General features: G+C 63.9%; 60 protein-coding genes (2 of these 60 running past the window's edge). 36 read left to right on the top strand and 24 right to left on the bottom strand.

Going from position 1 to position 54,351, the window contains the following annotated elements; all coding sequences use genetic code 11:
• Together EN845_RS28155 and EN845_RS28150 are read right to left on the bottom strand one after the other, a co-directional pair.
• On the bottom strand, positions 1–372 hold the start of the coding sequence (locus EN845_RS28155) for an aminopeptidase (RefSeq protein WP_127873069.1). 894 nt of this gene lie to the left of the window's left edge; 372 of the gene's 1,266 nt are visible here — the first part of the coding sequence; the start codon lies at positions 370–372; the stop codon falls past the left edge of the window.
• A 23-nt stretch (positions 373–395) separates the two neighbouring features.
• Complete coding sequence (locus tag EN845_RS28150; RefSeq protein ID WP_127873070.1) at positions 396–1,361, bottom strand: LysR substrate-binding domain-containing protein; 966 nt, start codon at positions 1,359–1,361, stop codon at positions 396–398.
• Between the two features lie 94 nt (positions 1,362–1,455).
• Here EN845_RS28150 and EN845_RS28145 point away from each other — a divergent pair, with 94 nt between their 5' ends.
• The 3 genes from EN845_RS28145 to sbmA all read left to right on the top strand — a co-directional run bounded on the left by EN845_RS28145 (position 1,456) and on the right by sbmA (position 4,287).
• Positions 1,456–1,680 (top strand): hypothetical protein, encoded by a 225-nt coding sequence (locus EN845_RS28145; RefSeq protein WP_127873071.1) that lies wholly within the window; start codon positions 1,456–1,458, stop codon positions 1,678–1,680.
• Between the two features lie 71 nt (positions 1,681–1,751).
• The gene (locus tag EN845_RS28140) at positions 1,752–2,912 is read left to right on the top strand and encodes a YbfB/YjiJ family MFS transporter (protein ID WP_127873072.1); all 1,161 of its coding nucleotides are present in this window, start codon (positions 1,752–1,754) and stop codon (positions 2,910–2,912) included.
• A 115-nt stretch (positions 2,913–3,027) separates the two neighbouring features.
• Positions 3,028–4,287, top strand: a complete 1,260-nt coding sequence (gene sbmA, locus EN845_RS28135) for a peptide antibiotic transporter SbmA (RefSeq protein WP_127873073.1) — start codon at positions 3,028–3,030, stop codon at positions 4,285–4,287.
• A gap of 34 nt (positions 4,288–4,321) precedes the next feature.
• Here sbmA and EN845_RS28130 read toward each other — a convergent pair whose 3' ends face one another.
• Positions 4,322–5,326: a polysaccharide deacetylase gene (locus EN845_RS28130; RefSeq protein ID WP_127873154.1), complete on the bottom strand. Its 1,005-nt coding sequence runs from the start codon at positions 5,324–5,326 to the stop codon at positions 4,322–4,324.
• Between the two features lie 216 nt (positions 5,327–5,542).
• On the opposite strand from EN845_RS28130, the gene EN845_RS28125 reads away from it, so the two are divergent.
• Positions 5,543–6,208 carry a tetratricopeptide repeat protein gene (locus EN845_RS28125; protein WP_127281117.1) on the top strand — a complete coding sequence of 222 codons (666 nt, stop codon included), beginning with the start codon at positions 5,543–5,545 and terminating at the stop codon, positions 6,206–6,208.
• Positions 6,205–7,638, top strand: a complete 1,434-nt coding sequence (gene der / locus EN845_RS28120; RefSeq protein WP_127873074.1) for a ribosome biogenesis GTPase Der — start codon at positions 6,205–6,207, stop codon at positions 7,636–7,638. The genes EN845_RS28125 and der overlap by 4 nt, the downstream gene beginning before the upstream one ends.
• Positions 7,639–7,657: 19 nt before the next feature.
• Here der and EN845_RS28115 read toward each other — a convergent pair whose 3' ends face one another.
• Positions 7,658–8,575 carry a LysR substrate-binding domain-containing protein gene (locus EN845_RS28115; protein ID WP_127873155.1) on the bottom strand — a complete coding sequence of 306 codons (918 nt, stop codon included), beginning with the start codon at positions 8,573–8,575 and terminating at the stop codon, positions 7,658–7,660.
• Between the two features lie 119 nt (positions 8,576–8,694).
• Here EN845_RS28115 and EN845_RS28110 point away from each other — a divergent pair, with 119 nt between their 5' ends.
• The 7 genes from EN845_RS28110 (at position 8,695) to EN845_RS28080 (ending at position 14,288) form a co-directional block, all read left to right on the top strand.
• Entirely contained in the window at positions 8,695–9,984 is a 1,290-nt protein-coding gene (locus tag EN845_RS28110) for an MFS transporter (protein ID WP_127873075.1), read from the top strand.
• A 145-nt stretch (positions 9,985–10,129) separates the two neighbouring features.
• Entirely contained in the window at positions 10,130–11,314 is a 1,185-nt protein-coding gene (locus EN845_RS28105) for a cell wall hydrolase (RefSeq protein WP_127873076.1), read from the top strand.
• Between the two features lie 257 nt (positions 11,315–11,571).
• Positions 11,572–11,973, top strand: a complete 402-nt coding sequence (locus EN845_RS28100) for an AtpZ/AtpI family protein (protein WP_127281075.1) — start codon at positions 11,572–11,574, stop codon at positions 11,971–11,973.
• Positions 11,974–12,057: 84 nt separating this feature from the next.
• The gene (locus tag EN845_RS28095) at positions 12,058–12,816 is read left to right on the top strand and encodes a F0F1 ATP synthase subunit A (protein ID WP_027142301.1); all 759 of its coding nucleotides are present in this window, start codon (positions 12,058–12,060) and stop codon (positions 12,814–12,816) included.
• Positions 12,817–12,899: 83 nt separating this feature from the next.
• The gene (locus tag EN845_RS28090) at positions 12,900–13,124 is read left to right on the top strand and encodes a F0F1 ATP synthase subunit C (protein WP_013896722.1); all 225 of its coding nucleotides are present in this window, start codon (positions 12,900–12,902) and stop codon (positions 13,122–13,124) included.
• A 62-nt stretch (positions 13,125–13,186) separates the two neighbouring features.
• The gene (locus EN845_RS28085; protein WP_127873077.1) at positions 13,187–13,786 is read left to right on the top strand and encodes a F0F1 ATP synthase subunit B; all 600 of its coding nucleotides are present in this window, start codon (positions 13,187–13,189) and stop codon (positions 13,784–13,786) included.
• A 10-nt stretch (positions 13,787–13,796) separates the two neighbouring features.
• Positions 13,797–14,288 (top strand): F0F1 ATP synthase subunit B, encoded by a 492-nt coding sequence (locus EN845_RS28080; protein ID WP_127280808.1) that lies wholly within the window; start codon positions 13,797–13,799, stop codon positions 14,286–14,288.
• A 289-nt stretch (positions 14,289–14,577) separates the two neighbouring features.
• Here EN845_RS28080 and EN845_RS28075 read toward each other — a convergent pair whose 3' ends face one another.
• Entirely contained in the window at positions 14,578–15,273 is a 696-nt protein-coding gene (locus EN845_RS28075) for a ribonuclease HII (RefSeq protein ID WP_127280809.1), read from the bottom strand.
• Between the two features lie 154 nt (positions 15,274–15,427).
• Positions 15,428–16,582: a PA0069 family radical SAM protein gene (locus EN845_RS28070; protein ID WP_127873078.1), complete on the bottom strand. Its 1,155-nt coding sequence runs from the start codon at positions 16,580–16,582 to the stop codon at positions 15,428–15,430.
• Positions 16,583–16,733: 151 nt separating this feature from the next.
• Here EN845_RS28070 and EN845_RS28065 point away from each other — a divergent pair, with 151 nt between their 5' ends.
• Together EN845_RS28065 and EN845_RS28060 are read left to right on the top strand one after the other, a co-directional pair.
• On the top strand, positions 16,734–17,246 hold the full coding sequence (locus EN845_RS28065; protein WP_127873156.1) for a glycosyltransferase: 513 nt from the start codon (positions 16,734–16,736) through the stop codon (positions 17,244–17,246).
• A gap of 149 nt (positions 17,247–17,395) precedes the next feature.
• Positions 17,396–18,370, top strand: a complete 975-nt coding sequence (locus tag EN845_RS28060) for a hypothetical protein (RefSeq protein ID WP_127873079.1) — start codon at positions 17,396–17,398, stop codon at positions 18,368–18,370.
• Between the two features lie 7 nt (positions 18,371–18,377).
• Here EN845_RS28060 and EN845_RS28055 read toward each other — a convergent pair whose 3' ends face one another.
• From EN845_RS28055 to EN845_RS28025, 7 genes are all read right to left on the bottom strand, one after another.
• Positions 18,378–18,818 (bottom strand): hypothetical protein, encoded by a 441-nt coding sequence (locus tag EN845_RS28055; protein ID WP_127873080.1) that lies wholly within the window; start codon positions 18,816–18,818, stop codon positions 18,378–18,380.
• A 138-nt stretch (positions 18,819–18,956) separates the two neighbouring features.
• Positions 18,957–19,511: a molybdenum cofactor biosynthesis protein B gene (gene moaB, locus EN845_RS28050; RefSeq protein WP_127873081.1), complete on the bottom strand. Its 555-nt coding sequence runs from the start codon at positions 19,509–19,511 to the stop codon at positions 18,957–18,959.
• Position 19,512: 1 nt separating this feature from the next.
• Complete coding sequence (locus EN845_RS28045; RefSeq protein WP_127873082.1) at positions 19,513–20,400, bottom strand: 4-(cytidine 5'-diphospho)-2-C-methyl-D-erythritol kinase; 888 nt, start codon at positions 20,398–20,400, stop codon at positions 19,513–19,515.
• Between the two features lie 26 nt (positions 20,401–20,426).
• A complete protein-coding gene (locus EN845_RS28040) occupies positions 20,427–20,612 on the bottom strand; it encodes a hypothetical protein (protein WP_127277518.1) in 186 nt (61 codons plus the stop codon).
• A gap of 83 nt (positions 20,613–20,695) precedes the next feature.
• Entirely contained in the window at positions 20,696–21,559 is an 864-nt protein-coding gene (locus tag EN845_RS28035; protein ID WP_127873157.1) for a S49 family peptidase, read from the bottom strand.
• Positions 21,560–21,637: 78 nt separating this feature from the next.
• The gene (locus EN845_RS28030) at positions 21,638–22,438 is read right to left on the bottom strand and encodes a methyltransferase (RefSeq protein ID WP_127873083.1); all 801 of its coding nucleotides are present in this window, start codon (positions 22,436–22,438) and stop codon (positions 21,638–21,640) included.
• Entirely contained in the window at positions 22,438–22,662 is a 225-nt protein-coding gene (locus EN845_RS28025; RefSeq protein ID WP_015318845.1) for a DUF2007 domain-containing protein, read from the bottom strand. The genes EN845_RS28030 and EN845_RS28025 overlap by 1 nt, the downstream gene beginning before the upstream one ends.
• A gap of 189 nt (positions 22,663–22,851) precedes the next feature.
• On the opposite strand from EN845_RS28025, the gene EN845_RS28020 reads away from it, so the two are divergent.
• From EN845_RS28020 to EN845_RS28000, 5 genes are all read left to right on the top strand, one after another.
• On the top strand, positions 22,852–23,868 hold the full coding sequence (locus tag EN845_RS28020; RefSeq protein WP_127277514.1) for a polyprenyl synthetase family protein: 1,017 nt from the start codon (positions 22,852–22,854) through the stop codon (positions 23,866–23,868).
• Between the two features lie 108 nt (positions 23,869–23,976).
• The gene (locus EN845_RS28015; protein ID WP_127277512.1) at positions 23,977–24,645 is read left to right on the top strand and encodes a GntR family transcriptional regulator; all 669 of its coding nucleotides are present in this window, start codon (positions 23,977–23,979) and stop codon (positions 24,643–24,645) included.
• A gap of 106 nt (positions 24,646–24,751) precedes the next feature.
• A complete protein-coding gene (locus EN845_RS28010; protein WP_127277510.1) occupies positions 24,752–25,345 on the top strand; it encodes a biotin transporter BioY in 594 nt (197 codons plus the stop codon).
• Positions 25,342–25,791: a DUF1284 domain-containing protein gene (locus EN845_RS28005; protein ID WP_127873084.1), complete on the top strand. Its 450-nt coding sequence runs from the start codon at positions 25,342–25,344 to the stop codon at positions 25,789–25,791. The genes EN845_RS28010 and EN845_RS28005 overlap by 4 nt, the downstream gene beginning before the upstream one ends.
• Positions 25,792–25,934: 143 nt before the next feature.
• Positions 25,935–27,710: a tetratricopeptide repeat protein gene (locus tag EN845_RS28000; RefSeq protein WP_127873085.1), complete on the top strand. Its 1,776-nt coding sequence runs from the start codon at positions 25,935–25,937 to the stop codon at positions 27,708–27,710.
• A gap of 101 nt (positions 27,711–27,811) precedes the next feature.
• Here the strand turns inward: EN845_RS28000 and EN845_RS27995 are convergent, their stop codons facing one another.
• Positions 27,812–28,273 (bottom strand): GNAT family N-acetyltransferase, encoded by a 462-nt coding sequence (locus EN845_RS27995; RefSeq protein ID WP_127873086.1) that lies wholly within the window; start codon positions 28,271–28,273, stop codon positions 27,812–27,814.
• A gap of 203 nt (positions 28,274–28,476) precedes the next feature.
• Between EN845_RS27995 and EN845_RS27990 the strand changes: the two genes are divergently transcribed.
• The gene (locus EN845_RS27990; protein WP_127873087.1) at positions 28,477–29,424 is read left to right on the top strand and encodes a glycine--tRNA ligase subunit alpha; all 948 of its coding nucleotides are present in this window, start codon (positions 28,477–28,479) and stop codon (positions 29,422–29,424) included.
• 3 nt (positions 29,425–29,427) lie between these two features.
• Here the strand turns inward: EN845_RS27990 and EN845_RS35575 are convergent, their stop codons facing one another.
• The gene (locus EN845_RS35575) at positions 29,428–29,604 is read right to left on the bottom strand and encodes a hypothetical protein (RefSeq protein WP_168247829.1); all 177 of its coding nucleotides are present in this window, start codon (positions 29,602–29,604) and stop codon (positions 29,428–29,430) included.
• Between the two features lie 313 nt (positions 29,605–29,917).
• On the opposite strand from EN845_RS35575, the gene glyS reads away from it, so the two are divergent.
• Entirely contained in the window at positions 29,918–32,296 is a 2,379-nt protein-coding gene (gene glyS / locus EN845_RS27985) for a glycine--tRNA ligase subunit beta (protein WP_127873089.1), read from the top strand.
• Positions 32,297–32,406: 110 nt separating this feature from the next.
• Positions 32,407–32,703 carry an ATPase gene (locus EN845_RS27980; RefSeq protein ID WP_127873090.1) on the top strand — a complete coding sequence of 99 codons (297 nt, stop codon included), beginning with the start codon at positions 32,407–32,409 and terminating at the stop codon, positions 32,701–32,703.
• Between the two features lie 84 nt (positions 32,704–32,787).
• Here the strand turns inward: EN845_RS27980 and EN845_RS27975 are convergent, their stop codons facing one another.
• A complete protein-coding gene (locus EN845_RS27975; protein ID WP_127873091.1) occupies positions 32,788–33,174 on the bottom strand; it encodes a hypothetical protein in 387 nt (128 codons plus the stop codon).
• Between the two features lie 175 nt (positions 33,175–33,349).
• Positions 33,350–33,829, bottom strand: coding sequence for a hypothetical protein (locus EN845_RS35570; RefSeq protein WP_245511820.1), 480 nt, complete (start codon positions 33,827–33,829; stop codon positions 33,350–33,352).
• 154 nt (positions 33,830–33,983) lie between these two features.
• On the opposite strand from EN845_RS35570, the gene EN845_RS27965 reads away from it, so the two are divergent.
• The 3 genes from EN845_RS27965 (at position 33,984) to EN845_RS27955 (ending at position 37,155) form a co-directional block, all read left to right on the top strand.
• The gene (locus EN845_RS27965; protein WP_167531502.1) at positions 33,984–34,958 is read left to right on the top strand and encodes an L-threonylcarbamoyladenylate synthase; all 975 of its coding nucleotides are present in this window, start codon (positions 33,984–33,986) and stop codon (positions 34,956–34,958) included.
• Between the two features lie 9 nt (positions 34,959–34,967).
• Complete coding sequence (locus EN845_RS27960; RefSeq protein ID WP_127873094.1) at positions 34,968–36,398, top strand: FAD-binding oxidoreductase; 1,431 nt, start codon at positions 34,968–34,970, stop codon at positions 36,396–36,398.
• A gap of 190 nt (positions 36,399–36,588) precedes the next feature.
• Positions 36,589–37,155 carry a DUF6101 family protein gene (locus EN845_RS27955; RefSeq protein WP_127873158.1) on the top strand — a complete coding sequence of 189 codons (567 nt, stop codon included), beginning with the start codon at positions 36,589–36,591 and terminating at the stop codon, positions 37,153–37,155.
• Between the two features lie 213 nt (positions 37,156–37,368).
• Here EN845_RS27955 and ubiA read toward each other — a convergent pair whose 3' ends face one another.
• Together ubiA and EN845_RS27945 are read right to left on the bottom strand one after the other, a co-directional pair.
• Complete coding sequence (gene ubiA / locus EN845_RS27950; RefSeq protein ID WP_167531507.1) at positions 37,369–38,352, bottom strand: 4-hydroxybenzoate octaprenyltransferase; 984 nt, start codon at positions 38,350–38,352, stop codon at positions 37,369–37,371.
• A gap of 68 nt (positions 38,353–38,420) precedes the next feature.
• On the bottom strand, positions 38,421–39,332 hold the full coding sequence (locus tag EN845_RS27945; protein WP_127873096.1) for a LysR family transcriptional regulator: 912 nt from the start codon (positions 39,330–39,332) through the stop codon (positions 38,421–38,423).
• A gap of 90 nt (positions 39,333–39,422) precedes the next feature.
• On the opposite strand from EN845_RS27945, the gene EN845_RS27940 reads away from it, so the two are divergent.
• Together EN845_RS27940 and purD are read left to right on the top strand one after the other, a co-directional pair.
• Complete coding sequence (locus tag EN845_RS27940) at positions 39,423–40,244, top strand: phytanoyl-CoA dioxygenase family protein (RefSeq protein ID WP_127873097.1); 822 nt, start codon at positions 39,423–39,425, stop codon at positions 40,242–40,244.
• Between the two features lie 164 nt (positions 40,245–40,408).
• On the top strand, positions 40,409–41,686 hold the full coding sequence (gene purD / locus EN845_RS27935; RefSeq protein ID WP_127873098.1) for a phosphoribosylamine--glycine ligase: 1,278 nt from the start codon (positions 40,409–40,411) through the stop codon (positions 41,684–41,686).
• A gap of 22 nt (positions 41,687–41,708) precedes the next feature.
• On the opposite strand, the gene EN845_RS27930 is transcribed toward purD, so the two are convergent.
• Together EN845_RS27930 and EN845_RS27925 are read right to left on the bottom strand one after the other, a co-directional pair.
• On the bottom strand, positions 41,709–42,818 hold the full coding sequence (locus EN845_RS27930) for a glycoside hydrolase family 25 protein (RefSeq protein WP_127873159.1): 1,110 nt from the start codon (positions 42,816–42,818) through the stop codon (positions 41,709–41,711).
• A 175-nt stretch (positions 42,819–42,993) separates the two neighbouring features.
• Positions 42,994–43,230 carry a hypothetical protein gene (locus tag EN845_RS27925; RefSeq protein ID WP_127873099.1) on the bottom strand — a complete coding sequence of 79 codons (237 nt, stop codon included), beginning with the start codon at positions 43,228–43,230 and terminating at the stop codon, positions 42,994–42,996.
• 202 nt (positions 43,231–43,432) lie between these two features.
• Between EN845_RS27925 and EN845_RS27920 the strand changes: the two genes are divergently transcribed.
• Together EN845_RS27920 and EN845_RS27915 are read left to right on the top strand one after the other, a co-directional pair.
• Positions 43,433–45,202, top strand: a complete 1,770-nt coding sequence (locus EN845_RS27920) for an acyl-CoA dehydrogenase (protein WP_127873100.1) — start codon at positions 43,433–43,435, stop codon at positions 45,200–45,202.
• A gap of 19 nt (positions 45,203–45,221) precedes the next feature.
• Positions 45,222–45,974 carry a crotonase/enoyl-CoA hydratase family protein gene (locus EN845_RS27915; protein ID WP_127873101.1) on the top strand — a complete coding sequence of 251 codons (753 nt, stop codon included), beginning with the start codon at positions 45,222–45,224 and terminating at the stop codon, positions 45,972–45,974.
• Between the two features lie 11 nt (positions 45,975–45,985).
• Here the strand turns inward: EN845_RS27915 and pdxH are convergent, their stop codons facing one another.
• Entirely contained in the window at positions 45,986–46,603 is a 618-nt protein-coding gene (pdxH, locus tag EN845_RS27910) for a pyridoxamine 5'-phosphate oxidase (protein ID WP_127873102.1), read from the bottom strand.
• 40 nt (positions 46,604–46,643) lie between these two features.
• On the opposite strand from pdxH, the gene EN845_RS27905 reads away from it, so the two are divergent.
• The 4 genes from EN845_RS27905 to EN845_RS27890 all read left to right on the top strand — a co-directional run bounded on the left by EN845_RS27905 (position 46,644) and on the right by EN845_RS27890 (position 49,701).
• On the top strand, positions 46,644–47,105 hold the full coding sequence (locus tag EN845_RS27905) for an RT0821/Lpp0805 family surface protein (RefSeq protein ID WP_127873103.1): 462 nt from the start codon (positions 46,644–46,646) through the stop codon (positions 47,103–47,105).
• A 100-nt stretch (positions 47,106–47,205) separates the two neighbouring features.
• A complete protein-coding gene (locus EN845_RS27900; protein ID WP_127873104.1) occupies positions 47,206–48,138 on the top strand; it encodes a J domain-containing protein in 933 nt (310 codons plus the stop codon).
• Between the two features lie 104 nt (positions 48,139–48,242).
• A complete protein-coding gene (gene fabI, locus EN845_RS27895) occupies positions 48,243–49,061 on the top strand; it encodes an enoyl-ACP reductase FabI (protein ID WP_015318818.1) in 819 nt (272 codons plus the stop codon).
• Between the two features lie 52 nt (positions 49,062–49,113).
• Positions 49,114–49,701 carry a histidine phosphatase family protein gene (locus EN845_RS27890; RefSeq protein WP_127279984.1) on the top strand — a complete coding sequence of 196 codons (588 nt, stop codon included), beginning with the start codon at positions 49,114–49,116 and terminating at the stop codon, positions 49,699–49,701.
• Between the two features lie 108 nt (positions 49,702–49,809).
• On the opposite strand, the gene EN845_RS27885 is transcribed toward EN845_RS27890, so the two are convergent.
• Complete coding sequence (locus tag EN845_RS27885) at positions 49,810–50,073, bottom strand: DUF1344 domain-containing protein (RefSeq protein ID WP_127279983.1); 264 nt, start codon at positions 50,071–50,073, stop codon at positions 49,810–49,812.
• 185 nt (positions 50,074–50,258) lie between these two features.
• Between EN845_RS27885 and aroC the strand changes: the two genes are divergently transcribed.
• Positions 50,259–51,374 (top strand): chorismate synthase, encoded by a 1,116-nt coding sequence (gene aroC / locus EN845_RS27880; RefSeq protein WP_127873105.1) that lies wholly within the window; start codon positions 50,259–50,261, stop codon positions 51,372–51,374.
• A 90-nt stretch (positions 51,375–51,464) separates the two neighbouring features.
• On the top strand, positions 51,465–52,565 hold the full coding sequence (gene ribB / locus EN845_RS27875) for a 3,4-dihydroxy-2-butanone-4-phosphate synthase (protein ID WP_127873106.1): 1,101 nt from the start codon (positions 51,465–51,467) through the stop codon (positions 52,563–52,565).
• A gap of 19 nt (positions 52,566–52,584) precedes the next feature.
• On the opposite strand, the gene EN845_RS27870 is transcribed toward ribB, so the two are convergent.
• A complete protein-coding gene (locus EN845_RS27870; RefSeq protein WP_127873107.1) occupies positions 52,585–53,805 on the bottom strand; it encodes an MFS transporter in 1,221 nt (406 codons plus the stop codon).
• A 119-nt stretch (positions 53,806–53,924) separates the two neighbouring features.
• Here EN845_RS27870 and EN845_RS27865 point away from each other — a divergent pair, with 119 nt between their 5' ends.
• Positions 53,925–54,351: the 5' portion of a TetR/AcrR family transcriptional regulator gene (locus EN845_RS27865; RefSeq protein WP_127873108.1), read on the top strand. The gene runs 182 nt beyond the window's last position; 427 of the gene's 609 nt are visible here — the first part of the coding sequence; its start codon is at positions 53,925–53,927; its stop codon lies off the right edge, out of view.

Below are 54,351 nucleotides of genomic sequence, written 5' to 3'. Positions count from 1 at the left end.
CGCCGGATCCTGCGCCGACAGCAGCGACGGATCCTCGCCGCGTACGGCGAGCCGGGCGGCATTGTTGGAAAAGGCCTTCGCCATGCCTTCATAGAGCCAGCCGGCGGCGCGATCGAAGCCGGCATCGGCGCCGAAGCGGTAGCGCGCCAGCGTCATCTCGTCATCGTTGAAGATCGGCGTCACCAGCCCGGCGCCGGCCTTGTAGGCGTGCTCGACGATGCGCCTGGTCAGCGGCAGCGCCGCGATCGACGATGTCAGCACCAGGTCCTGTCCGGGCTGCAATTGCAGCCCGACCTTGATGGCGACTTCCGCCAGCCTGTCGAGCTTCACCGGGTCGATCGTTGCGGAAACGCCGCGCGAATGTGTGGTCATGATCCTGCCTGTCGTCGTGGGATTTATGATTGAACATAGACCGGTACCGCGGCGCTTTCCACCGCGATCGCGCCACTGGGCCCCGCGACCGACGATCCGAACTGCGCCATGGTCGCCGCGATCTCTTCCTTGATCCAGATTTTGAAGTCCCGGACCTTGCGGCTTTCAGGCTTGGTGGCGGAGGTCACCAGCCAGTAGCCGAGGCCGCTCTGGGCGCGGATTCCGAACGGCGCCACCAGCCGCCCATCGGCCAGCGCATCGGCCGTCAGCAATTGCCAGCCCAGCATCACGCCATGGCCGGCGATCGCCGATTCCAGGCACAGCATCGGGTCGGTGAAGCGCGCGCCTTTCTGGAAGTTGACGGGTGGAACGCCGGCAGCGGCGAACCAGCTTTCCCAGTTGATCATCGCCCGCTCGTCGGTGATGGCGCAGGTCCGCGCAAGGTCGCCGATCGACTTCAGTTTTCTTGCAATGCCCGGTGCGCAGACCGGGAAGACTTCCTGCGCCAAAATGAGCTCCGCCTTCCCGCCCGGCCATTTGCCGTCGCCAAGCCGGATGGCAATGTCGATGTCGGAATGATCGAGATTGGCCAGCCGCACCGAGGCGTCGATGCGCAACAGCACGTTGGGATGCCGGTCGAAGTGCCGCGACAGCCGTGGCAGCAGCCATTTGGAGGCAAACGCAGGTGCCGCCGAAACAACCAATGTGCATTGGGTTGCCTCGTCGGCCAGTGCCACGGCCTGCGCAAGCTCGCGAAATCCGGCGCCAAGGCGGGCCGCGAAGACGGCGCCGAATTCGGTCAGGACGAGACCGCTCGTCGTCCGCTCGAACAGGGCCTGGCCGAGCTGCTTTTCGGTGCGGCTGATCTGCTGGCTGACGGCGCTGACGGAAACGTTGAGTTCGCTGGCGGCGGTCGCGAGCGAGCCGAGACGGGCGACGGTTTCCACGGCGCGAAGGCCGTTGAGATGAACGCGGTTGAGCATGGCCATTTGAGATTTTCTAAACCGACCCGGCCGAAATCTCAATTGAAAGAGATACCGAAACGGCTGACTTATGGACGGAGACAGGCCCATGGAGCCGGAAATGCTGAGGATGTTGTCGTCGCTGAAGGTCCTGTTCGCCGCCGCTTCGTCGGATGACACGCGCTGCGACGTCGACACGCTGAGCTGGCTGACCGATCCGCTTGCGCATCCCGCGCTTGACGCGATGTCGGAGCGCGAACTCGGCGATGTGCCGTTCCGCTTGACGGCGCGCCGGACCGTGCATGAGACCGTTTCGCTGAACGCCGGGTTCGGCGGGCGCTGCTGAGCGCGCGGTCCGGCACTGGCCCAACACAAGGCGGATTGTTTCACCCGTGCGCAGATTTATTGTGCACTGCAATGACATCGGCCCAATCGACAGCGCTTCGCTACGCCTTCGCCGGCATGATCGCCATGGCCGTCGCCATGGGCATCGGCCGCTTCGTCTACACGCCGATCCTGCCCGGCATGATGGAGGAACTGCATCTGTCGCCGGCCGATGCCGGCTGGATCGCCTCGGCCAACTATCTCGGATACCTCGTCGGCGCGTTGGTGGCGGCGGGCAACTGGGCGCACGGACGCGAGCGTTCGCTGATGCTGGCAGCCCTCGGTGCCAGCGCCGTGCTGGCCGCCCTGATGGGGCTGACCGATGCCATGGCCGCCTTTCTCGCCATCCGTTTTCTGGCCGGTCTGGCCAGCGCCTTCGTCATGGTGTTCATGGCCAGCATCGTTTTCAGCCATATCGCGGAGGCCGGGCGGGGCGACCTGCAGGCATGGCATTTCGGCGGCGTTGGCCTCGGCATCGCGATGTCGGCGGCGATGATGGCCGTGCTGGTCACAGAACATGCCGGCTGGGCGCAGGGCTGGCTGTGGTCGGGCGCGATTTCGGCTTGCGGCTTCGTCGCCGTGGCGCTGCTGGCGAACCAGGGTCCGCTCACCAATGGCGAAGCCGTCCACGAGCCGGCGCTGCCGAAAGACCTGTCGCTGATGAAGGCGATCGTCGCCTATGGCCTGTTCGGTTTCGGCTATGTGGTGACGGCGACCTTCCTCGTCGCCATCGTCCGCCAAGGCGGCGGCAGCCGCGTCTTCGAGGCCGAAGTGTGGATGGTTGCCGGCCTTGCCGGTTTCCCTTCGGTCTGGCTTTGGCAGAAGATATCGGCGCGGATCGGGCTCTATGCCGCCTATGCCTTGGGGTGCTTCGTCGAAGTTGTCGGCGTTACCGCGAGCGTCGCCGCCGGCGGGCGCACGGGGCCGCTGCTTGGCGGCGTGCTGCTCGGCGGCACCTTCATTGCCATCACGGCGCTTGGCCTGCAGGCCGCACGGCAGCAGGCGCCGAAGTCACCCCGGCGCATCTTTGCCTTGATGACCGCCTCCTTCGGTCTTGGCCAGATCATCGGCCCGATCGCGGCCGGGCTTCTGGCCCAGGCGTCGGGCGATTTCTTCCTCGCCTCCATCGTCGCCGCGGCCGTCTTGGTCGTCTCCGGCGCCGTCACATGGTCGGCCGCGCCAAAATCGCCATGATTTGTGGTCTTGCTCTACACCCGGCGTAGGGCAGGGCATTTTCTTTCCCCCTAATGTGTGACCTTATGCCCGCCGAACCCACCTGATTTGCGCATAGATCGAGGAATTCGCCACAGTGTTCGTATCCTTCTTCCCGCAGCCGAAGCTTTTCTTCTCTTCGGCCGCCATCTGGAGCCTTGCGGCGATCCTGTTCTGGTTTTTCGGCGGGGAGCAATTGGGGGGCCTTGTGGGCCTTCCGCCGGCAGCCGCGGATGCGGCGCCCATCATCGGCATCGCCGTGCTGGTGTCGAAACCGTTCCTCTGGTTTTACATGTATTTCGCGCTTTGCGTGGCCATCTTCTACGCATTCTGGAGCTGGTATTCGCCGCATCCTTGGCAGCGCTGGTCGATCTTGATGACGGCGGTCATCCTGTTCTTCATCTATTTCAACGTGCAGGTCAGCGTCGCCGTCAACGCCTGGTACGGCCCCTTCTTCGACTATGTGCAAGGGTTGATGTCGGGGACCGGAAAATCGACTAACGGCGAATTCTACACCGGGCTGGCCGACTTCTCGTGGCTCGCGCTGGTCGGCATGAACGTGCAGGTGGTCAATGCCTTCATCGTCAGCCACTGGATCTTCCGCTGGCGCACGGCGATGAACAATTACTTTATCGAGAACTGGAGCAGGCTGCGCCATATCGAGGGCGCCTCGCAGCGTATCCAGGAGGACACGATGCGGTTCTCGCAGATCATGGAGGATCTCGGTTCCAGTTTCGTCCAGTCGATCATGACCTTGATCGCCTTCCTGCCGGTGATGATCCAGTTGCAGGCCCATATCAGCGAACTGCCGATCATCGGCGCGATCCCGCAGCCATTGGTGGTCGCGGCACTTGCCTGGTGCCTGTTTGGCACGATCTCGGTGATGATTGCCGGCATGAAGCTTCCGGGACTGCAGTTCCGCAACCAGCGCGTCGAAGCCGCCTACCGCAAGGAGCTGGTCTATGGCGAGGATCATGCGCATAGAGCGCAACCCGCCACCACCGCTGAGCTGTTCGCCAATGTCCGGCACAATTATTTCCGGCTCTATTTCCACTACATCTATTTCAACGTCGTTCGGTACACCTACCTGCAGGCCGACAACATTTTCTCGCTGTTGATCCTGGGTCCGTCGCTCGTCGCGCACAAGATAACGTTCGGCGCGCTGAACCAGATTTCCAACGCCTTCGGCAAGGTTACCGGCTCGCTGCAGTTCCTGCTTACCTCCTGGTCGACCATCGTCGAACTGCAGTCGGTCCATAAACGCTTGCGCGCCTTCGAGGCGACGCTGCTGGGCGAGCCGTTGCCGGACATCGATCAGCGCTATCTGGCAAGGCAGGGCGCAGAAGACCCGGCTTAGGAAGTCTGGGATTTATGCGAAACGGGTTGGCAGCTCAGCCGCCAACCGTCGCCTGCTTCTGGCTGCCGTCCCGCCGCGAAACATAATCGCGAAAACTGATGCACTCGACATCTGATTTGACGCAGACCTCGCCGGCAAAGCGTTCCAGTGCGTTCCAGTAGGCGCCGTCATTCATCAGTGTGAAGTGGAAGCCGAGTTCCAGCGGAATGCGCTTGCCCTGATATTGCGTGTTGAAGGCGGCGCGGAAGGCCTGGTAGGTGCGGTCGGCGAATTCGCCGGCCTTGCCCGGTCGCTCGAAGCCGCCGGAATGCCGGACATAGAGATTGTAATCCATGGCGATCACCGGCCGTGATTTCGGCCCTTCCGGAATCAGCGGCAGGGAAAAGCGGGTGATGCCGCCGATGGTCGGCGGCAGGGCAGGGCCCTTTGAAACGCCGCTGGCGTCGAACTGATAGCCGGCTGCCGGCAGCGCCTCGTAAAGCGCCTTGCTTGCCGACAGGTAGGGCGCCCGGAAACCCGCCACCGCATGCGCGAAATCGCGCCAGCCCTCGGGTTCGGGCGCAATGCCGTTGATGGCATAGGCGTTTTCTAGAATGTGCTCGAACGAGGCGAATTCCGTCAGCCAGTCGGCCTTGCTCCAGTCCTTGCCGTCGAAATGGCCGCAGGCGTGGCTGGCGATGTCGTGGCCCTCATGGGCGGCGAGACCGATCTGTTCCAGCCGCTCGGCCACGTCCTGCCTGGAGGCGGCAAAGCCGATGTTGGATTTGCCCGCGGTCTTGCCAGGTGCCGCGTATTGGCCGCGTGTCTCGGGCGACAGCAGGAAGACACAGGACAGAAAATAGGTGAAATGCGCCCCGGTGCGCTGGGCCAGCGCCCGGCTACGCTTCCACTGCGAGATGTCGCGGGCACTGTCGAACGAGATGATGACGACCTGCTTCGGCCTCGCTGGTTCTGCTGGCGCGGGCGGGTCGGCCAGGGCCGCGCCGGCGGCGGCGAGCGAGGCAAGCGAAAACGCAATAACACGGGACAGACTGGGCATCGGCAATTTTACAGGCTCCGGGTGGTCAGCAAGCCGGCTATCCCCGAAATGTGGCGCCGGTGCGATTGGGTTTTCGTGGGTTTGCCCCGGGGCAAACATCCGTTTGCCCCCGGGAATAGCCGATTTTCCGGTCGAACCCCTTCCATGCCGACAAAATTTCGCTAAAACGCGGGCTCACGAACGGCCCCGGCCCGGGGCCAAGAATGGTTTTGATCGATGTCCGACGACAGTTTTATCCGTGAAGTCAATGACGAGATGCGCCGCGAGCAGGCGCAGAAGCTGTGGGACCGTTTCGGCCCGGCCTTGCTTGTGATTGCCATCCTGGTGGTGCTCGGTACCGCCGCCTTCGTCGGCTATCGCTATTGGGACGAGACGCGCGCCAACCGCTCCGGCGATGCTTTCTCGCAGGCGTTGAAGCTTGCCAATGACGGCAAGAACGACGACGCGCTGGCCGCGCTCGATCAGCTGGAGAAGGATGGCTACGGCGCCTATCCGCTGCTCGCCCGCATGCGCGCAGCGACCGTCAAGGCCAACAAGGGCGACGTCGACGCAGCCGTCAAGGATTTCGACGACGTCGCCGCCGACACCGCCATTCCCCAGGGCCTGCGCGACATGGCGCGGCTGAGGGCAGCACTCCTGCTCGTCGACCATGGCTCCTTCGCCGACGTGTCCAGCCGTGTCGAGGCGCTGACCTCGGACACCAACACGCTGCGCCACAGCGCGCGCGAGGCGCTCGGGCTTGCGGCCTGGAAGGAAGGCAAGACGCAGGACGCGCTGAAACTGTTCGACCAGATCGCCTCCGATGACGGCGCCCCGCGCAACACGCGCGAGCGGGCGACCTTGATGTCCGAACTGATCCGCGGGTCGGGCAGTGCATCGTGACCTTCAAAGTCGCCATCATAGGCAGACCTAACGTCGGCAAATCGACTCTTTTCAATCGGCTGGTGGGAAGGAAGCTGGCGCTTGTCGACGACACGCCGGGCGTCACCCGTGACCGCCGTGTCCATGCCGCCAAGCTTTACGATCTGCATTTCGACGTCATCGACACAGCGGGCTTTGAGGATGCCGGCGCCTCGACCTTGCCGGGCCGCATGCGCGCGCAGACCGAAATCGCCATCCGCGAGGCGGATCTGATCTTCTTCACCATCGACGCCAAGTCCGGCCTGCTGCCCGATGACAGGACCTTTGCCGAGATCGTGCGCAAATCCGGCAAACCGGTCGTCCTCGTTGCCAACAAGGCCGAGGCGAAGGGCGCGCAAGGCGGCACGCTGGAGGCCTGGGAACTCGGGCTTGGCGAGCCGATCCCGGTTTCGGCCGAGCACGGCCAGGGCATGCCCGACCTGCGCGACGCCGTGATCGAAGCGCTTGGAGAGGCGCGCGCCTTCGGTGAAGACGAGGACAGCGAAGACGAAGAAGCCGCCATCAACGAAGTGCTGATCGGCGAGGACATCGCCGATCCGGATGCCGAGCCGGCCTATGACGATACCAAGCCGATGCGCATCGCCGTCGTCGGCCGTCCTAACGCCGGCAAGTCGACGCTGATCAATGCGCTGATCGGCGAGGAACGGCTGCTGACCGGACCGGAGGCGGGCATCACCCGCGATTCCATCTCCGTCGACTGGGACTGGCGCGGCCGCCGCATTAAGCTGTTCGACACGGCCGGCATGCGCCGCAAGGCCAGGATCCACGAAAAGCTGGAAGTGATGTCGGTGCAGGATGGCTTGCGCGCCATCCGTTTCGCGGAGATCGTCATCATCGTGCTAGACGCCACCATTCCCTTCGAGAAGCAGGATCTGCAGATCGCCGACCTGATCATCCGCGAGGGGCGGGCACCGGTGATCGCCTTCAACAAATGGGACCTGATCGATAACCCGCAGGAGCTGTTGGCCGAACTGCGCGAGAAGACCGAGCGGCTGCTGCCGCAGGCGCGGGGCATCCAGGCGGTGCCGGTCTCGGCCGAGACCGGACGCGGCCTCGACAAGCTGATGGATGCGGTGCTGAGGACGCACAGGGTCTGGAACAGCCGTGTTTCCACCGGCAAGCTCAACCGCTGGCTCGAGGCCATACTGGCGCATCACCCGCCGCCCGCCGTTGCCGGGCGCCGGTTGAAGGTCAAATACGTCACCCAGGCCAAGACGCGGCCGCCGGGTTTCGTGGTCCAGTGCTCGCGGCCGGACGCGATGCCGCAGAGCTATGTCCGCTATCTCTCCAACAGCCTGCGCGAAGCCTTCGACATGCCGGGCGTGCCGATCCGCATCGCGTTGCGCACCTCGGACAATCCGTTCGCCGGCCGGGCCAAGAAGCGCGGCTGAGCCTCGGCGCTCGTGCTGATCAGGCCGCGGCACGCAAGCCGGCGGTCCGCGTATTTTCCGGCAGGGCCTGCCGCGCCGCCTCCAGTAATATGTCGGCAAGGCGGGCCGCCACGGGCTCGGGTTCGGCATCCCGACGATGCAGGAACAGCGCCATCTTGGGCAACGCCGGCAGGCCGGCGATCTCGGGCTTCATCGCACTGACGCTGGCCGGCAAGCCGATGTCGGTGCGGATCGTCAGCCCCAGCCCCGCGGCGACAGCCGCCCAGATGCCACCCAGACTGGGGCTCGAGAAGGCCATGCGCCAGGGCAGCCCGGCGCGGTCGAGCGTTTCAGTCGCGACCGTGCGCAGCAGACATGGCGCTTCGAGCGCCACCAGCGGCAGTGGCTCGCCGTCGCGCAGGCTCGTCTCGATGCGCTTGGCCGGACCGATCCAGCGCATCGGAACATCGGCGACGTGCTCGCTATAGGGCAGCGTCTGGCCACAGTGCCAGGCAAGCGCGATGTCGAGGCTGCCTGACATCACCCTTTCGGCGAGGTCGTGGCTGCGCGCGATCCTGGCCTCGATCTTGACCTTGGGATGGGCTCGGGCAAATCGGCCCAGCACGTCCGGCAGCACGGCCTCGCCGAAATCCTCCTGCAGACCGAGCCGCACCCAGCCTTCCAGTTCGACGTCATGGATGGCCGCCGCCGCTTCGTCGTTCAAATCGAGCAGCCGGCGCGCATAGCCGAGCATGGTCTCGCCGGCCTCGGTCAGCGCCAGGCCGCGCCCCACTTTGCGGAAGATCGGCGTCGCTGCCTGTTCTTCCAGTTTCTTCAATTGCGCGCTGACCGCCGAGGTCGACCGGCCAAGCCGGTCGGCGGCCTTGGCGAAGCTGCCCAGCTCCATGCCGGTGACGAAACTTCTGAGGACGTCGAGGTCGAATGTCACCCGTTGCAACGTAATGTCCTGTTTTTCAGGATTGATCGTCAAAAACTTCCTTATTTTAAGGACGGATTTATGGCGATAGAGAGATGCCGTCAAGGCCTGAGACACCGGCCCGCAACGGGAATGAAATCATGTCCGCCATCGACTGTGCCGATCAACAGCCACCACAAATCCTGCAAGGCAGCGCTGCCAGCCCTGCCGGCCGAGTGTTCGGCCCCAACCACCGCTGGAAGGTCCTGGGCATCGGGGTTGCCGCGAATGCCGGTTTCTCGGCCACTTTCTCGGGCATACCGGCAACGGCGGTCGTGCTTCGCCAGAGCTATCACTTGAGCAATGCCGAACTTGGCCTGGCGCTCGGCCTGCTTGGGCTGGGCGTCGCGCTCAGCGAATTGCCCTGGGGTCTGCTCACTGACCGCTGGGGGGATCGCCGCGTGCTTCTGATCGGTCTCGGCGCGACGGCGGCCTGGCTCCTGGTCATGGCGATGCTGGTCGTGCCGACAAGATCAGGCATTCCCGATGTCATGCTGCTGGCGGCAAGCCTGCTCGTCACGGGGCTGCTCGGCGGCAGTGTCAATGGTTCGAGCGGCCGCGCCATCATGGCCTGGTTCAGGGAGAATGAGCGCGGTTTTGCCATGAGCATCAGGCAGACGGCGGTACCGCTCGGCGGCGGCCTCGGCGCACTCGTCCTGCCTTCGCGTGCCCTGGCTTTCGGTTTTGCCGCGGTGTTCGGGCTTCTGGCGGCGGCATCCGCCCTGTCCGCACTGTTTGCCTGGCGTTGGCTGCACGAACCGCCGCCGGCGGGTGAAGCCCACGCCGTCTTATCGGATGGACCGGCTCCGTTGCGCAACATCGAGGTCTGGCGCATCTCGACCGCGATCGGCTTGCTCTGCTTTCCGCAAGTGGCGGTCCTCACTTTCGCGTCGGTGTTCCTGCACGACTTCGCCGGGCTTGGCACGACGGCGATCAGCGCGAGCCTCGTCGCTGTACAGGTCGGCGCCATGGTCATGCGCGTCTGGAGCGGCCGCTTTACCGACCGCCACGGCAACCGCCGTCAGTTTCTTCGCTTGTGCAGTGCGCTCAGCGCGCTGGCCTTCGTCGTGCTCTGGGTGCTGGTTCTGGCCGTTCCCGCAATGCCTGCCAGCCAATCCTTCCTGATCGCTGTCCTGCCCTTGGTGCTTGTCGTCGCCGGCATCTCGGTCTCCGCCTGGCACGGCGTTGCCTATACCGAACTTGCCACGCTGGCCGGTGCCGGCCATGTCGGAACGGCACTCAGCCTTGCCAACAGCTTTGTCTTCGTCGGCTTCTTCCTCGTCCCGGTGGCCATTCCAGGGCTGCTGCACCTCTGGTCATGGCCCGGCGTCTGGCTGTCGGCCGCCGCCTGCGCCCTGGTTGCCTGGCCGATCTTCCTGAAGCGGGCCTGAGCGCTCCCGCCGCAAAACCGCCGGACTTCGAAGCCACGACCTCCAGCCGGCTGAGAAAACCCGACCGATCCCGTTAACGTCCCATCAAGGTTAATGCATCATTTTGCTCTCCAGTGGGGTCAGTAGCGTTCCTGGAGAGAGTTCCGTGCATCGACGTGTCTTGACGCGGCTGGCCGCCGCCGCCGGTGAGAAGAAACGCGGCCTTGTGTCTCCGTTCATCATCGGCCTCGGCATCTGGATCGGCTTTCCGACCGTCGCCGCCTACCAGGACATGACAAGCCTTGTATCCGGCCTCGAAGCGCCGACCGCCCGCTGGAACTCCTATGTCGAGAAATCCGTCGCCGGCTCGGTCCACGCCGCCGAGATGCCGTTCGTCGATTCCGACGTCACCGGCTCGATCTCGGGTTCCGGCGTTCGCCTTCCCGGTATCGGCTCCGTCTCGTTCCGCGGCAAGGGCGGCAAGGTCAGCGGGTCGCCCGACGAGGATCGGGTCGTGCGCGCCGACAAGAAGGGCCGCATCGTCCAGGTCTCTCCGGTAGCGCCGCCGAAGAACTTCAATGCAGGCTCGATCTTCCAGCGGACCTCTTCGCTGATGCGGCCGAGCATGGACAGCGACCTGAAAATGGCCTTCGCCAAGCCTCAGATCAAAGGCAAGGAAATCCTGATCGCCGCCGCATTCCACGCGCGTGAAGACAAGAAGCCGGATCCCGGCGTGCCGGCGATGCTCGCCGCCCTCGTCAACAACGACCACCCCGATGTGCTGGCGACCGCCTACGCACAATCCGAGCCGGACTACGCCAAGGCTTCACCCTTTGAAGCCCTGCTTCAGGACGAGCAGCCCAACAGCGGCCGCTTCATTCCGCCGATGGCCAAGGGCGACCACGCCTGGATCCAGAATCCGCTTCCGGCCAGCGTCTTCTCCAAGCCGGAGCAGAAATGCCTGACCAACGGCATCTATTTCGAGGCACGCGGCGAAACCGTGCGCGGTCAGGCCGCCGTCGCCCAGGTTATCCTCAACCGGGTCCGCAATCCCGCCTATCCCAATTCGATCTGCGGCGTCGTCTACCAGAACGACAGCTGGTTCAACCGCTGTCAGTTTTCATTCGCTTGCGACGGCAGAAAGAAGCGCATCGACAACCCCGTCGCCTACAAGACCGCGCAAGACATCGGCATGGCCGTCACCGCTGGCAAGATCTTCATTCCGGAGGTGGGATCGTCAACACATTACTACGCCAACTATGTCCATCCCGGCTGGGCGCGCACGATGCAGAAGATGACCAAGATCGGCCTGCATATCTTTTACCGGACCTATGGTGGCGGCTGGAGCTGAGCCGGCCGCCGGGCGCCTCTCTTTTCGGGCGGTCGCACGGTCGATCGGAGAGCCATTGCCCGGGGGATTCGCGCAACGCATCCCTCCGATCGCCGCGGGCACGATGTCGCACCTTTCTAATCCTTTGATTTTACTATTTAAAATACACAGCGCGGAACTTCCCTCCGTGGCTTGACGGGCGCAAACCCTCTAACTATGTTGCCGGCGACTTTAGAAGCGGACGGACGGTGACGGTCTGCCCGGGCAGGGGGGTTGCGATGGCCGAGAAAAAAGGGCCAGACGGAACCGGAGAAACCGGCCGCGGCAAAGAGCATGACGCCGAAATCCGCGACGACGATCTTGAGCGACGTCGGCGTGAACTTGGAGCATCGCTTGCGACAAGGCTGCCGAACCGGCTCGAGGGGAAAGACGACGCGAAACCAGTGACCGGATACGGTCAGGCGATCAAACTATCCAGCGAGTTTATCGCCGGGGTAGTCGTGGGCGCCGGCATCGGCTGGATCATCGACCGTATGGCGGGGACATCGCCGTGGGGTCTGATCGTTTTCCTGCTGCTTGGTTTTGGCGCCGGCGTGCTCAATGTCATGCGTTCGGCTGGCGTTGTGGCGGAATTCGGACAAGGCGCGAAGCCGCGCCGTGACCGGGACGACGGCAAATGACCGCCCTTCAGGCGGCATTTGGAAATAGCCGCTTCCATGCGGCAAGGTAATTTTGGCCGTACGCGGCATTGACGGGGTTTGAACGTGGCAGCTGACAAGGTCGATCCGATCCACCAGTTCCATATCAACAAGCTGATACCGATCGAGATCGGCGGCTATGACCTGTCTTTCACCAATTCCGCCCTGTTCATGGTCGCCACCGTGGTTGTCGCCGCGGCGTTCCTGTTCCTGACGACGTCGAGCCGCAGCCTGGTTCCAGGCCGGCTGCAGTCGGTCTCCGAAATGGCTTATGAATTCGTCGGCAACATGCTGCGTGACGCCGCCGGCACGCAGGGCATGAAGTTCTTCCCCTTCGTGTTCTCGCTGTTCATGTTCGTGCTGGTCGCCAATCTGCTCGGCCTGTTTCCCTATTTCTTCACGGTCACCAGCCACATCATCGTCACCTTCGGCCTCGCGGCCCTGGTGATTGGAACCGTGGTGGTCTACGGCTTCATGAAGCATGGTCTTGGTTTCCTCAAGCTGTTCGTGCCGCATGGCGTGCCGGTGTTCCTGCTGCCGCTGGTGGTGCTGATCGAGGTCATTTCCTTCGTGTCGCGCCCGGTCAGCCTCTCGGTTCGTCTGTTCGCCAACATGCTTGCCGGCCATATCACGCTCAAGGTTTTCTCCGGGTTCGTCGTCAGCCTCTCCGCGCTGGGCGCGGTCGGCGTGGCGGGTTCGATCCTGCCGTTGGCTATGGCGGTGGCGCTGACGGCGCTTGAACTGCTGGTCGCCTTCCTGCAGGCCTACGTCTTTGCCGTATTGACCTGCATGTATCTCAACGACGCCCTGCATCCCGGGCACTGAGGCAAGAGTTCCGGCCAAGAGTTTTCAACATTGGTGCCGGATGAAATCGCAACGGAATTTTCAGATCCAAAGGAGTTGAACAAATGGACGCAGAAGCAGCAAAGTACATCGGCGCCGGCATCGCTTGCCTGGGCATGGGTGGCGCGGGCATTGGCCTGGGTAACATCTTCGGCAGCTACCTCTCGGGCGCGCTGCGCAACCCTTCGGCTGCCGACGGCCAGTTCGGCCGCCTGATTTTCGGCTTCGCCGTGACCGAAGCTCTGGGCATCTTCTCGCTTCTCATCGCGCTGCTGGCCCTGTTCGGCTGAGTACTGAGAAGATTGGACAGGCCGGCCGCGCAAGCGGCGGGCCTGATATCTGGGGATAGTCCATGTTCGTGACATCTGCCTTCGCGCAAGAGTCCGCGCCATCAGCCGACACCAGCCACGCTGCGACCGGAGGCGACACGCATTCCGGCACCAGCGTGCCTGCCGAAGCGCACGGCACGTTTCCGCCATTCAATCCGGAGACGTTTCCGTCGCAGCTTCTGTGGCTGGCGATCACGTTCGGGCTGTTCTACCTCTTCCTGAAGCGGGTCGTGATGCCGCGCGTCGGGGGCATCATCGATGTCCGCAACGACCGCATCAGCCAGGATCTCGACCAGGCTGCCAAGTTGAAGGGCGAGGCAGACGCCGCCGTTGCCGCTTACGAGCAGGAACTGGCGGAAGCCAAGAAGAACGCGAGCTCGATCGGCCAGCAAGCCAACGATGCGGCCAAGGCGGAAGCCGATGCCGCGCGCAAGAAGATCGAGGCTGCGCTCGACGGGAAGCTTGGCGAGGCCGAGGCACGCATTGCTTCCATCAAGGCCAATGCCATGAAGGAAGTCGGCAGCATTGCCGAGGATACCGCTTCGGCGATCGTCGAGGCACTCGTTGGCGGCAAGGCCAGCAAGGCCGAGATCGCGGCCGCGGTCAAATCCGTGGCCCGGTGAGGAGCGCATCATGGACGCTACATCTCTCGCAACGCTCTGGGCCACGATTGCCCTGATCATCTTCCTGGCGATCGCCGTCTACATCAAGGTGCCCGGCATGATCGCCAAGGCGCTCGACGCCCGCGCCGCCAGGATCAGCAGTGAGCTCGACGAGGCACGCAAGCTGCGCGACGAGGCCCAGCAATTGCTTGGCCAGTACAAGAAGAAGCGCAAGGAAGCCGAGCAGGAGGCTGCCGACATTGTCGCGGCCGCCAAGCGCGAGGCCGAACTGCTGGCCGCCGAGGCCCACAAGAAGACCGAGGACTATGTCGCCCGGCGCACCGCGCTTGCCGAACAGAAGATCGGCCAGGCCGAGCGCGAAGCGATCGGCGAAGTGCGCGCCAGCGCCGTCGACATCGCTGTCGAGGCGGCACGCGCATTGCTCGCCGCCAAGGTTGACGCCAAGGCCGGAGCCGACCTGTTCAAGTCCGCGCTGCAGGACGTGAAGGCGAAGCTGAACTGAGCTGACAACATCAAGCAAATCAAAAGCCGCCCGGGGAACCTGGCGGCTTTTTTGTTGTGCGGTGTGTTGACGCCGCCAATCTCCCCCCTCGTGGGGGAGATGCCCGGCAGGGCAGAGGGGGGCGCGAAGGATCGCCGGCGTTCGATTCTTTATCCGTCGCACCGGCTGAGAAGTATCGGGCGAATCTGATCGCAATGAACTGACAGGTCGGCGGGACAGCGCCCCTCTGTCCTGCCGGACATTTCCCCCACGAGGGGGAGATCGGCTGTAGTTCGGCGCCGCTTTCGCCTCACTCCAGCCCGGCCAAGCTCTCTTCCTCAACCACCTCGACACCCCCAAGCCTGAACGGCGCAAACGAGGTGCGGTGCAGCCGCGCTACCGGCCCGTGCGCCTCGATCGCCGTGCGATGCCGGGCCGTGGCGTAACCCATATGGACTTCGAAGCCGTAACGATCGTGATGATTGCCGCAGCCACACATCATGCGGTCGCGCATGACCTTGGCGACGATCGAGGCGGCGGCGATCGACTGCGAGCGCTGGTCGCCCTTGATCAGCGCGCGCCCTTCGCAGGGCAGTCCCGGGGGCACGTCGCGCCCGTCGGCGAGCGCGAGTTTTGCCTGAACCGGCAGCCCGACCAGCGCGCGGCGCATCGCTTCGAGGCTCGCCTTGAGGATGTTGCTGCCATCGATACCCTCCGCGCTGATCGACGCCATCGAGACGCCGAGCGCGGAACCGAGGATGCGCAGGAACAGCGCTTCGCGCTGCAAGTGGCTAAGCCGCTTTGAATCGTCGAGTCCTTCGGGAATGTTGGCGGGGTCGAGCACCACTGCTGCCGCGACGACCGGACCCGCCAGCGGGCCACGACCGGCTTCGTCCATCCCCGCGACCGGCCATAACCCATCGGCCATCGCCTTCGTCTCGAAGGAGAAATCGGGTTTCTCGACGATTTCGAAGAGAAGCGGAGAATCAGAACGCGCGCGAGCCATGTTGCGGCGAGGTTCGCATCGGCTCCGATTCTCCGCAAGTCCCTCCGGGTCGGGTGGGGCGCCGGACCGGGAGGGCACCGTCTGCTGGCCGGGGCAGGCCGGACGGGATTCTTGGCCGCGGCGGTCATGAACAGCCCGCGGCGATTTTCAATTTTCAGAGCAGCATCAACTGCTCCTGGTCCTTGCCGGCGGCGACGAACTGGTCAGTCCGCAGCGTGCGTCGCTCCGCATTGAGGCCGAGCCGCTTGGCGGTGATTTCGAAGCGCCGGCCGATCTGCCAGGCATAGGGACCGGCGCCCTTCATGCGCTTGCCCCATTCCGAATCGTAGTCCTTGCCGTCGCGCATCGAACGGATCAACGACATGACGTGGCGATAGCGGTCGGGATAGTGACGCAGCAGCCAGTCCTTGAAGATCGGGCTGACCTCCAGCGGCAGGCGCAGCACCACATAGCCAGCTTCGCGCGCTCCGGCATGGTGTGCCGAGTCGAGGATGCGTTCCATCTCCTGGTCGGTCAGGCCCGGAATGATCGGCGCCACCATCACCGAAGCAGGGATACCGGCATCCGAAAGCTGCCTGATCGCTTCCAGCCGCTTGGTCGGCGTCGAGGCGCGGGGTTCCATCGTCCTGGCCAGCATGCGGTCGAGCGTCGTCACCGACAGCGCCACCTTGGCGAGCCCGCGCTCGGCCATGCGCGACAGAATGTCGATGTCGCGCACCACCAGGGCCGATTTGGTGACGATGCCGACCGGATGACCGCGTGCCTCCAGCACTTCGAGGATTTCGCGCATGATCCGGTACTGCTTCTCGATCGGCTGGTAGGGATCGGTGTTGGTGCCGATGGCGATGGTGCGGGGCTGGTAGCCGTCCTTCGACAACTCCTTGTCGAGCAGGCGTGCCGCGTCCGGCTTGGCGAACAGCTTGGATTCGAAATCCAGGCCCGGCGACAGGCCCATGAACGAGTGTGTCGGCCGCGCGAAGCAATAGACGCAGCCGTGCTCGCAGCCGCGATAGGGATTGATCGACCGGTCGAAGGAGATGTCCGGCGATTCGTTGCGCGTGATGATGGAGCGCGGCTTCTCCACCTGCACCTCGGTCTTGAACGGGGGCAGTTCCTCCAGCGAACTCCAGCCGTCGTCGAAGACATGTCGGCTCACGGGTTCGAACCGGCCGGACGGATTGATGCCTGCCGACCGGCCACGGTTGCGGTCCGGACGGACCCGCATGCCGCTCTGCTCGATCATCGCGTTGGCCATTTCGGCTCGTCCTGCTCCGAAGGCTGCAATGTCGGCGCGCATGATCGGTTCCATCTTCGCCCGCTCCCAGGGACTGTCCATGTTCTGTCGAATCGCTCTGCTCATGGAAATTATTCCTATTTTGTTGATGAGAACAAAGCAAGAACTTTTTATGGTGCGGCGCAAAAACTGGCGTCGGTCGGCGCTTTCCGCTATTCGGCTCATGATGCTCAGTGTTCTCATCGAAACGCATAATGACGAGGAGGGTCTCGCCCGCACGCTGGCGACGCTGATCGGCGGCGCGGTCGAGGGCGTGGTGCGCGATGTCGTCGTCTGCGACACCGGCTCCACCGACCACACGCATCGCGTGGCCGAGCATGCCGGCTGCCACTATGTGGGGAGCGGCGGCATCGCCGCCGGCATTCGCCAGGCCAAGGGTGACTGGCTGCTGTTTCTCGAACCGGGTGCGAGGCTGGTGGAGGGTTGGATCGACGCGGTTGTCGCCCATACCGCCAGGCAGACAATGGCCGCCCGGTTCTCGCGGGCGCGGGGCAGCCGTCCGCCGTTCCTGGCCCGGGTCTTTTCGGCAAACCGTGCGCTCGCCGACGGCCTGGTGATCAGCAAGCGGCAGGCGGCATCTCTGTCCAAGAATGCCGGCAGCGCCGAGGCGTTGGCGCGCGGTCTGGCGACAAAGAAGCTCGACGCCGAGATCTGGGCGGCGCCGCCGAGGCAGAGGTGATTTTTTGCGGCTGCTCTGTCCATTGTGCGTTGCACAAAAACTGACGCGCGGGTAACTTTCCGACAAGGCGGGTGAATTGGGTTTGGGTCATGCCGGAACGGCAGGCTCCGACATTGCGTCGGCGCTGCATCATACCCTTGAGGATCCCCATGAACCTTTCGACCACTGACAAGTCCGGCACTGCCAGTCTCGAGGCCATTGCACGCAATGGCAGCCTGCTGCGCCGCATCGCCGTGCGCATCCCGACCTATCTGAAGGACCTGCGCGAAAACCCTGCCTGGCTGCCGATGTTCGTTCTGGCGCGTACCATGCCCGGGCGCCGGATGCATTGGCTGGGCGCGAAGCGCGCTCGTCCGGCCGACAATGCCGGGGACACGATGTTCAGGGGCGTTCAGCGCGAGGCCGTCGTCGGCGCGTTGCGGTCGGACGGGCTGTTCTCGGGGCTGATCCTGCCGCCTGATATCCACGAGGAGATTGCCAGCTTCGCCCGGCGCACGCCCTGCTACGGCAATTTCGACCGCCGGCTCGAATTCGTGCCCGGCGAACATGCCGAAGCCGAAAAGCGCCTTGGCCGCTCATTGCTGAGCGGCCATTATTTCGAACGCATCCTCGACTGCCCGGCGGCACTCGCCATACAGCGCGACCCGCTGCTTCTCGACATCGCCGCGCACTATCTCGGCGGCCAGGCGAAACTCATCACGACACGCATCTGGTGGAGTTTTCCGACCGGCGAGGCGTCCGACGCCGACAAGAACCTTGCCTCGCTCGGCAAGTATCATTTCGATCTCGATGACTGGCGGATGTTGAAATTCTTTTTCTACCTCAAGCCCGTCGACGCCGAGACCGGTCCGCATGTCTATGTCAGGGGAAGCCACAGGCGCCGCGCCATAAGGCATCAGCTCACCCTTCTCGTCGGCCATCCCGCCCAGGATGTGCTGGACGTGTATGGCGAGCAGAGCCCGGTGACCCTGACCGGAGAGGCTGGCCTCGGCTTCGTCGAAGACCCCTTCGGTTTCCACATGGGCACGGTGCCGGCACGCACGCCACGGCTGATGATGGAAGTTGGCTTCGGCGTCTCCAAGCCGTCGCGCCGTCGTTTCCATGGCGAGCCGGTCATCCGCTGAAGGCAGGTCAGGCGAAGCTCATCTCGACCGGCATCCAGCGAAGGCGACGCCTGGCTTGCCGCTCAGCTCTGTTTTCCCAGTCGAAGTCGACCAGGACCGATTCTCCGGTGAACGCCCTGTGATCGTCCAGGGCGTTGACGATCAGGATGGCCCTGGCCTCGTCATTTTCCCCGGCGATCGCGGCGGCATAGACGCCGCATTCTCGGCAAATCAGATAGTCGGCGGTCTCCAGTCCGAACCGGTATTTGCGCAATCGCCTTGCGTCCTTGACCGAGATGATCAGCCTGCCGTCAGGATCGGCGAAGGCGCGCGCGCCATGCTTTGTGCAGAACGAGCATTGGCAGGCGCGGACTTCGATTTGCGATGGATCCAGCTCGGTCGAAAATCGCAGGCGTATATTGCCGCAATGGCACCCACCAGTGTGCATGGTTCCAGTTTGCACGGCCATATCTGCCTTCTCGTGAACGGTAGGGATCGCCCACGAAGATACTGTCTCCGGCATCCGGTTTGGAATGGCCGTTCGAAGGCGCCCGGCGCTGTTCTGCCTGGCGAACACGGCGTGAAGTCGGCACTTTGCCTAGGCTTTTTAAGGGGCTGATTTGCCGCGCCGCAGATGTTCGTCCAGGCGCGGCATGATCTCGACGAAGTTGCAAGGCATGTGCCGGTAGTCGAGCTGTGCCTCGATGATGCCGTCCCAGGCGTCCTTGCAGGCACCGGGCGAGCCCGGCAGCACGAAGACGAAGGTGGCGTTGACGACGCCGCCGGTCGCCCGGCTCTGGATCGTCGAGGTGCCGATTTTGTCGTAGGAGATGCGGTGGAACACTTCCGAAAAGCCGTCCATGCGCTTTTCGAAAATCGGCTCCAGCGCCTCGGGCGTCACATCGCGGCCAGTGAAGCCGGTTCCGCCGGTGGTGATCACGACGTCGATGGCCTTGTCCCGCGACCACGCCAGGACGGTGTCGCGGATCTTTTCGCGGTCGTCGGTGACGATGTCGCGGCCGGCCAGGATGTGGCCGGCCGCGGTGATGCGATCGGCCAGCGTCTGGCCGGACTTGTCCTCGGCGAGGCTGCGTGTGTCGGAAACCGTCAGCACCGCGATGCGCACCGGAATGAAGGCACGGCTCTCGTCAATCCTGGCCATCTCACTCAGCCTCCGACGCCATGCTACGCGTTGCCGCGACGAACCAATCGGGCTGGCGGCCGCGGATCTCGGCCGCCGCGCGCTTGGCGACATTGCCGGTCTCGAACAGGCCGAAGCACGTCGCGCCCGATCCGGACATTCGTGAAAAACCCGATCCAGCCTTATCAAGCCATGAAAGCGCCCTGCCTATGGCGGGCTGCATCGCAAGGGCTGGCTGCTCGAGATCGTTGCGGGTCTCCTCCAGCCAGTTGCGCAGGCTGTGAAACTCGATGCTGCGCGGCAGCGGCGGCAGTGGCTCATTGTCGCGACGGGACAGTGAAGCGAAGATTTCCGCTGTCGAGACGGGCGTTCCCGGATTGACCAGCACCAGACCCAGCGCCGAAAAATCCGGCACCATCGACAACTCCTCACCGATGCCGCGCGCCACCAGCGGCTTTGCCGCCAGGCACATCGGCACGTCGGCGCCTAGCGACAGGCCGATCCGCGCCAGCTCGGCGCTGTCGATGTCCAGGCCCCAGCTCTCCGCCAGCCCGCGCAGCACCGCCGCCGCGTCGCTCGACCCGCCGCCCATGCCGGACGCGACCGGAAGGTTCTTTTCGAGCCTGATGGTCACGGGCGGCGTGCTCCGAATGCCGGCGGCCTGCCGCAACGCATCGCGTGCCTTCAGCACCAGATTGCCGCCATCGAGCGGGACGTCCGCCGCATAGCGGCCGGACACGCTGAAATCGTCGGCTTCAGCCGGCGCGATCTCGATCCTGTCGCCAAAGCGCGTGAACACAGCCAGGCTTTCGATGAGATGGTAACCGTCGGGGCGCCTGCCGGTGACGTGCAAAGCAAGATTTATCTTGGCGGGTGCCGCCCAGGTCCGGACACGCGGACCGGATTCCACAGTCTCTATTGCGAGTGAAATGAGGGTCAGTCCTTGGCCAGCCGGTATTCGCCGGTCTTCGGATCCTTGACCAGCGTTCCCATCGCGCCGTTGGCCGCCTGTTTTTCGGTCCGCCGCACCTTGGCCGTCACGCGCTCGGCCTCGCGCAGGAAGGTGCGGTAGCCGAAATAGGCGGCGACGCCGACGACGGCGAAGAAAATGAGCTGCGGCATGTCAAAACTCCTACCACGCTGGGCCGGTAAGGGCGGTCGGTCGGGTCTTTCGGGCAACCATGCTAGACGCTTTCATGGCTTTTTCAAAGCCCGAAGCGCGCCCACAATGCGCGCTCTTCCGCCGCATCGATGACGCCGCTGGCGGCAGCCGCGGCGATATCGGGCGCTGAAAAGCCCTTGCTCGAGCCGAAAAGGCCGAAGCGGCCGAGGAAACCGCGCGGAGCCGAGACCAGCCTGAGCTGGGTCTTCGGCCCGAAGCGGGTCTTCAGCACCGTGCGCATGTCGCCGAGTGCATCCACGAGGCCGAGTTCCAGGCCTCGCTTGCCGGTCCAGAACAGCCCGGTGAACAGATCCGGATCGTCCTTGAGCTTCGTGCCGCGCCGCTCCTTGACCAGATCGATGAAAGTCTCGTGCACTTCGAGCTGCAGCGCTTTCAGCCGCTCGACGTCTTCCTTCTTCTCCGGCTTGAACGGGTCGAGCACCGCCTTGTTCTGGCCGGCGGTGTGGACGCGCCGCTCGATGCCGATCTTCTTCATCAGCTCCGGAAAACCGAACGAGGCCGACACCACGCCGATCGAGCCTACGATGGACGATGGGTCGGCGAAGATCTCGTCGCCGGCGACAGCGATCATGTAGCCGCCGGAGGCCGCGACATCCTCGACGAAGACCAGCACTTTTTTATTCTTCTCGACCGCAAGGTCATGAATGCGCTTGAAGATCAGTCGCGACTGCACCGGCGAGCCGCCGGGGGAGTTGATCGAGATCGCGACCGCCGGCGCGTCGAAGGAAAACGCTTTTTCGATCAGTCCGGCGGTGGAAGCAAGCGACAGGCTCGGCCGGAACTGGCCGCCGCCGGCCATGATGGTGCCGTGCAGCCGGATGACCGGAACGGTGACGACGGTGGAGCGCCAGGACTTCGGCAGCAGACGGTTGAAAAGACGTTTCACGATGACGTGGTCTCCGGCGGTGGTTGCAGGCATGTAGGGATTTCCCGGCCAACGGCAATGTGCAGGGCCGCGAACAGCTCAATCTCCGAACAGCGAGGCGAGCCCGTTGGTGATCATTTCGCTGCGCTCGTCGGGGCCGTTGCCCGATCGCGCGTGAAGCATCAGGGGCGGACGGATGGCGAGCTTTCCCCGTGCCCCAAGTGCTGCCCGCACGACAATGCGGATTGCCGCTGCGTCCGGGCGAGGGTGCACGGCGAGCATCTCGGCTTCGCCGAAGCGGCCTGAAATCGCGTCGAGAATGGAGCCGAGCTGTTCGGGCCGGGCGATGACGGCAAGTCCGCCGCGCGGCCTGACAACCGCCGCCGCGCTGCGGATCCAGTTTTCGAACAGCCCGTCCTCCATGACATGGGCTTCCTTTCTTAGCTGCTCGGGAGTGGCGCGGTCCCGTGCGGCGTTGAAAGGCGGGTTCATGATGACGAAGTCGAAATCATTGTCGGCAAGGCCGGCGGCGGCCCGGGCCCGACCCGACACGGTGACATCGGCCACAAGCACGGCCGCGCGATCGCTGAGATGTGCATTGCCGGGATGGGCAAGCGTGGCCGCCGCGAAGGCCGCCATCTCGGGCGCGCGTTCGACCAGCACAGCCTGGGCGCCCGGACAGCGCGACAGCACCGCCAGACCGGCAGCACCGGCGCCGGCTCCGAAATCGGCGAGCCGTCCGCCAAAGGAGGATGGCACGGACGCGGCCAGCATCATCGCATCCATCCCGGCGCGATGGCCGCCATGCTTGGGCTGCACCAGCCAGAACCGGCCGCGGTGGAAGGCATCGACCGTATGGGCCGGCGCATCCGTGGCAAGGGCGGCTGGCGCGGCCGACATTATTTCCCCCGGATCTCGTTTGCGATGCCGGCATCGGTCAGGATGCGGCGCGCGGCGTCGGCCTGGTCGGCATCGACCATGACGCGCCGCGGCAGGATACCGAGCGAGCCGTCGAGCACGCTCATGTTCTGGTCGGCGACGAAGCAGCCGATGCCGGCATCGCGCATCAGCGATTCGACAAAGGAGATGATGACGGCGTCGTTGGTGCGGATGAGTTCTATCATCGCAAGAAACTCGCAGGTTGCAGCGTGCATGTAAACGTGCGGCCGCATTCCCGCATTTCCCGGCGTTGACACGCTGTCGCCGCCGCCGCGCCAATTCGCCACTTGCCGTGCCCGTGTCCGCCGCCCTAGAGTCCATGCCGGGACTAAGGGTGCCGTCGCACGCGTTATACCAAGACGGGAGTGATTGTCGTGGGTGTCGTTCTCAACATTGAAAACGGGAAGCGGGAGCCCGCCTCCATCAAGGATCTGATCGATCTGACGGCGACCGATATGGGGCGCGTCAACGAGCTGATCCTGTCCAAGGCCGGCTCCGACGTCGAGATGATTCCCGAGGTTGCCAACCACCTGATCTCGTCCGGCGGCAAGCGGCTGAGACCAATGCTGACGCTGGCCGCGGCGCAGATGTTCGGCTATGCCGGCGAAGGCCATGTCAAGCTCGCCACTTCGGTCGAGTTCATGCACACGGCCACGCTCCTGCACGACGACGTCGTCGATGAAAGCGGCATGCGGCGCGGCAAGAAGACCGCCCGCATGATCTGGGGCAACCAGGCCAGCGTGCTGGTCGGCGATTTCCTGCTCGGCCAGGCCTTCCGCATGATGGTCGATGTCGGCTCGCTCGAAGCGCTCGACATCCTGTCGAGCGCCGCTTCGATCATCGCCGAGGGCGAGGTGATGCAGCTTGCCGCCGCCAAGAACCTCGAAACCACGGAGGACGAGCACTTCGCCGTCATCAAGGCCAAGACCGCCGCGCTGTTTTCGGCCGCCGCCGAGGTTGGCCCGGTCATCGCCCAGGCGACCCGCAACGATCGCGCGGCGCTGCGCTCCTACGGCATGAATCTCGGTCTTGCCTTCCAGCTCATCGACGACGCGCTGGACTATGGCGGCACCAGCAAGGATCTCGGCAAGAATGTCGGCGACGATTTCCGCGAGGGCAAGGTCACCTTGCCGGTCATCCTCGCCTACCGGCGCGGCAGCAAGGCCGAACGCACCTTCTGGAAGCGCGCCATCGAGGACAATGTCACCGATGACGCCGGACTGGAAAAGGCGATCGGCCTGATGACCCGCCACGGCGCCATTGCCGACACCATCGGGCGCGCCCGCCATTTCGGCGAGATCGCCCGCGACGCGCTGGCGCCGCTGGAAGAGACGCCGCAGAAATCGGCGCTGGTCGACGTCATCGACTTCTGCATCAGCCGGGTGAACTGAGAAGACCGGCTTTCACGGGGCACCTGCCGGCTGCGCTAGAGGAAAGACGCCTGTGAATTCGCCCCCGCCGTCTCGACAAGCGGCCTTGCCGCAAATTATCTATAAATCATGGCAAAGGGCACGGACGACACCATAGCGGTGCGCATCAGCAAGGTACTGGCGGACCGCATCATCTCCGGCGCGATCGAGCCGGGGGCGAGGCTGCGGCAGGATCATGTCGCCGAGGAATTCAACACCAGCCATGTCCCCGTGCGCGAGGCGTTCCGCCGCCTCGAGGCGCAGGGCCTGGCCGTCAGTGAGCCGCGCCGTGGCGTGCGCGTCGCTGCCTTCGATCTGGGCGAGGTCAAGGAAGTCGCCGAAATGCGGGCCGCACTCGAAGTGCTGGCACTGCGCCACGCCGCGCCGCACCTGACTTCGGCCATTCTCGACCAGGCCGAGGAGGCGACCAAGGCCGGCGACAAATCCCGCGACGTCAGGTCGTGGGAGGAGGCCAATCGTGCCTTTCACCGGCTGATCCTCGCACCATGCGGCATGCCGCGCCTGCTTGCCACCATCGACGACCTCCACGCGGCAAGCGCCCGCTTCCTGTTCGCGGCATGGCGCTCGGAATGGGAGACGCGCACCGATCAGGACCACCGGGCGATCCTCGCCGCCTTGCGGCAGGGCAACGCCGAATCGGCCGCGGCAACACTGGGACGGCATGTCCAATGGATTGGTCGCAAGCCGATCAGGACAGCGTCCGGCGCCACGCGCGAAGCTTTCGCGATCGTGGGTTAAGCGACCTTTTCCGAGCTCAGGCTTGCTAAAGATCCAAAAATGTGGATTCGATAATAGATCGAATGCAGAAATTATCTATAATTTTGGATCGATTGAAGGGAAGCCTATGACCAACCTCGCATTCTCGTCCGCAAGACCGTCCTTCAGCCCGCTGCGCCTCCAGCAGCGATCGGTCGGCTGGCAGGCCGGCGCCGTCGTGCTTGGCACGCTCTTCCTGGCGCTATCCTCCTACATCGAGGTGCCGATGGTGCCGGTTCCGGTGACCATGCAGACCTTCGCCGTGACGTTGATCGGCGCACTCTATGGCTGGCGGCTTGGCGCGGTGACGATCGCCGCTTGGTTGGTCGAAGGCGCTGTCGGCTTTCCTGTCCTGGCCGGGGGAGCTGCCGGCATGCAGCACTTCGTCGGCCCTACGGGCGGCTATCTCTTTGCCTTCCCGGTTGTCGGCGCACTTGTCGGCTGGCTGGCCGAACGCGGCTGGAACGGTAACAGGGTGGTGCTCGCCTTTATTGCCATGCTGCTCGGCAACCTTGCCTGCCTGGTGCTCGGAACGGCCTGGCTTGCCGTCATGATCGGCGCCGAGAAGGCCATCACCCTCGGCTTCGTGCCGTTCATCGTCGGCGGATTGCTGAAGTCGGCGCTTGGCGCCGCGACGCTGATGGCGCTTCCGCGCGGCAAGATGAACCTGCCGACGCCGTGACGATCAGGCTTCGCGCCCATCATCTCCTTTGCCTGCTCACCTATGTGGGCAAGGGATACAGTCCCGCTTTCACCGCCAATTATGACGGGATCGCGGAGCGCCTGAGCCGGGGCGAGGACATCCTCCTCGTTTCCGGACCGGACGACATCTGCGCCCCGTTGCTTGGCGAGCCGGATCCGCACTGCTTGCGCGACAGCGCGGCCGGGCGAGACCGGCAGGCAAGGGATGACGTGGAAGCGCTGCTGGCTCGGCCGATCCGTGACGGCGTCCGCCTCGATCTCGATGCCACGATCCTGATGCGGCTACGGCAGGCGTTTTCGGCCGGCCACGTGCGCAAGGCTTGCGTGGGCTGCGAATGGAACGGGCTGTGCGGCGCGGTGGCAAGCGGTGGTTATCGCGATACGCGGCTGCAACGGCCTGTTGACGCGCAAAACTGTCCCATTTAGCCATGGTTTGTTAATCGGGTGACCCGATTGTGAATTTCGGGTAGATTGAAGCGCGACCCCAAAAAGGCCATGCTTTGCCCGGAAAGATCGAGTCTGGGTCGATCCCGCTGATGCGGAGATGGCGCCTGGCTGAAAGGGATATGATGCAGCAAGGACGTGCGCGCTGGCTGACAAGGCTGGCAATTGTGACGGGCATGGCGATCTCGGCTTTGCCGGCCTATGCCAAGCAATCAACCGAACCGGTCAAGATCTCGTCGTTCTCGGGCGCCTACCTGGCTGCCCGGATCGCGGAAGGCGACAACGACCTCGACAGCGCCATCGCGTACTACAAGCAGGCCTTGGCTTTCAATCCGAGCGACACCGCGCTGCAGCAGAGCCTGATGCTGTCGCTGATCGCGCAAGGCCGCTTCGACGAGTCGCTGGTCTATGCCGACAAGCTCAAGGAAGTGCCCGATGTCGAGCGCTTCTCGCGCCTGGCGCTGGCGGTCGATTCCTTCCACAAGAAGGATTTCACCAAGGCGCAGTACTGGCTCAAGCTGTCGCTGGAATCCGATCTTGACCGGCTGATCTCCGGCGTCATGTCCGGCTGGGCCGAACAAGGTGCCGGCCAGGCCAGCGAAGCGATGGCTTCGATCGACAAGCTGCAGGGGCCGGACTGGTTCGGCCTGTTCAAATCCTTCCACCGCGCCCTGGTCGCCGATGCCGCCAACATGCCTGAAAAGGCGGAGGCGATCTACGCCGCGACGATGCAGGATACCGCCGCCGGCGGTGCGGCGCCTGAAACCTGGATGCGCAACGCGCAGGCCTATGCCTCATTCCTGGCCCGCAAGGGCGACAAGGCCAAGGCGATCTCGGTGCTCGACCAGGCCGAGGCGTTTTCGCCGGGCAAGCTGGAAATCGTCGCCTTGCGCGCCAGGATAAGCAAGGGCGACAAGATCGCGCCCTTCGTGTCCGGTCCGTCCGACGGTGCTTCCGAAATCCTGCTCGATCTTGCCACCGCGCTCAACCGTGGCGGCGGCGAGCCATTCGTGCGCCTCTATTTGCAATATGCCTTGGCCCTGAAGCCGGACAGCGACGCGGCCCTCGTGCAGCTCGCCGCCGTCGCCGAACAGTTGAAGGACGGCGAAGGCGCCATCGCGCTCTATCGGCGTATCCCCGACTCTTCGCCGCTGAAGGAGATTTCGGACCTGCAGCTTGGCCTCAACCTTGCCGATCTCGACCGCCATGACGAGGCGATCACGCATCTCAAGGCCTTCGTCGAAGCCCATCCCGACGACATGCGCGCCTATCTGGCGCTCGGCGGTGTCTACTCCTCGAAGGATGATTTCCGTTCCGCCGCCAATCTCTACGACAAGGCCGTCGAGGTGCTGAAGACGCCGACCGCTGCCAACTGGAACATCTTCTACCAGCGCGGCATCGCCTATGAGCGGCTGAAGGAATGGCCGAAAGCCGAGCCGAATTTCCGCAAGGCGCTGGAGTTGCAGCCAGACCAGCCGCAGGTGCTGAACTATCTCGGCTATTCCTGGGTCGACATGAACACCAACCTGAAGGAAGGCCTGGAGATGATCCAGAAGGCCGTCGATCTCAGGCCGAGCGACGGCTACATCGTCGATTCCCTGGGTTGGGCCTATTTCCGCCTCGGCCGCTTCGATGACGCGGTGCGCGAGATGGAACGCGCGGTCTCGCTGAAGCCGGAAGATCCGGTTCTGAACGACCATCTGGGCGACGCCTATTGGCGCGTCGGCCGCAAGCTGGAAGCGACTTTCCAGTGGAACCAGGCCCGCGACCTGAAGCCCGATCCCGATGTGCTGGCCACCTTGCAGCAGAAGCTGATGAAGGGCCTGCCGCCGATCGAGTCCAACACGGCGCAGGAAACCCCGAAGGTCAAGCCAGAGCCGGTTCCCGCCCCGAAGGGGTGAAAATCGCCTTTTTGAAATGCGAACGGGGCTCTTCGGAGCCCCGTTTTCGTTGGAAAGGCGCATGGCGTTCCCAGTAGACGCGGCGACGCGCTGGAGCGTCCTCAGAACATCTTTCGATAGACGACGAAGCCCGAGCGTTCGCCGACCTTGTCATAGAGCTTCATCGCCGTGTGATTGGTTTCATGCGTCAGCCAGTACACTCGGCCGGAACCGGCCGCCCGGGCGCGCTCATAGACGCCTTCGATCAGCGCCCGGCCGATGCCTTTGCCGCGCGAGGCCTCGTTGGTGAAAAGGTCCTGCAGATAGCAGTTCGGTGCGATCGCCGTCGTGCTGCGGTGGAACAGGTAGTGGACGAGGCCAAGCAACTGGCTCCCGCTTTCGGCGACCAGCGCATGGACCGGCTCGTAGGCGTCGAAGAAGCGCGACCACGTCATTGCGGTGATGTCGCTCGCCAGCGCCATCTCGCCCGAACGGCCATAGAACGCGTTGTAGCCGTCCCACAGCGGCAGCCACTGCTCGAAATCGTGGCGCGTGACGGGGCGGATGATGATCGGGTTGGACATGGCTCGACCTGCTGTGCTTGACGCGGATGCTTTGTCGAATTGGATCGCGGACCGTGGCGGCGGGCAATGGGCCAGTCGCTGGGCAACGTTTCAACATAGTCCGGCATGCTCACCGCGGCTCGCATCGGACGCGCCTTGCTTGACGCTTCGCCGCCGTGTCTCTAGGACGTGGCCGCAAGCTAGCCTGTGTCGCCGAGGCCATCGTGACGATTGAAATCCCAGCCCATATGCACCCCAGCCGCTCGTTCCAGGGGCTGATCCTGACCTTGCACAATTATTGGGCCGCCTATGGCTGCGTCATCCTGCAGCCCTATGACATGGAGGTTGGCGCCGGCACGTTTCATCCGGCAACGACGCTGCGCGCACTCGGGCCAAAGCGCTGGAACGCGGCCTACGTCCAGCCTTCGCGCCGTCCCAAGGACGGCCGCTATGGCGAGAACCCCAACCGGCTGCAGCATTATTACCAGTACCAGGTGATCCTGAAGCCCAATCCGCCAAACCTGCAGGAGCTCTATCTCGGCTCGCTGGCCGCGATCGGCGTCGACCCCCTGCTGCACGACATACGCTTTGTCGAGGACGACTGGGAAAGCCCGACGCTGGGCGCCTGGGGCCTTGGCTGGGAATGCTGGTGCGACGGCATGGAAGTGTCGCAGTTCACCTATTTCCAGCAGGTCTGCGGCATCGAATGCGCGCCGGTGGCGGGCGAACTCACTTACGGCCTGGAGCGCCTGGCCATGTATGTGCAGGGCGTCGACAATGTCTACGACCTCAACTTCAACGGCCGCGAAGGCGCCGACAAGGTCACCTATGGCGACGTGTTCCTGCAGGCCGAGCAGGAATATTCGCGCCACAATTTCGAATACGCCAACACGGCGATGCTGCTGCGGCACTTCGAGGACGCCGAAGCCGAGTGCAAGGCGTTGCTCGAGGCCGGCGCGCCGGCATCGAACGACAATCTGCCGATGCACAAAATGGTCTTTCCAGCCTACGACCAGTGCATCAAGGCGAGCCACGTCTTCAACCTGCTCGATGCGCGTGGCGTGATCTCGGTCACCGAGCGGCAGAGTTATATCCTGCGGGTGCGTAATCTGGCGAAAGCCTGCGGCGAGGCGTTCCTGAAAACGCAGGCCGGTGGATTGGCGGCGGCCTGAGTCTCAAGTGCCGTTGATCATTTCGAGGGAAGCGCTGATCGGCGGCAGGATCTGGCCGCTCGGACCAGACATCGTCCGCAGCGCCTGCCGCACGCCCGGCATGGAGAAGGCGCCGTGGGCCTGCGCGGTGAAGCAGGCGCTGAGCGCGAGGATTTGAAGAAGTCTGGATGCCGTTTTCATCATCGTTCAGCCAATAGTTCTCTGCCTGAGCGTGGGTCGCTTCAGCGCTGCGTTAGGTTCATGGAAATCTTTGATCCAAGGACGGGCCGGATCGCCTCATCCCGACAGGAGGGTCAAAATTTCTGGAAAGGGTGACAGCGGCCAGCCGAGTTGCTATGCCCCGCGCGGACCACTCTCCCGCATGAGCTGACCCTATGCCTGACCTGCTTCTAGAACTTCGCTCCGAAGAGATTCCCGCCCAGCCGCGCGACCGCAGCGCCGGAGGCGCGAGGACGCGCAAACAGGAAAATGGCATGCGGGCGGAGATACGCTGATGCCGGATTTGTTGCTCGAACTTCGCTCCGAGGAAATCCCTGCCCGCATGCAACGCAAGGCGGCGGGCGATCTGAGAAAGATGCTGACCGACGGTCTGGTCGAGGCGGGACTGACCTATGAGGCGGCGCGTGAGTATTGGACGCCGCGGCGCCTTACCCTCGATATCCGTGGCCTCAACGCTCGCTCGAAGGACATTCACGAGGACATCAAGGGGCCGTCGACATCAGCGCCTGAACAGGCCGTCCAGGGCTTCCTGCGCAAGGCCGGGCTGTCATCGATCGCCGAAGCGCATGTCCATTCCGACCCGAAGAAGGGCGACTTCTACGTCGCCCATATTTCGAAGCCGGGCAGGGCGGCCGAAGAGATCATCGCCGGACTGGTGCCTGATATCATCCGCAATTTCCCCTGGCCGAAGTCGATGCGCTGGGGACCGGCCTCGGCCAAGCCGGGATCGCTGCGCTGGGTGCGGCCGCTGCAATCGATCCTGTGCACCTTCGGCCCCGAGACCGAGGAGCCGGTCGTGGTCGATTTCGAGATCGACGGCATCCGTTCCGGCAACATCACCTACGGCCACCGTTTCCTTGCACCAGGCGAAATCACGGTGCGCCGCTTCGACGATTATGTGAGCAAACTGGAGGCGGGCAAGGTCGTGCTCGACGCAGACCGGCGCAAGGAGATCATCCTTGCCGATGCCCGCAACCTCGCCTTCGCCAACGGGCTCGACCTGGTCGAGGACGAGGGCTTGCTCGAAGAAGTGTCCGGGCTGGTCGAGTGGCCTGTCGTGTTGATGGGCGAGTTCGAAGAGGCTTTCCTGGCCATTCCGGCCGAGGTGATCCGGCTGACCATCCGCGCCAACCAGAAGTGCTTTGTCACGCGGCCACAGGGTGAAAGCGAGGCGCTCTCCAACCGCTTTATCCTCACCGCCAACATCGAGGCGAAGGACGGCGGCAAGGAGATCGCCCACGGCAACGGCAAGGTGGTGCGCGCCCGCCTGTCCGACGCGCTCTATTTCTGGACGACCGACCAGGGCGATCTGCCCGATCTCGTCGAACTGGAAGCATCGGCGAAAAAATTTGGGCTCGATCTGAAGAAGCCGCTCGACCAGCGCATGGCCCGGCTCGACCATCTCAATGTCACGTTCCATGCCAAGCTCGGCACGCAGGGCGAGCGGGTGGAGCGGATTGCCCGGCTGGCGGAAGAACTGGCGCCGATCGTCGGTGCGGATCCAGTGCTGGCGCGCCGTGCTGCTGTCCTGGCCAAGGCCGATCTCACCACCGAAGTGGTCGGCGAATTTCCGGAATTGCAAGGCGCCATGGGCCGCAAATATGCGCTGCTGCAAGGCGATCATTCTTCTGTCGCGGCGGCGGCGGAAGAGCACTACAAGCCGCAGGGCCCGTCCGATTATGTGCCGAGCGATCCGGTGTCGGTCGCCGTGGCGCTCGCGGACAAGCTGGATACGCTGGTCGGGTTCTGGGCCATCGACGAAAAGCCGACTGGATCGAAGGATCCCTACGCGCTGCGTCGCGCTGCGCTCGGCGTCGTGAGGGTCATACTGGAAAACAAGCTCAAGCTTTCGCTGGGCATCGCCATCGCGACCGCAGTCTCCTCGGCACTCGCCGCGTACGAACAAAAAGGCGAAGGCGCCGAGAGCAGTGGCGTCGTTGCGATGCTCGACTTGCGCATTCGCGACTACAAGGGTGCAAGCCGATTGTTGTCGGAAGCAGGCGTGATTTCCAACTTGTTGAAAGGCGGGCTGGCCAAGGCGAACTCAGAAACCTTTGGCTCCGCCGATCAGGAGCGAGAGTTCTTTGACGGTCAGCGTCTGATGGAGCTTGAGGCATCGCTGTCGCCATTGATCGCTGACCTCTTGTCGTTCTTCCACGACCGCCTCAAAGTCTATCTCCGCGACCAGGGCGCACGGCATGATCTGATCGACGCCGTCATCACGCCGCAGTCCGACGACCTCCTGCAGATCGTTCGGCGCGTCGAAGCGCTTGGCTCCTTCCTCGACACCGAGGACGGCAGGAATTTGCTCGCCGGCACCAAGCGCGCGGCGAACATCCTGGCCGCCGAGGAGAAGAAGAAAACGGCGGTCGCCGAAACCGTTGAGCCGGCGTTGTTCCGGCAGGATGCGGAGAAGTCGCTGTTCGCGGCGGTGAATCAGGCCGAGAAGCAAGCCGGCGAAGCGATTCAAAACCAAGACTTTTCCGCTGCCATGCTGGCGCTTAGCGTGTTGCGTGAACCCGTTGATTCATTCTTTGAGCATGTTCTCGTGAATGATGAGGACCTGTCCGTGCGCGCCAACCGCCTTGCGCTGCTCACGCGCATTCGCACGGCTACCGGTCAGGTCGCGGATTTCTCGAAAATCGCTGGTTGAGAGGCGAGGAAAAATATCGTCCAGCCGGCCGTTCGAGCCGGCTTACAGTCATATGACGATGATCTCTCCGTGGCAAAAGGGACATGTTCCCCAACCCAACGGAGGCTTCCATGAATTCCGATCACGAAATCGAAGTGACAGAAGAAACCTCGGCCCCCGCCGAGGCGATTGAATCCGCTTCCGAAACCGCTCTCGATCATGCCGCTGCCGCGGTCGAAGCCGCCGATCTGTCAGACGAAGACGAGGATGGTGATGACGAAGAAGGCGACGACGAAGACGGCGAAGAGTCCGACGAAGACGACGCCGATGACGCCGGGAAGGCCGAAGGCGACGACGCCGAGGGCGAGGAAGAATCCGAAGACGGCGAGGCCGAAGAAGACGACGACGACAAGGAAGAAGCGGCCTGATTTTTCAGGCGGATTTCGCGAAAAAGGGCGGCGCTCTCGCGTCGCCCTTTTTCGATTTGATTGGTTTTCCCGAACGCCGACTTTTCAGTTCTCCAGAATGCTGACGCGCACGCTGTTCTCGTAGACGTCGACCTGGATCAGCGGTTCGCCATTGACGATGGCGCGCTTGGTTGAGGAACTCATAGCGCCGGGGCGCTCCAGCATGCGCTGCAGGTCGGCCCGCTGGTCATTGGTCCTGAACCAGGCGTCGCCCTCGTCGTCGCTGTCGCGGCGATGGAATTTGTGCCAGTTGGCGCGGTCCTGCCGCACCATCTGCGCGGCGCTGTCCAGCGCATAGCCGTCACTTGCCTGGTGATCGCGATCGGAAATGCGCGCGACATAGGATCCCAGCATGTCGTCCGCATGGGCCACGCCGCTAAGCAATGACGCCAGCAAAAGCCCAGCCACTGTAACGGTCTTCGATTTTTTCATGAGCAACCCCCTTGCCTTGAACGATGCAATCCCATCTGCCGGAGCCGCTTGGCGAAAGGCCGACCGCAGGGCCGCCAGCGAGATACGTCTGGAAGAAATTCGCCTGACAATGGTGCACGGGGCGCCGGACTGCCGTCAAGCCGTTGAGCATTTTGATCGGTCAGTTGGCAGGTCGCTATTTGACCTTGCCGGCTCCTGAAGCCGGCTGTTTGGCTGGCGGTGGCGCGGCTGCCGCCGCTTTTCCGTGCGCTGGCGCGGGGGCTGCCGAGGCGGTCGCTGTCGCGGGTGCGGTCGCTGCCGCGGGTGCGGTTGCCGTAGCGGGGGCGGTTGCCGCAGCCGGCGCCTTGGCTTGCACGGGTGTCTGGAAGGCGCCGCCGACGACGCCGCCACGAATGATCGTCGGGCTCTGCGGGAAGGGGTGCCTCGCCTCGGCCTTGTCCGGGATTGCCGCCACCTTTTCATAGGTGACGTCGGGCTCGCCGAGCGCAACGACCGACACCACGTCGCTCGCCTTGCCGTCGGTCGCCTTCAGCACAACGACGGAGGGCGTCGAGGCCGGCGCGCCGGGAAAGACCAGCGACGAGGCCTGAGTCTCGCCAACCGCGGCAGCCAGAGTGATAACAAGCGTTCCCCAGATACGCAAAGACACTGACATAGCTCCCCATTGCCCAGAAGCTGCACGATAGGGCCCGGCGATTGATGCCGGCTTTCATGGAAAGATAGCATTTTAGGAATTGACGAATTGCCTTTGCCCGCTTGCCCCGGCGGCGCTGTCGTACTACGCAGCCGGCATCCGCGAGGTGACGAGAGTGGCTGAAATACTTGCCGTCGGCGAAGCGATGGAACCGGCGTTGGCGCTGCTTGAGGGCGGCGATGTCGTCGCCATTCCGACAGAGACCGTCTATGGACTGGCCGGCGACGCCACCAACGGCATCGGCGTGGCGCGCATTTTCGAAGCCAAGGGTCGGCCGCGTTTCAATCCGCTGATCGCCCATGTCGCCGACATGGCGATGGCCGAGCGCATCGCGCTGTTCGATCCGCTGTCGAGGAAACTCGCGCTTGCCTTCTGGCCGGGTCCGCTGACGCTGGTGCTGCCGCAGCGCCCCGGCAACGGCATTCATCCGCTGGTCACCGCCGGGCTCGACACGATCGCCTTGCGTATGCCGAGGGGGTTTGGTGGCGACCTGATCGCCAGGCTTGGCAGACCGCTTGCCGCGCCCAGCGCCAATTCATCCGGCAGGATCAGCGCGACGACGGCGCAGGCCGTTGCGGTGGACCTCGGCGCCCGCATCAAGCTCGTGGTCGATGGCGGCGCCACACCGGTCGGGCTGGAATCGACCATCGTCAAGGCCGAAGGCGAAAGATTGCGCCTGCTTCGGCCCGGCGGCATCGCCGCCGCGGAGATCGAGGCGGCCATCGGCATGGAGTTGCTGCGCGGCGGCGCTGCCGGGGTCGAGGCGCCGGGCATGCTTGCCTCGCACTACGCGCCGGGCGCGGCGGTGCGGCTCAATGCCGGCACGGTTGGCGAAGACGAAGCGTTGCTTGCCTTCGGCGACCAGCGCGCGGAAGGCTGGCATCATGCGGCCGCATTCTTGAACCTGTCCGAAACAGGTGACCTGCGTGAGGCGGCAAGCAATCTCTTCGCCTACATGCAGGATCTCGACCGTAGCGGCGCGCGCACCATCGCGGTTGAGAAGATTCCCTTTGACGGGCTCGGCGAGGCGATCAACGACCGGCTCTCCCGTGCCGCCGCTCCTCGTGACAACGCACAGCCCACAACGTAGTTTTCCCGGATGACCGAAACCGCCAAGACACTCGATCCCGCTCTCATCGATCGTTTCGTGGCCATCGTCGGCGACAAATATGCGCTGCGCGACCAGCAGGACATCGCGCCTTATCTCATCGAGCGACGCGGCCTCTGGCATGGCGCGACGTCCCTGGTCCTGCGGCCGGGCAGCGTCGACGAGGTCAGCCGGATCATGCGGCTGGCGACAGAGACCGGAACGCCAATCGTGCCGCAAAGCGGCAACACCGGGCTGGTCGGTGCGCAGGTGCCTGACAAATCCGGCCATGAGATCGTCCTGTCGCTGTCGCGGCTGAACCGCATCCGCGAGATCGATGTCCTGTCCAACACGGTCACGGTCGAGGCCGGCGTCATCCTGCAGACCTTGCAGGAAGCGGCCGACGCCGCCGACCGGCTGTTCCCGCTGTCGCTCGCCGCGCAAGGCTCCTGCCAGATCGGCGGCAATCTTTCGTCCAATGCCGGCGGCACCGGCGTGCTTGCCTATGGCAATGCGCGCGAGCTCTGCCTCGGCGTCGAGGTGGTGCTGCCGACCGGCGAGGTCTTCGACGATTTGCGCAAGCTGAAGAAGGACAACACCGGCTACGACCTGAAGAACCTGTTCGTCGGCGCCGAAGGCACGCTAGGCGTGATCACCGCCGCCGTGCTCAAACTGTTTCCGAAGCCCAAGGGAAGGGACGTCGCCTTCGTCGGCCTGTCGTCGCCCGAGGCCGCCCTTTCCCTGTTCAGCCTGGCCATGGACCGCGCCGGGGCCGCGCTCACCGCCTTCGAACTGATCGGCAAGCGGCCATACGATTTCACGCTGGCGCATGCCCCGGGCGTGACACGGCCGCTGATGGAGGATTGGCCCTGGTATGTGCTGATGCAGATATCGTCCGGCCGTTCGTCGGAGGATTCGCGGGCGCTGATCGAGGATGTGCTTTCGGCGGGTCTCGAGAAGGAATTCGTCGGCGATGCCGTCATCGCCGCCAGCCTCGGGCAGGGCGATGCCTTCTGGAACTTCCGCGAGCTGTTGCCCGAGGCGCAGAAGCCGGAAGGCGCTTCGATCAAGCACGACATATCGGTGCCGATCGCATCGATACCGCGCTTCATCGCGGAGGCCGCCGGCGCGGTGGCCTCGGTCAGTGCCGGCGCCCGGGTGGTCTGCTTCGGCCATATGGGCGATGGCAATCTTCATTATAACATTTCACGGCCCGTCGACGGCGACGACGAGGCGTTTCTGGCGCTCTACCATGCCATGAACAGGGCCGTGCATGACGTGGTGCGCAGCCTGCACGGTTCGATCTCGGCAGAGCACGGCATCGGCCAGTTGAAGCGCGACGAACTGATCGCCACCGCGCCGCCGATGGCCATCGATCTGATGCGCAGGGTGAAGACCGCCTTCGACCCGGCCGGCATCATGAATCCCGGTAAGGTTATCTGATCCTTTCAACATCTTGTGGCTGGTGGCATTCCGATAACCATCCCTGAGATCAGCAAAATTTAACCGACTTTCTTAAGCGCGGCGGTAAGGAGCCGGCGCTACTGTTTCCCCATAACGAGGCCGGGAAAACTGGCCCGGAGAGAACCGGACACCGGCTCTCAGGAGACAGACAGGAAGGCGCTCTATGAACGTGAACACCGGACTCAAGCCAGTCTGGGCGGGACGCAACATGCGTCTCGACCCATTCCGCCTGCCGCAGGTGGTGAGCTACGCGACGCGCGACGATTATGGCGACGTAACCTTCACCATCGACCAGCGCGGCGCCGTGATCCGCCGCCTGCTCGAGATGAGCGGCCTGCCGGCGATAATCGTACTGCCCGCCAATGCATTTCGCGGTGTCGCCGCCCGTGCGATGGAGGATCCGGAGGGCAATGTCACTGTGACCCTGGAACTCCTGCACAACGATCCGATGCTGTCGGTGCCGCTGCTGGTGGCCGACGATCTCGAAGACGTCGCCGCCGATTGGCGCGCCTGGGCCGATGCCTACCGTCTGCCGATGCTGCTGATCGAATCGGACGGCGTCGCCCGTACCCTGGAAGAATCGCTCGGCGCCGCCATCAAGACACTGCCGCCGCAGGACCGTCGCAAGGGCCGCGTTTCCAACACGCGCCGCCCGCGCTTCCTTGCCCGTCGCAGAACCGGGAACCTCGGCCTCAGGCTGGTCATCGACGGCCAGGAAATCATTTCCCGCGATTAGCTTTCTTCTCCCCGTCTCTATACGGGGAGAAGTGCCCGGCAGGGCGATGAGGGGCAGCGCCGACCTCCGCTGATTTGGCCATTTCAAACTTTGGTAGAATGCAAGCGGCCTGTCGCCGCCGTGCATTTCGCCTCGCCTTCAAGGTCGGCGCTGCCCCTCATCCGGCTGCCGCCACCTTCTCCCCGTATAGTGACGGGGAGAAGGAAAAAGCCGCTAAACCAGCGGCTTCAGCGCCACCCACAGCGCACCACCGATCAGGCCGAGGAAGATCAGCCAGCCGACCTGGTTGTTCGACCGGAACAGCCGCAGGCACTGGTCCGGATCGCCGATATCCAGCACCGCGATCTGCCGGGCCAGATGCGCACCGGCGCCGATCAGTCCCGCCAGCGCCACCACCGGGGCCTGCGCCGAGGCGAAGGCGATGGCGAAGCAGATCAGCATGCCGCCATAAAGTCCAGCGAGCCACGCCTTGGTGTTGTCGCCGAACAGCCGTGCCGTCGAACGCACGCCGACAATGGCATCGTCTTCCTTGTCCTGGTGCGCGTAGATCGTGTCGTAGCCGATCACCCACAGGATCGAACCGATATAGAGCATGATGGCGGGGCCATCGAGATCACCGAACTCGACCGCCCATCCCATCAGCGCGCCCCAGGAAAAGGCAAAGCCGAGAAACAGTTGCGGCCAGTTGGTTATCCGCTTCATGAATGGATAGACGGCGACGATCACCAGCGAGCAGACGCCGAGCAGGATGGCGAAGCTGTTGAACTGCAGGAGAACCGCCAGGCCAACCAGGGCCTGCAGCACAAGAAACAGCCAGGCTCGCCGGCGCGTGGTCTGGCCGGACGGCAGCGGGCGCGAGCGGGTGCGTTCGACCTGGTTGTCGATGTCCTCGTCGACAATGTCGTTATAGGTGCAGCCGGCGCCACGCATGGCGATGGCGCCAATCAGGAACAGCACGAGGTACAAGGGCGCCGGCAACAGCGAAAGCAGCGGGTCGCCAGGCCGGGGATAGGCGCTCGCCGCCAGCGCGGCCGACCACCAGCATGGCCACAACAGCAACTGCCAGCCGATCGGCCTGTCCCACCGCGCAAGCTGCGCATAGGGCCAGATCGCGCGCGGCAGCACGCGGTAGACCCAATGGCCGTTCGGCGCATCGGCGACGCGGCCCTGGGCCGCTTTCGACTGGACAGGTTCCATTGGCATGGAGTGGCAGCAGCGGCGGAACCCGTCAAGCGGCAAGCAGGCAGGGAGCGCCCAACCATCCGTCAGGAGGTGAAGATATCGCGTGTGGAAAACCAGACTTTCGCCACCTCGATGAAAGCCAGCGCCGCGTTCGACACGCGCTGCTGCGTATCGTGGGTGAGAATGATGCGCTGCATGGGCAGCGGATCCGACAGCGGTTTGCAGATCAGGCGTAGGCCGTCATAGCTGTGGTCGCCATGCGGGCGGGTATAGCTGACCGCGACGCCGAAACCGTTGGCCACCATGCTGCGCTGGAGTTCGAACGAGCTTGCGCGGATGTCGGTGACGGGCGACAGGCCGCGGCCCCGGAACAGGTCTAGCATATGGTGCCAGCTATGCGGCTGGTCGGTTGTGATCAGCGGGTAGGCGGCCAGATCCGCTAGGCTGACTTCGGAACGTTCGGCCAGCGCATGGCCCGCCGGTAACAGCGCATGCGGCCGCAACTCGTGCAGCAGGATGCGGGTGAAATGCGACGGCAGGCCGAGATCGTAGCTGAGGCCGAGATCGACGGCCGCGTCCGCCAGGCGCCGCCCGAGCGTCTCGAACGTCTCGTCGCGGACGATGACGGTGACCGCTGGATGGCGTTCGGAGAAGGCGCGGATGAGGCCCGGCGCGAAAAAGGGCGCCAGATCCTCGAAGCAGCCGAGCACCAGTTCGCCGCCGACCGCCGAGTTGGCCTTCCCCAGGCCCAGGAGTTCGTCTGTCTCGGCAAGAACCTGTCTGGCCTTCGCCACCACGACACGGCCGAAGGAGGTCAGCGAAACACCGCTTCCCCGCTGGCGCACGAACAGTTTCTGGCCGAAATCCTTTTCGATGGCGTCGATGGCCACCGAAATAGACGGCTGCGAAACGTTGAGCGCCCGGGCCGCGCCGGTGACACTGCCATGGCGGGCGACGGCGATGAGATAGCGGAGTTGGGTGAGGGTGAGACTCATAGTCAAAACCTATGTGTCAGATGAGAAGTTATTATTTTACTGAATGAGCGGCCATTGCGATAGTCGCCTCCATCCTGAAAGGAGGACATTATGGCTTCCCAAACCGCTACACGGGCAACGGACACCGAAATCATCGATGCCCGGACAATCGCCGACTACCAGCGTGACGGCGCGGTCTGCATCCGCGGCGCCTTCAAGGGCTGGGTCGACACGATCGCCGCCGGCATCGAGCGCAACCTGCAGAACCGCAGCGCCACCGCGTCCGACATCGCCAATGGCCGCGGCAGTTTCTTCGACGATTACTGCAACTGGGAACGCATCCCCGAATTCGTCAAGGTGGTGCGCGAATCGCCGGCGGCGCGACTGGCAGCCGCGGTGATGCAGTCGCGCACGGCGCAGTTCTTCCACGACCATGTCCTGGTCAAGGAACCCGGTACGCAGAAACCGACGCCGTGGCACCAGGACATTCCTTATTATTTTGTCGATGGCCAGCAGACGGTGAGCTTCTGGATCCCCATCGATCCGGTGAAGGAGGCGACGCTGCGCCTGATCGCCGGCTCGCACAAATGGGACAAGATGATCCTGCCGGTACGTTGGTTGGACGACGGCAATTTCTATGCGGCCGAGGGCGATTATCGTCCGGTGCCGGATCCCGACCAGGATCCATCGATGAAAGTTATCGAATGGGAGATGGAGCCCGGCGACGCCATCCTGTTCGACTTCAGGACGGCGCACGGCGCGCGCGGCAATATGACAGCGGCACGGCGCCGGGCGCTGTCGCTGCGCTGGGTCGGCGACGATGCCCATTATGTCGAGCGGCCCGGCCGCACCTCGCCACCCTATCATGGCCATGGCATGCAGCCGGGGCAGAAGCTGCGCGAGGACTGGTTCCCGGTGGTCCACCAGGGCTGAGCGAGTGCCGGAATAGGGGCGCCGGTGGCGGGCGCCCCTTTTGCGCAGGGGGATAACGTTCCCGTGCGCAATTCCGATCAATCCACCCTGATGCCTTGACCCGTCGTCCAGAGAGCAATAGCGGGTTGTTCTCTCTATGGGATAGTTGGCATCAAGAGGTGGCCATGAACGTTCTTCTTCTCGGCTCCGGCGGCCGCGAACATGCACTGGCCTGGAAGATCGCCGCCTCGCCGCTGCTGACCAAGCTCTATGCCGCTCCAGGCAATCCGGGCATCGGCGCAGAGGCCGAGCTGGTGAAGTTGGATATTGCCGACCACGCCGCCGTCGCCGCCTTCTGCCGGGAGAAAAAAATCGACCTCGTCGTGGTTGGCCCGGAAGGGCCGCTCGTCGCCGGCATCGCCGATGATCTGCGCGCCGAAAACATCCGCGTCTTCGGGCCTTCGAAGGCCGCCGCGCGGTTGGAAGGCTCGAAGGGCTTCACCAAGGATCTCTGCGCCCGGTACAACATCCCGACCGCCGCCTATGGCCGTTTCGGCGATCTGGCCTCAGCCAAGGCCTATGTCGAAAAGACAGGCGCGCCGATTGTTATCAAGGCTGATGGGCTCGCCGCCGGCAAAGGCGTCACCGTCGCCATGACAATGGATGAGGCGCAGGCGGCACTCGCTTCCTGCTTCGACGGCTCCTTCGGCGCCGCCGGCGCGGAGGTGGTGATCGAGGAATTCATGACCGGCGAGGAGGCGAGCTTCTTCTGCCTCTGCGACGGCACCACGGCACTTCCTTTCGGCACGGCCCAAGACCACAAGCGTGTCGGTGATGGCGATGTCGGCCCCAACACCGGCGGCATGGGCGCCTATTCGCCGGCCCCGGTGATGACGCCTGACATGATCGAGCGCACCATGCGCGAGATCATCGAGCCGACCATGCGCGGCATGGCCGAGCTTGGCGCGCCCTTTGCTGGCATTTTGTTCGCTGGCCTGATGATCACGCAAAACGGGCCGAAGCTGATCGAATACAACACCCGCTTCGGCGATCCGGAATGCCAGGTGTTGATGATGCGGCTCAGGGACGACCTGCTGGTCCTGCTCAATGCCGCCGTCGACGGCCAGCTTGCGCATACCTCGGTGCGCTGGCGTGGCGAGGCGGCGCTGACCGTGGTGATGGCGGCGAGGGGTTACCCCGGCACGCCAGAAAAAGGCTCCGTCATTCGTGGCGTCGAGGACGCCGCGGGCGAAGGCGTCCAGATTTTCCATGCCGGTACCGCCATCAATGGCGGCGCCCTGGTTGCCAATGGCGGCCGCGTGCTCAACGTCACGGCGACCGGCGCCACGGTTGGCGAGGCGCAGGCGCGCGCCTATGCCGCGCTCGACCGCATCGATTGGCCGGACGGGTTCTGTCGCCGCGACATCGGCTGGCAGGCCGTGGCGCGCGAGAAGGCTGACTGAAGCTCCGACCGATGGGCGGCGGCTACCGCTGGCTGCGATCGAGTTCGGTCGAAGCGGTGCTGAGCGGATCGGCCGCTGCGAAGGCGGCGTCGAGTTGTGCGGGCGAGCGCTGCCCGGTCCGCTTCCAGGCGACATACTGGACGATGCCGAAGCCCGGCCGCGGCGGCACCGTCTTCACGACAGGCATGCGAAACCCGTCGCGGAATTTCGACCAGCGCGAACCGAGCACCGCGACTATTTCCTCGACAGTCGGCGGCGTCGCCACATCGGCGTAGATGATAGTGGCCTTGCCGGTCAGGGCGGCTTCCCGCGAGAGTGGCACCGGCACGCTGGCAAGATAATCGGAAGGCACGTCGATCAGCCCGCCGAACGGCCATTGCTGGCGCAGCGCGGCGGCATTCGTCGGCACCACATTGACGTCGATATCGTTCGGCGTGCCGGCGACCCGATAAGGGCAGCGGAACCGGCCGCAATTGGCCTGTGCCGAGAACTGCCAGAGCGCATAGCCCTGCCAGTTGCCCATCGGAAAATGCACTTCGATGTCAGGTTTGTAGCGCGCGTACCAAAGCGGCAGCCGCGACAGGAGCCGGTATTTGTAGCGGTTGTCAGCGATGTACTGGGCGGTCTTGCCGTTGGTGTAGAGCACAGGGAAGCGACCGATGCGCCGGTGCACCTGGCGCACGAACTCCTCGGCGTCGTCGAGCGACATCCATTGCGTGGGATCGATGCCCTCGATGTCGAGGGCCATGAGGTCGTCCGGTGCGGGGTCGGCGAAATCGAGGAAATTGTTGGCTTGCTCGACTGGATTGCCGGGGCGGGCGAGGTGATAGGCGCCCCATTTCATGCCGAGCGCCTTGGCCACGACCCTGCGTGTCTGGAACAGCTCGCGCGTCACCGCGTGGCGCTTCCATAGCGTCTTGCAGAGCTTCACCTCGGTGTCGCCGCCGGAACAGAAATAGGGTGGCGGCATGCCGTCGGACGCCTTGTTGATGAAGGCGACGATGCGCTTGTCGGTGGCAAGCTGGGCCCAGTCGATGGAATTATATTCGTAGGCGTCGATGACCAGGGCGCGGTCGGCGTTCTTCCACGGCTCGGAGAAATCCGAAGCCTTTGCCGCGGGCGACAGCGCCATTGCTGCCGCGAAAGCGAGAAGCGCCGTGCGGCGAAGGAAGCGCGCCGTCCTTTTCAAAACAGGGAATCCCCGTTGATCAAGGGCGAATGCTGAACCGCTATGGTTAAGGAATACTTTTCGAGCCGATGCGGTGGGTCAGGCGAACAGCTTCAACGCCGTCGCTACCAAGCTGTGGTCACCGTCGGATAAGGGGCTGAAATTCAAACGGGTCGGGCGCCGGCTCCTGCCGCAGCGTGCCCTCTGCAGCGCGCTTGCGGTGGTGGGCAAGCGAGCATCGCGGCGAGCACAATATGCCGCGATCCGACCAGTAGGCGGCGCCGTTTGCCAGCTCGCCGTGATAGTAGGAAAACCCGGCTGCCCGGTAGGGCAAGCCGCATTCGATACAGCGATAGGCGTCAGGTCTGGCAAGCATGGAATGTTCCGGTCGGCTGGTTTTTCGCCGGTCGAGTTGATCCGGCATCGGTCGAATTTAGTACAGGCCGGCCCGATTGCAAAATCCGCGTGACAAAATTTGACGTTTACGTAAAAAGGAAACGGGAGCCGCCCAAAGGCGGATGGTTTTGCGGCGGCACTGGCTCTAGGGTCGGCCGATGCATCAGGGAGGATCGTGCGGCATGTATCGGGCACCGGTCGAGGATATCGCGTTCACCCTGAAGCATGTGGCTGGCATGAAATCCGCCCTCGATGCCGGAGCGTTCGGCGATCTCGGCGAGGATCTGGTCGATGCCGTCCTTGGCGAGGCCGGCCGTTTCGCCACCGAGGAGGTGGCCCCGCTTTACAAGATCGGCGATGAACAAGGTGCCGTGCTGAAGGACGCGGTCGTCACCACCCCGACGGGCTGGAAAGAACTCTATCGCCGCTGGATCGACGGCGGCTGGAACGCGCTCTCCGGGCCGGAAGAGTATGGCGGGCAGGCGCTGCCGACCATGCTCGGCGTCGCCGCGCTCGAAATGTGGAATTCTGCCGCCATGGCCTTCGGCATCGGCCCGACTCTGACCATGGGGGCGGTCGAAGCACTGGACAAGCACGCTTCCGAGGACCTCAAGGCGACATATCTCGCAAAGCTCGTGTCCGGCGAGTGGATGGGCACGATGAACCTGACCGAGCCGCAGGCCGGATCGGACCTCGCTGCCCTGCGCGCCCGCGCCGAGCCGGCCGGCGATGGCACCTACCGCATCTTCGGTCAGAAGATCTTCATCACTTACGGCGAGCACGATTTCACCGACAACATCGTCCATCTGGTGCTGGCGCGGCTTCCCGATGCGCCCGCCGGGACGCGCGGCATCTCGCTGTTCCTGGTGCCGAAGTTCCTGGTCGGGGACGATGGGTCGATCGGAGCGCGCAACGACGTCTTCTGTTCCGGCCTCGAGCACAAGCTCGGCATCCACGCCTCGCCGACCTGCACCATGATCTATGGCGACGGCTTTCAAGGCGCCAAGCCAGGCGCCATCGGCTGGCTGATCGGCGAGGAGAACAAGGGCCTCGCCTGCATGTTCACCATGATGAACAATGCCCGTCTGGCCGTGGGCATGCAGGGTGTTGCGGTCGCGGAAGCCGCGACCCAGAAAGCGATCGCTTATGCCAATGAACGGCGTCAGGGCAAAGCGGTGGATTACGCTGGTGCCGGCATGGCGCCGATCGTTCACCACCCCGACGTGCAACGCAATCTCCTGACGATGAAGGCGCTGACGCAGATCGCCCGCGCCATCAGCTACAGTTGCGCCCATGCCATCGATCTCGCGCGCGTGTCGCCCGGCGACGAGGCGGCGCATTGGCGCGACCGTGCCAATCTCTTGACGCCTCTGGCCAAGGCTTTTTCCACCGATGTCGGCGTCGAGGTCGCCTCGCTCGGCGTCCAGGTGCATGGCGGCATGGGCTTCATCGAGGAAACGGGTGCGGCCGCCCTCTACCGCGACGCCCGCATCGCGCCGATCTACGAGGGCACCAACGGCATCCAGGCGATCGATCTGGTGATGCGCAAGCTGCCGCTCGGCGGCGGCGAGCACGTGCATCACTATATCGACGAACTGGCCGGTATCGCCAATGCAGTGCGCACCTCCAACCTGCAAGGCTTCGGCCGAACTGCCGATCTCCTGGATTCAGCCCTTGGCAATCTGACGCAAGCAACCCGCTTCGTGCAAAAACTGGCGGCCGATGGTCAGACGGACAAGGCGCTGGCCGGCGCCACGCCGTATCTGCGGCTGATCTCGCTTGCCGCCGGCGGCGCCTATCTGGCGCGCGGCGCCCTTGCCGACCACGGCCGTATCGCGCTTTGCCGCTTCTTCGCCGAGAACCTTCTCGGTGAGGCCGGCGCGTTGAAAGACCGCGTCATCGACGGCGGCGACAGCCTTGCCGTTGCCGCCAACGCGCTGATTTCCGCCTGACATTCACTGAGGAACAATCGTGACAGACCACATTCTCGTTGAGCGCCAGGGCGCGATCCAGATCATCCGCATGAACCGCCCCGACAAGAAGAACGCGCTGACGCGCGCCATGTATGCGACGATGTCGGCGGCACTTGCCCAAGGCGACGCCGATCCGGCGATCCGCGTCCATGTCTTTCTCGGCGTGCCCGGCGCATTCTCCTCCGGCAACGACCTTGCCGACTTCATGGTGGTGGCCACTGGCGGCGATGGTGGCGCGGAGGTCTGGGATTTCCTGATGGCGCTGGCCCGGGTCGAAAAACCAATCGTCTCGGGCGTCGACGGTATCGCGGTCGGCATCGGCACCACGATCAACCTGCATTGCGACCTCACCTTCGCCACGCCGCGCACCGTGTTCCGCACGCCGTTCGTCGATCTCGGCCTCGTGCCGGAGGCTGGATCGAGCCTTTTGGCTCCGCGCATCCTGGGCCAGCAGGGCGCTTTCGCCCTGCTCGGCCTCGGCGAGGGCTTTTCGGCCGAGCGCGCGAAGGCCGCCGGGCTGATCTACGAGGTGGTCGAGGAAGGCGCGCTGGAAGCTTCGGTGCTGGCGGCGGCTGGCCAGATCGCGGCCAAGCCGCCGCAGGCGCTGAGAATCGCGCGCGACCTGATGCGTGGCTCACGCGACGATCTTGTCGCCCGCATCGGAGTGGAGAGCGAGCATTTCCGTGAGCGGCTGAAATCCGACGAGGCGCGCGCGGCCCTTACGGCATTCATGACCAGGAAAAAGGGCTGAACCTTACCTTTTCAGGGATATAGCCTCGTCTTGCTCCAGCCACCATCGGCGTCACGCGAGAAGACCACCCGGTCATGCAGCCGGAACGGCCTGTCGTGCCAGAACTCGATCGTCTTCGGCACGATGCGGAAGCCCGACCAATGCTTTGGCCGCGGAATCTCACCGATGGCATAACGGGCCGTGTATTCGGCAACCGCTTTTTCCAGCGCGAAGCGGCTTTCCAGCGGGCGCGACTGTTTCGAGGCCCAGGCGCCGATGCGGCTGCCGCGCGGGCGCGTCGCATAATAGGCGTCGGCCTCGGCATTGTTGACGATCTCGACCGGACCGCGCACGCGCACTTGCCGGCGCAGCGATTTCCAATGGAAACACATCGCCGCCTTCATGCTGCCTAGAATCTCATGGCCCTTGGCGCTCTCGAAATTCGTGTAGAACACAAAGCCGCTTTCATCGAACCCCTTGAGCAGCACCATCCGTACGTCCGGCATGCCCTCGGCATCGACGGTCGCCAGCGCCACGCCGTTGGCGTCGTTGATTTCGCTCTTGGTGGCGTCGTCCAGCCATGCGGCAAAAAGGCGAAACGGCTCGGCGGCCTGGGTAAAGTCACCGCTTGTTAACTCTGCATCACTCATAGTTTTTCTCAAATTGTCACGAAATCAGGGAGGTTGCCGATTGTCGCGTATCGCGCAAGCTTTTGACAGCAGGCAATGGGGCGTTATCGCTTCGGCCAGCGCGAAAGTTGCGATCGTGTCAATCGCCCTGCCGCTTGCTGGCTGCGGCGCGGGAGGCTTCAGCCTTGAGAAAGCCGAAGTCGACCGCTCGATCCTGACCTCAAGCACATCGGCTTCGGCAAAGCCCGCCGATTCGGATCGCGACTCCGACCAGACGACGATCGGCAATGCGGTATCGTCCGCCGACATCGAGCAGCTCGGTGGCCAGGCCGTGCCCTGGGCCAATGCCGGCACCGGCTCGCGCGGCTCCATCACGGAGCTGGCGGAATTGAAGGACAGCGGCCAGACGTGCCGCCGCTTCAAGGCTTCGCGCGAGAGCTTTGACGGCGTTGCCATGTTCGAGGGCGAACTCTGTCTCGCCAGTGCCGGCGGCTGGCGCATGCAGGGCTTCAAGGCGCTCTGATTTTCCACCTTTGATATGACGCACCGCTACTGGAATTTCTTCCTATGCGAGCGCATATAGGGGGCAAGTATGGACTCACTCCTTTTCCAGGGCAGGAAGCATGCGCGACCCCTATGAGGTCCTGGGCGTTGCAAAGAACGCATCGGCCAAGGACATAAAATCGGCGTACCGGAAACTCGCCAAGAAGCATCATCCGGACCAGAATCCGAATGATCCCAAGGCGAAGGACCGTTTTGCCGCGGCCAATCAGGCCTATGAGGTCATCGGCGACGAGAAGAACCGTGCCGCTTTCGATCGTGGCGAGATCGACGCCGATGGCAAGCCGCGTTTCCAGGGTTTTGAAGGCGCGGCTGGTGGCGGCGACCCCTTTGCCGGATTTCGCCGCCAGCAACAGGGCGCTGGCGGCTCGCGATTCGAGTTCCGCTCGGGCCGTCCAGGGGGCGATCCGTTCGACGGCAACAGCGACATCTTCAGCCAGATTTTCGGCGATGCCTTTTCAGGCGCGCGCGGGCCAGGCGCAGGCGACCGCCGCCAGCCGGCGACATCGGCCGATTTGAACGTCACGCTCGACATTACCATCGAGGAAGCCGCGAACGCCGAAAAGGTGACGGCGATGTTCCCGGACGGCCGCAAGGTGGCGGTCAAGCTGCCGGCCTATGTCGAGGATGGCCAAACCATCCGTTTGAAAGGCCAGGGTGAGCAGGGGCCGGGCCAGCCCGGCGACGCACTGCTCAAGATTCACATCCGTCGCCATCCGCGCTACCGCATCGAGGGCCGCGACCTGCACGCCGATCTGCCGGTGACGCTGGCGGATGCGGTGCTGGGCGCCAAGGTGCCGGTCGAGACGCCGACCGGCAGACTCGCGGTCAATGTTCCCGCCTGGTCGAGCTCGGACAAGGTCCTGCGGCTCAAGGGCAGGGGCTTGCCCGAGAAAGCCGGCGGCCATGGCGATCTCTACGCGCATGTGCGCATCATGCTGCCGGAAGGCGGCGACAGCGCGCTCGAATCGCTGTTGCGCGGCCAAAAAGGCTGATCGAGAGCTTTGTCCCCCGAACTGTCCGGTTTGAACGCTTGAAGGGGCTGTGTGCCTGTGCGATAGGCACTCCACAAAGCAGAAACCTTGCGGAGAGCGCTGACATGGCGGGTGGACAGGGCCTAATGGCCGGCAAGCGCGGCCTTATTCTTGGCGTCGCCAACAACAGGTCGATCGCCTATGGCATTGCCAAGGCCTGCGTCGATCACGGCGCAGAGATCGCACTGACCTATCAGGGCGAAGCCTTCAAGAAACGAGTCGAACCGCTGGCGGCGGAGCTGGGCGCCTTTGTCGCCGGCCATTGCGACGTCACCGATCCCGCGAGTTTGGACGAGGTTTTCGCCAACGTCGCCAAGCATTGGGGCAAGCTCGATTTCCTCGTCCACGCCATCGCCTTTTCCGACAAGGACGAGCTGACCGGCCGCTATGTCGAGACGACGCGGGACAATTTCCTGCGCACCATGGACATTTCGGTCTATTCCTTCACCACCATCGCCAAGCGCGCCGAAGCGCTGATGACCGAGGGCGGTTCGCTGCTGACGCTGACCTATTACGGCGCCGAGAAGGTGATGCCGCACTATAACGTCATGGGCGTCGCAAAGGCGGCACTCGAGGCCAGCGTGCGTTACCTCGCGGTTGATCTTGGCGCCAAGAAGATCCGCGTCAACGCGATTTCCGCCGGCCCGATCAAGACGCTTGCCGCCTCCGGCATCGGCGATTTCCGCTACATCCTGAAGTGGAACGAATACAATTCGCCGCTGAAACAGACGGTCACGCAGGAAGAAGTCGGCGATTCCGGGGTCTATTTCCTGTCCGACCTGTCGCGTGGCGTCACCGGCGAGGTGCACCATGTCGATTCCGGCTATCACGTCGTCGGCATGAAGGCGGTCGACGCGCCGGATATTTCGACGGTCAAGGATTAGTTCTCTCCGCCTGTCCTGCGTCCAGGCCCTGGCCCGATCTCCGGAAGAGCTGATGTATCCGCTGGTTTATATCGTGCGCCACGGCCAGACCGCGTGGAACGCCGAGTTCCGGCTTCAGGGCCAGGCCGACACCGATCTCAATGCTCTCGGCCGCGAGCAGGCGACCGGAAACGGGCATCGGCTGGCCGAACTCGTCGGCGTTCCCCAGGAATTCGACTTCGTCGCCAGTCCGATGAGACGCACGCGCGAGACGATGGAACGCATCCGCGCCGCCATGAAGCTGGATCCGCTAGCCTACCGAACCGATATCAGGCTCATTGAAGTCAATTTCGGCGATTGGCAGAGTTTTACCTTTGCCGAGCTCGAGACGCGGTCTCCCGGGGCAAGCAGGACGCGTGCTCGCGACAAATGGAATTTTCAGCCGCCGGGCGAAGGTGCCGAGAGCTACCAGATGCTGCTCGAGCGGGTGAAGCCATGGTTCGACGAGATCGACCGCGAGACGATTTGTGTCACGCATGGCGGCGTCATGCGCACCCTGTTTCGCTTCGTGCTTGATATGCCCGAGGACGAAGCCGCGAACCTGGAGATACCGCAGGATCGCGTGCTCAAACTTGAAGGCAGGAGCCTGGAGTGGCTTTAGGGCGCCTGATGACGGCCTATTGCTAATGCATGTCGCCCAAAAGTGACTTCGGTTTTGGGGAAGACGACATGCATAAAAACAAAGAACTAAAGCGCGTCGCGACGCGCTTTAGTTCGTGTCGCCGTCTCCCGGCAACTGCATGTCGGTGACGACGTTTTCGCCATCGGTAACATCGTAAGCGATGACGATGTCCATGCCGGGCTTCAGCGCGTCGAGATCGGTTTCGGCGTTCAGCTTGTAGGATTTGCCGTCGTCCAGTGTCAGGGTCAGCGCATCCTTGTCGACCTTCTTGATCAGGCCTTCGGTCTGGCCGGCAAAGGCGGCGGTGGAAAGCAGCAGCGTGGCGGCAACAGCGCCAATCAGGGTACGCATTATCGTCCTCTTTGGTCATTGCGCCGGCCTGAGTGGCGGCGGGTCCTCAACGGCGAATGGAAGAAAGCAGAAACCAGCCGAATGTGTCAAAACTTAAACGGCGGGGATGACAGTTTGACCACTGTGGAAAACGCCAATAGAAGGCAGGCTTCAGCCGGTTTTGATGCCGGGCAGGGCGCTTTTCCATGTCTCACAACACGTTTGGCCATCTTTTCCGCGTCACCACCTGGGGCGAGAGCCATGGCGCGGCGCTCGGCTGCGTGGTCGACGGCTGTCCGCCGGGCATCCGCTTCACGCGCGATGAAATCCAGGCCGAGCTCGACAAGCGCCGCCCGGGCCAGTCGCGCTTCGTCACCCAGCGCCGCGAACCGGACGAGGTGAAGATCCTCTCGGGCTTTGTCCTCGACGAGGACGGCGCGACGATGATCACCACCGGCACGCCGGTGTCGATGCTGATCGAGAATGTCGACCAGCGCTCCAAGGACTATGGCGAGATCGCCCGCCAGTTCCGGCCGGGCCATGCCGACTACACCTACGACGTCAAATACGGCATACGCGACTATCGCGGCGGCGGCCGCTCCTCGGCGCGCGAGACGGCGGCCAGGGTCGCCGCCGGCGCGCTCGCCCGCAAGGTGGTGCCGGGCATGGTGGTGCGCGGCGCGTTGGTGTCGATGGGCGAAAAGGCGATCGATCGTGCCAACTGGAACTGGAATTTCATCGGCGATGCCGAGAACCCGTTCTTCACCCCGGATCCGGCTTCCGTGCCTGTCTTCACGCAGTACCTCGACGGCATCCGCAAGGCCGGCTCTTCGGTCGGCGCGGTGATCGAGATCGTCGCTGACGGTGTGCCTCCCGGCCTCGGCGCGCCGATCTACGCCAAGCTCGACCAGGACATTGCCTCCGGCCTGATGTCGATCAACGCCGTCAAGGGCGTCGAGATCGGCAATGGTTTCGAGGCCTCGCGTATCACTGGGGAACAGAATGCCGACGAGATGCGCATGGGCAATGACGGCAAGCCGGTCTTCCTCTCCAACAATGCCGGCGGCATCCTCGGCGGCATCTCCACCGGCCAGGCGATCGTCGCGCGCTTTGCCGTCAAGCCGACCTCGTCGATCCTGACGCCGCGCAAATCGATCGACAAGGACGGCAACGACGTGGAGGTGATGACCAAGGGTCGCCACGACCCCTGCGTCGGCATCCGAGCCGTCCCGATCGGAGAGGCCATGGTTGCCTGCGCCATTGCCGACCACTATCTGCGGCATCGAGGACAGACAGGAAAGGGAATAGGTAGTAGGGATTAGGCAGTAGGCCAGTCTGCCCGCCCCAAAGAGCCAAAATTTCCTTTCCCTACTGCCTATTCCCTATTCCCTGCGAGCGAAGCGAGCATTTCCATGCCTTACGACCAGAAGAAGATCGTCGAAGCCATTCGGGCTTTCGAACGCGGCGAGATCGTCGTCGTCATGGACGATGATGGGCGTGAGAACGAGGGCGACCTGATCGTCGCCGCCGTCCACTGCACGCCGGAGAAGATGGCCTTCATCGTGCGCAACACGTCGGGCATCGTCTGCACGCCGATGCCGCGCGAAGAAGCCAAGCGGCTGAACCTCGCGCCGATGGTCGCCGACAATGATTCGGCCCACACCACTGCCTTCACCGTCAGCGTCGACTTCAAGCACGGCACGACGACAGGCATTTCGGCCGACGACCGCACGCTGACCGTGCGCAATCTTGCCAACGGCAATGTCGGCGCTTCGGATTTCGTCCGCCCCGGCCACATATTCCCGCTCATCGCGCGTGAAGGCGGCGTCTTGATGCGCTCGGGCCATACCGAGGCGGCCGTGGATTTGTGCAAGCTCGCTGGCCTGCCGCCGATCGGTGTCATTTCCGAACTGGTCAATGATGACGGCACCGTCAAGCGCGGCCCGCAGGTGCAGGCTTTCGCCGAGGAACACGGCCTGAAGCAGGTTTCGGTCGCCGACCTCATCGCTTACCGGCAACGCAAGGAAACGCTGGTCGAGCGCGTCGCTTGCTCCGACATCGAGACGCTGGGTGGCAAGGCGCAGGTCTTCACCTACACACTGCCCTGGGACACGATGCATCACGTCGCCATCGTCTTCGGCGACATCCGCGACGGCGAGGACGTGCCGGTGAGGCTGCATTCGGAGGACGTGGTGACCGATGTGTTCGGCACCAGCCACCGGCTCGACGGCGTCATGAAGGCGATGGGCGAGCGCAAGCGCGGCGTCATCGTTTATCTCAGAGAGGGCTCGGTCGGCGTTGCCCACCAGGAGCGCAAGCGGCCGGCGTCGGGCGACCGCGAGGACCATGAAGAGGCGCGCCGGCGTGAGAGCGAATGGCGCGAGATCGGGCTCGGCGCCCAGATTCTCAAGGATCTCGGCATTTCCTCGATCAACCTGATCGCCTCGCGCGAGCGCCATTATGTCGGCCTCGAAGGGTTTGGCATTCATATCGCCAAGACCGAGATTATCTGAGCTCAACAAACCCTGGCGGTCATTCGGCAGGGATTGCCGCCTCGCATCCTTCCAACTCGCATTCGTGGGTGGCGAGGCTGCGCTGGCCGAGCAGCACCGTGACCAGTGCGATAACGCCTGATGCAACCGAAACCCAGAACCCGTTCTGGGCGCCGAACGCATCCACCACCGCGCCGGCGGCGAAGGAACCGAGCGCCATGCCGATGCCGATGCCGGTCATCACCCAGGTGATGCCTTCGGTCAGCATCGCTTCCGGCACGTGCCGTTCGATCAGGCCGAAGGCGGTGATGAAGGTCGGCGAGATCGCCACGCCGCTGATGAACACGGTCAGCGCCAGAAGCGGCACCGTACCGGCGGTGAGCGGCAAAAGCGTGCCAAGCGCGACCAGGGCGACCGCGATTGCCAACTGGCGTTGCAGCGGTGCTTGCAGGTTGAGGGCGCCGACGATGATGCCGAGCACGAACGATCCTAGCGCATAGACGCCGATGACAAGGCTGGCGGCGCCCGGCTGACCGAATTCCCCAGTGATGGCCACGGTGCTCACCTCCGTCGTCGCGAAGGTCGCGCCGATGAAAATCAAGGCAAGGGTGATGATCTGCACCGACCGCAGCCTTATTGCCGAGCCGCTCGTGGCACGGTCCACCGGCCGCACCTGCGGTTCGGTCGAGCGCTGCAGGATGAAAGCCGTTGAACCGATGGCGAGGAGCACGGTGCTGACCAGGACGCCGGCTTCAGGAAAGAGGCCTGCGCTGAGCCCCACCGACAGCGACGCGCCGGCAATATAGACCAGTTCGTCCGCAGCCGATTCGAAGGCGAAAGCGGTGTTCATCTGCGGCCGTCCTCTGAAGATCTCGGTCCAGCGAGCGCGCACCATTGCCGGCATGCTGGGCATGGCCGCGGCCGCCAGTGCCGAGACGAACAGCGTCCAGACCGGCCAATCCTGATTGGCTGCAGCGATGAGAACCGCGAAGGCGATCACGGTGATGATGGTGGTGGGGACCACGATGCGTGTCTGGCCCAGACGGTCCACCAGTCTTGATATTTGCGGCGCCACGAAAGCGTTGCCCAGCGCGAAAGTCGCCGAGACCGCGCCGGCCAGCCAGTATTCGCCACGCGTCTGAGACAGCATCGCGACGATGCCGATCGGTGCCATGGCGATCGGTAGGCGCGCCAGGAAGCCGGCGGCCGCAAAGCCTTTGGTTCCGGGGGCTCGAAAGATTTCCGAATAGGGGTTTTGCATGGCTGGTTCCTCGACAAAGGATGATGCGACAATTACATACGATGCGTATGAATGTCAGGTAGTTCATACGTTGCGTATGTCAATTGGCATACGAGACGTATGTGGATAGGTCCAGAACAATGCACAGACCCCGCAAGGAGATGATTGCCGAGACGCGAGCCAAGCTGATCACGGCGGCCCGCCAGGCTTTCGGCACCATTGGCTACGCCGAAGCGTCGATGGACGATTTCACCGCGTCGGCCGGGCTGACACGCGGCGCCCTCTATCATCACTTCGGCGACAAGAAGGGACTGCTGCAGGCGGTTATCGCCGAGATCGACGCGGAAATGGCCGCCCGGGTGAATGAGGTCGCGGCGAGGGCGCCGACCCGCTGGCAGCATTTCGTCGACGAATGCACGACCTACATCGAAATGGCACTGGAGCCGGAAATCCAGCGCATCATGTTCCGGGACGGTCCGGCCGTGCTGGGAGACCCGGCGCAATGGTCGAATGCCAATGCCTGCGTCGGTTCAATGACCGATCATCTGACGGCGCTGCAACAGGAGG

Source organism: Mesorhizobium sp. M8A.F.Ca.ET.202.01.1.1 (genome assembly GCF_004791595.1).
Classification (GTDB): Bacteria; Pseudomonadota; Alphaproteobacteria; order Rhizobiales; family Rhizobiaceae; genus Mesorhizobium.
Note: the sequence above shows the minus strand (reverse complement) of the source record. Positions and strands in the feature narration are given on the sequence as shown.

Excerpts from the sequence above, each read along its gene's own strand:
- EN845_RS28150 (WP_127873070.1), bottom strand. The coding sequence starts at position 1,361 with ATGGCCATGCTCAACCGCGTTCATCTCAACGGCCTTCGCGCCGTGGAA.
- EN845_RS28145 (WP_127873071.1), top strand. The coding sequence starts at position 1,456 with ATGCTGAGGATGTTGTCGTCGCTGAAGGTCCTGTTCGCCGCCGCTTCG.
- EN845_RS28140 (WP_127873072.1), top strand. The coding sequence starts at position 1,752 with ATGACATCGGCCCAATCGACAGCGCTTCGCTACGCCTTCGCCGGCATG.
- EN845_RS28130 (WP_127873154.1), bottom strand. The coding sequence starts at position 5,326 with ATGCCCAGTCTGTCCCGTGTTATTGCGTTTTCGCTTGCCTCGCTCGCC.
- EN845_RS28125 (WP_127281117.1), top strand. The coding sequence starts at position 5,543 with ATGTCCGACGACAGTTTTATCCGTGAAGTCAATGACGAGATGCGCCGC.
- EN845_RS28110 (WP_127873075.1), top strand. The coding sequence starts at position 8,695 with ATGTCCGCCATCGACTGTGCCGATCAACAGCCACCACAAATCCTGCAA.
- EN845_RS28100 (WP_127281075.1), top strand. The coding sequence starts at position 11,572 with ATGGCCGAGAAAAAAGGGCCAGACGGAACCGGAGAAACCGGCCGCGGC.
- EN845_RS28090 (WP_013896722.1), top strand. The coding sequence starts at position 12,900 with ATGGACGCAGAAGCAGCAAAGTACATCGGCGCCGGCATCGCTTGCCTG.
- EN845_RS28085 (WP_127873077.1), top strand. The coding sequence starts at position 13,187 with ATGTTCGTGACATCTGCCTTCGCGCAAGAGTCCGCGCCATCAGCCGAC.
- EN845_RS28080 (WP_127280808.1), top strand. The coding sequence starts at position 13,797 with ATGGACGCTACATCTCTCGCAACGCTCTGGGCCACGATTGCCCTGATC.
- EN845_RS28075 (WP_127280809.1), bottom strand. The coding sequence starts at position 15,273 with ATGGCTCGCGCGCGTTCTGATTCTCCGCTTCTCTTCGAAATCGTCGAG.
- EN845_RS28070 (WP_127873078.1), bottom strand. The coding sequence starts at position 16,582 with ATGGAACCGATCATGCGCGCCGACATTGCAGCCTTCGGAGCAGGACGA.
- EN845_RS28065 (WP_127873156.1), top strand. The coding sequence starts at position 16,734 with ATGCTCAGTGTTCTCATCGAAACGCATAATGACGAGGAGGGTCTCGCC.
- EN845_RS28060 (WP_127873079.1), top strand. The coding sequence starts at position 17,396 with ATGAACCTTTCGACCACTGACAAGTCCGGCACTGCCAGTCTCGAGGCC.
- EN845_RS28055 (WP_127873080.1), bottom strand. The coding sequence starts at position 18,818 with ATGGCCGTGCAAACTGGAACCATGCACACTGGTGGGTGCCATTGCGGC.
- moaB (WP_127873081.1), bottom strand. The coding sequence starts at position 19,511 with ATGGCCAGGATTGACGAGAGCCGTGCCTTCATTCCGGTGCGCATCGCG.
- EN845_RS28040 (WP_127277518.1), bottom strand. The coding sequence starts at position 20,612 with ATGCCGCAGCTCATTTTCTTCGCCGTCGTCGGCGTCGCCGCCTATTTC.
- EN845_RS28030 (WP_127873083.1), bottom strand. The coding sequence starts at position 22,438 with ATGTCGGCCGCGCCAGCCGCCCTTGCCACGGATGCGCCGGCCCATACG.
- EN845_RS28025 (WP_015318845.1), bottom strand. The coding sequence starts at position 22,662 with ATGATAGAACTCATCCGCACCAACGACGCCGTCATCATCTCCTTTGTC.
- EN845_RS28015 (WP_127277512.1), top strand. The coding sequence starts at position 23,977 with ATGGCAAAGGGCACGGACGACACCATAGCGGTGCGCATCAGCAAGGTA.
- EN845_RS28010 (WP_127277510.1), top strand. The coding sequence starts at position 24,752 with ATGACCAACCTCGCATTCTCGTCCGCAAGACCGTCCTTCAGCCCGCTG.
- EN845_RS28000 (WP_127873085.1), top strand. The coding sequence starts at position 25,935 with ATGCAGCAAGGACGTGCGCGCTGGCTGACAAGGCTGGCAATTGTGACG.
- EN845_RS27995 (WP_127873086.1), bottom strand. The coding sequence starts at position 28,273 with ATGTCCAACCCGATCATCATCCGCCCCGTCACGCGCCACGATTTCGAG.
- EN845_RS35575 (WP_168247829.1), bottom strand. The coding sequence starts at position 29,604 with ATGAAAACGGCATCCAGACTTCTTCAAATCCTCGCGCTCAGCGCCTGC.
- glyS (WP_127873089.1), top strand. The coding sequence starts at position 29,918 with ATGCCGGATTTGTTGCTCGAACTTCGCTCCGAGGAAATCCCTGCCCGC.
- EN845_RS27980 (WP_127873090.1), top strand. The coding sequence starts at position 32,407 with ATGAATTCCGATCACGAAATCGAAGTGACAGAAGAAACCTCGGCCCCC.
- EN845_RS27975 (WP_127873091.1), bottom strand. The coding sequence starts at position 33,174 with ATGAAAAAATCGAAGACCGTTACAGTGGCTGGGCTTTTGCTGGCGTCA.
- EN845_RS35570 (WP_245511820.1), bottom strand. The coding sequence starts at position 33,829 with ATGTCAGTGTCTTTGCGTATCTGGGGAACGCTTGTTATCACTCTGGCT.
- EN845_RS27960 (WP_127873094.1), top strand. The coding sequence starts at position 34,968 with ATGACCGAAACCGCCAAGACACTCGATCCCGCTCTCATCGATCGTTTC.
- ubiA (WP_167531507.1), bottom strand. The coding sequence starts at position 38,352 with ATGGAACCTGTCCAGTCGAAAGCGGCCCAGGGCCGCGTCGCCGATGCG.
- EN845_RS27945 (WP_127873096.1), bottom strand. The coding sequence starts at position 39,332 with ATGAGTCTCACCCTCACCCAACTCCGCTATCTCATCGCCGTCGCCCGC.
- EN845_RS27940 (WP_127873097.1), top strand. The coding sequence starts at position 39,423 with ATGGCTTCCCAAACCGCTACACGGGCAACGGACACCGAAATCATCGAT.
- purD (WP_127873098.1), top strand. The coding sequence starts at position 40,409 with ATGAACGTTCTTCTTCTCGGCTCCGGCGGCCGCGAACATGCACTGGCC.
- EN845_RS27930 (WP_127873159.1), bottom strand. The coding sequence starts at position 42,818 with ATGGCGCTGTCGCCCGCGGCAAAGGCTTCGGATTTCTCCGAGCCGTGG.
- EN845_RS27925 (WP_127873099.1), bottom strand. The coding sequence starts at position 43,230 with ATGCTTGCCAGACCTGACGCCTATCGCTGTATCGAATGCGGCTTGCCC.
- EN845_RS27920 (WP_127873100.1), top strand. The coding sequence starts at position 43,433 with ATGTATCGGGCACCGGTCGAGGATATCGCGTTCACCCTGAAGCATGTG.
- pdxH (WP_127873102.1), bottom strand. The coding sequence starts at position 46,603 with ATGAGTGATGCAGAGTTAACAAGCGGTGACTTTACCCAGGCCGCCGAG.
- EN845_RS27900 (WP_127873104.1), top strand. The coding sequence starts at position 47,206 with ATGCGCGACCCCTATGAGGTCCTGGGCGTTGCAAAGAACGCATCGGCC.
- fabI (WP_015318818.1), top strand. The coding sequence starts at position 48,243 with ATGGCGGGTGGACAGGGCCTAATGGCCGGCAAGCGCGGCCTTATTCTT.
- EN845_RS27890 (WP_127279984.1), top strand. The coding sequence starts at position 49,114 with ATGTATCCGCTGGTTTATATCGTGCGCCACGGCCAGACCGCGTGGAAC.
- EN845_RS27885 (WP_127279983.1), bottom strand. The coding sequence starts at position 50,073 with ATGCGTACCCTGATTGGCGCTGTTGCCGCCACGCTGCTGCTTTCCACC.
- aroC (WP_127873105.1), top strand. The coding sequence starts at position 50,259 with ATGTCTCACAACACGTTTGGCCATCTTTTCCGCGTCACCACCTGGGGC.
- ribB (WP_127873106.1), top strand. The coding sequence starts at position 51,465 with ATGCCTTACGACCAGAAGAAGATCGTCGAAGCCATTCGGGCTTTCGAA.
- EN845_RS27870 (WP_127873107.1), bottom strand. The coding sequence starts at position 53,805 with ATGCAAAACCCCTATTCGGAAATCTTTCGAGCCCCCGGAACCAAAGGC.